The organism is Pseudomonas sp. IPO3774 (genome assembly GCF_013386835.1).
In the GTDB taxonomy this organism is placed as follows: domain Bacteria; phylum Pseudomonadota; class Gammaproteobacteria; order Pseudomonadales; family Pseudomonadaceae; genus Aquipseudomonas.
The window spans coordinates 57672-111697 of record NZ_JACAQY010000003.1; the positions used below are offsets into that span (position 1 = coordinate 57672).

The 54026-nt window shown below is 61.0% G+C and carries 44 protein-coding genes and 1 tRNA gene (1 of these 45 only partly in view); 16 read left to right on the top strand and 29 right to left on the bottom strand.

Going from position 1 to position 54026, the window contains the following annotated elements; all coding sequences use genetic code 11:
* The 3 genes from mapR to HYE77_RS01345 all read right to left on the bottom strand — a co-directional run.
* On the bottom strand, positions 1 to 119 hold the 5' end (the start) of the coding sequence (gene mapR, locus HYE77_RS01335; protein ID WP_003207510.1) for a GntR family transcriptional regulator MpaR. The gene continues 1291 nt to the left of window position 1, outside the view; the window shows 119 of its 1410 coding nt (coding positions 1-119); its start codon is at positions 117 to 119; its stop codon lies off the left edge, out of view.
* A gap of 171 nt (positions 120 to 290) precedes the next feature.
* Positions 291 to 1706 carry a cytochrome c oxidase accessory protein CcoG gene (ccoG, locus tag HYE77_RS01340; protein WP_177068293.1) on the bottom strand — a complete coding sequence of 472 codons (1416 nt, stop codon included), beginning with the start codon at positions 1704 to 1706 and terminating at the stop codon, positions 291 to 293.
* 184 nt (positions 1707 to 1890) lie between these two features.
* On the bottom strand, positions 1891 to 2130 hold the full coding sequence (locus HYE77_RS01345; protein WP_003207514.1) for a DUF3203 family protein: 240 nt from the start codon (positions 2128 to 2130) through the stop codon (positions 1891 to 1893).
* Positions 2131 to 2250: 120 nt separating this feature from the next.
* Here HYE77_RS01345 and HYE77_RS01350 point away from each other — a divergent pair, with 120 nt between their 5' ends.
* Complete coding sequence (locus HYE77_RS01350; protein ID WP_087692384.1) at positions 2251 to 2745, top strand: MgtC/SapB family protein; 495 nt, start codon at positions 2251 to 2253, stop codon at positions 2743 to 2745.
* 86 nt (positions 2746 to 2831) lie between these two features.
* On the opposite strand, the gene HYE77_RS01355 is transcribed toward HYE77_RS01350, so the two are convergent.
* Positions 2832 to 3668 (bottom strand): hypothetical protein, encoded by an 837-nt coding sequence (locus HYE77_RS01355; RefSeq protein WP_177068294.1) that lies wholly within the window; start codon positions 3666 to 3668, stop codon positions 2832 to 2834.
* A gap of 195 nt (positions 3669 to 3863) precedes the next feature.
* Positions 3864 to 4022, bottom strand: coding sequence for a hypothetical protein (locus HYE77_RS01360; protein ID WP_166742161.1), 159 nt, complete (start codon positions 4020 to 4022; stop codon positions 3864 to 3866).
* A gap of 205 nt (positions 4023 to 4227) precedes the next feature.
* Between HYE77_RS01360 and HYE77_RS01365 the strand changes: the two genes are divergently transcribed.
* The 3 genes from HYE77_RS01365 (at position 4228) to glgB (ending at position 11944) form a co-directional block, all read left to right on the top strand.
* Positions 4228 to 6225: an alpha-1,4-glucan--maltose-1-phosphate maltosyltransferase gene (locus HYE77_RS01365; RefSeq protein ID WP_102605565.1), complete on the top strand. Its 1998-nt coding sequence runs from the start codon at positions 4228 to 4230 to the stop codon at positions 6223 to 6225.
* Positions 6226 to 6365: 140 nt separating this feature from the next.
* A complete protein-coding gene (gene treS / locus HYE77_RS01370; RefSeq protein ID WP_177068295.1) occupies positions 6366 to 9713 on the top strand; it encodes a maltose alpha-D-glucosyltransferase in 3348 nt (1115 codons plus the stop codon).
* Positions 9710 to 11944, top strand: coding sequence for a 1,4-alpha-glucan branching protein GlgB (gene glgB / locus HYE77_RS01375; RefSeq protein ID WP_177068296.1), 2235 nt, complete (start codon positions 9710 to 9712; stop codon positions 11942 to 11944). Before treS ends, glgB begins: the two co-directional genes overlap by 4 nt.
* A 129-nt stretch (positions 11945 to 12073) precedes the next feature.
* Here glgB and HYE77_RS01380 read toward each other — a convergent pair whose 3' ends face one another.
* The 19 genes from HYE77_RS01380 to HYE77_RS01470 all read right to left on the bottom strand — a co-directional run bounded on the left by HYE77_RS01380 (position 12074) and on the right by HYE77_RS01470 (position 36684).
* Positions 12074 to 14659, bottom strand: a complete 2586-nt coding sequence (locus tag HYE77_RS01380) for an autotransporter outer membrane beta-barrel domain-containing protein (protein WP_177068297.1) — start codon at positions 14657 to 14659, stop codon at positions 12074 to 12076.
* Positions 14660 to 14754: 95 nt separating this feature from the next.
* Positions 14755 to 15516, bottom strand: coding sequence for a PIG-L deacetylase family protein (locus tag HYE77_RS01385; RefSeq protein WP_087692380.1), 762 nt, complete (start codon positions 15514 to 15516; stop codon positions 14755 to 14757).
* Positions 15517 to 15703: 187 nt separating this feature from the next.
* Positions 15704 to 16363 carry a glycosyltransferase family 2 protein gene (locus HYE77_RS01390; RefSeq protein ID WP_003207526.1) on the bottom strand — a complete coding sequence of 220 codons (660 nt, stop codon included), beginning with the start codon at positions 16361 to 16363 and terminating at the stop codon, positions 15704 to 15706.
* Positions 16360 to 16959, bottom strand: coding sequence for an SAM-dependent methyltransferase (locus HYE77_RS01395; protein WP_177068298.1), 600 nt, complete (start codon positions 16957 to 16959; stop codon positions 16360 to 16362). Before HYE77_RS01395 ends, HYE77_RS01390 begins: the two co-directional genes overlap by 4 nt.
* Positions 16956 to 17714, bottom strand: a complete 759-nt coding sequence (locus HYE77_RS01400; protein ID WP_003207531.1) for a PIG-L deacetylase family protein — start codon at positions 17712 to 17714, stop codon at positions 16956 to 16958. The genes HYE77_RS01395 and HYE77_RS01400 overlap by 4 nt, the downstream gene beginning before the upstream one ends.
* Positions 17711 to 18709, bottom strand: coding sequence for an acyl-CoA dehydrogenase family protein (locus tag HYE77_RS01405; RefSeq protein ID WP_102368888.1), 999 nt, complete (start codon positions 18707 to 18709; stop codon positions 17711 to 17713). Before HYE77_RS01405 ends, HYE77_RS01400 begins: the two co-directional genes overlap by 4 nt.
* A 1-nt stretch (position 18710) precedes the next feature.
* Positions 18711 to 20870, bottom strand: coding sequence for a glycogen debranching protein GlgX (glgX, locus tag HYE77_RS01410; RefSeq protein ID WP_003207536.1), 2160 nt, complete (start codon positions 20868 to 20870; stop codon positions 18711 to 18713).
* Between the two features lie 123 nt (positions 20871 to 20993).
* Complete coding sequence (locus HYE77_RS01415; RefSeq protein WP_003207537.1) at positions 20994 to 21260, bottom strand: DUF2934 domain-containing protein; 267 nt, start codon at positions 21258 to 21260, stop codon at positions 20994 to 20996.
* 23 nt (positions 21261 to 21283) lie between these two features.
* Positions 21284 to 24040, bottom strand: a complete 2757-nt coding sequence (locus HYE77_RS01420) for a malto-oligosyltrehalose synthase (RefSeq protein WP_177068299.1) — start codon at positions 24038 to 24040, stop codon at positions 21284 to 21286.
* A complete protein-coding gene (gene malQ, locus HYE77_RS01425; protein ID WP_087692374.1) occupies positions 24037 to 26121 on the bottom strand; it encodes a 4-alpha-glucanotransferase in 2085 nt (694 codons plus the stop codon). The genes HYE77_RS01420 and malQ overlap by 4 nt, the downstream gene beginning before the upstream one ends.
* Entirely contained in the window at positions 26118 to 27869 is a 1752-nt protein-coding gene (treZ, locus tag HYE77_RS01430; RefSeq protein ID WP_177068300.1) for a malto-oligosyltrehalose trehalohydrolase, read from the bottom strand. The genes malQ and treZ overlap by 4 nt, the downstream gene beginning before the upstream one ends.
* Positions 27870 to 27885: 16 nt before the next feature.
* Entirely contained in the window at positions 27886 to 29445 is a 1560-nt protein-coding gene (gene glgA, locus HYE77_RS01435; RefSeq protein ID WP_177020003.1) for a glycogen synthase GlgA, read from the bottom strand.
* 460 nt (positions 29446 to 29905) lie between these two features.
* Positions 29906 to 30859, bottom strand: coding sequence for a D-2-hydroxyacid dehydrogenase family protein (locus HYE77_RS01440; RefSeq protein ID WP_177068301.1), 954 nt, complete (start codon positions 30857 to 30859; stop codon positions 29906 to 29908).
* A 27-nt stretch (positions 30860 to 30886) separates the two neighbouring features.
* The gene (locus HYE77_RS01445) at positions 30887 to 31900 is read right to left on the bottom strand and encodes an alpha/beta fold hydrolase (RefSeq protein ID WP_087692370.1); all 1014 of its coding nucleotides are present in this window, start codon (positions 31898 to 31900) and stop codon (positions 30887 to 30889) included.
* Between the two features lie 55 nt (positions 31901 to 31955).
* Positions 31956 to 32387 carry a YqaA family protein gene (locus HYE77_RS01450; protein WP_177020006.1) on the bottom strand — a complete coding sequence of 144 codons (432 nt, stop codon included), beginning with the start codon at positions 32385 to 32387 and terminating at the stop codon, positions 31956 to 31958.
* A gap of 3 nt (positions 32388 to 32390) precedes the next feature.
* Positions 32391 to 32837, bottom strand: a complete 447-nt coding sequence (locus HYE77_RS01455; RefSeq protein ID WP_177068302.1) for a DUF411 domain-containing protein — start codon at positions 32835 to 32837, stop codon at positions 32391 to 32393.
* A 154-nt stretch (positions 32838 to 32991) separates the two neighbouring features.
* Positions 32992 to 33447, bottom strand: a complete 456-nt coding sequence (locus HYE77_RS01460) for an SRPBCC family protein (protein WP_003207553.1) — start codon at positions 33445 to 33447, stop codon at positions 32992 to 32994.
* 81 nt (positions 33448 to 33528) lie between these two features.
* Positions 33529 to 35523, bottom strand: a complete 1995-nt coding sequence (locus tag HYE77_RS01465) for a methyl-accepting chemotaxis protein (RefSeq protein ID WP_003207555.1) — start codon at positions 35521 to 35523, stop codon at positions 33529 to 33531.
* 165 nt (positions 35524 to 35688) lie between these two features.
* Positions 35689 to 36684 (bottom strand): aldo/keto reductase, encoded by a 996-nt coding sequence (locus HYE77_RS01470; RefSeq protein ID WP_177068303.1) that lies wholly within the window; start codon positions 36682 to 36684, stop codon positions 35689 to 35691.
* 117 nt (positions 36685 to 36801) lie between these two features.
* Between HYE77_RS01470 and HYE77_RS01475 the strand changes: the two genes are divergently transcribed.
* Entirely contained in the window at positions 36802 to 37719 is a 918-nt protein-coding gene (locus HYE77_RS01475; protein ID WP_177068304.1) for a LysR family transcriptional regulator, read from the top strand.
* Here HYE77_RS01475 and HYE77_RS01480 read toward each other — a convergent pair.
* Positions 37710 to 38615 (bottom strand): AraC family transcriptional regulator, encoded by a 906-nt coding sequence (locus tag HYE77_RS01480; protein ID WP_087692364.1) that lies wholly within the window; start codon positions 38613 to 38615, stop codon positions 37710 to 37712. The two genes, HYE77_RS01475 and HYE77_RS01480, sit on opposite strands and share 10 nt — an antisense overlap.
* 102 nt (positions 38616 to 38717) lie before the next feature.
* On the opposite strand from HYE77_RS01480, the gene HYE77_RS01485 reads away from it, so the two are divergent.
* From HYE77_RS01485 to HYE77_RS01505, 5 genes are read left to right on the top strand one after another with little or no spacing between them, the layout of a single operon-like run.
* On the top strand, positions 38718 to 39278 hold the full coding sequence (locus HYE77_RS01485) for a carboxymuconolactone decarboxylase family protein (protein ID WP_003207562.1): 561 nt from the start codon (positions 38718 to 38720) through the stop codon (positions 39276 to 39278).
* A gap of 52 nt (positions 39279 to 39330) precedes the next feature.
* A complete protein-coding gene (locus HYE77_RS01490; RefSeq protein ID WP_003207563.1) occupies positions 39331 to 40392 on the top strand; it encodes an acyl-CoA dehydrogenase family protein in 1062 nt (353 codons plus the stop codon).
* A complete protein-coding gene (locus HYE77_RS01495; protein WP_003207565.1) occupies positions 40389 to 41192 on the top strand; it encodes an ABC transporter ATP-binding protein in 804 nt (267 codons plus the stop codon). The genes HYE77_RS01490 and HYE77_RS01495 overlap by 4 nt, the downstream gene beginning before the upstream one ends.
* Complete coding sequence (locus HYE77_RS01500) at positions 41179 to 42378, top strand: ABC transporter substrate-binding protein (RefSeq protein WP_010171568.1); 1200 nt, start codon at positions 41179 to 41181, stop codon at positions 42376 to 42378. The genes HYE77_RS01495 and HYE77_RS01500 overlap by 14 nt, the downstream gene beginning before the upstream one ends.
* Before the next feature lie 14 nt (positions 42379 to 42392).
* Positions 42393 to 43145: an ABC transporter permease gene (locus HYE77_RS01505; RefSeq protein ID WP_172834573.1), complete on the top strand. Its 753-nt coding sequence runs from the start codon at positions 42393 to 42395 to the stop codon at positions 43143 to 43145.
* Positions 43146 to 43192: 47 nt separating this feature from the next.
* Here HYE77_RS01505 and HYE77_RS01510 read toward each other — a convergent pair whose 3' ends face one another.
* Positions 43193 to 46555: a membrane-targeted effector domain-containing toxin gene (locus HYE77_RS01510; RefSeq protein WP_256347089.1), complete on the bottom strand. Its 3363-nt coding sequence runs from the start codon at positions 46553 to 46555 to the stop codon at positions 43193 to 43195.
* Positions 46556 to 46868: 313 nt separating this feature from the next.
* Positions 46869 to 47006: a hypothetical protein gene (locus HYE77_RS01515; protein WP_003207572.1), complete on the bottom strand. Its 138-nt coding sequence runs from the start codon at positions 47004 to 47006 to the stop codon at positions 46869 to 46871.
* A gap of 173 nt (positions 47007 to 47179) precedes the next feature.
* Here HYE77_RS01515 and HYE77_RS01520 point away from each other — a divergent pair, with 173 nt between their 5' ends.
* Complete coding sequence (locus HYE77_RS01520; protein ID WP_003207574.1) at positions 47180 to 47374, top strand: hypothetical protein; 195 nt, start codon at positions 47180 to 47182, stop codon at positions 47372 to 47374.
* Position 47375: 1 nt separating this feature from the next.
* Here HYE77_RS01520 and HYE77_RS01525 read toward each other — a convergent pair whose 3' ends face one another.
* Positions 47376 to 47753, bottom strand: a complete 378-nt coding sequence (locus HYE77_RS01525) for a hypothetical protein (RefSeq protein WP_032899365.1) — start codon at positions 47751 to 47753, stop codon at positions 47376 to 47378.
* 243 nt (positions 47754 to 47996) lie between these two features.
* On the opposite strand from HYE77_RS01525, the gene HYE77_RS01530 reads away from it, so the two are divergent.
* Positions 47997 to 50294, top strand: a complete 2298-nt coding sequence (locus tag HYE77_RS01530; RefSeq protein WP_177068306.1) for an acylase — start codon at positions 47997 to 47999, stop codon at positions 50292 to 50294.
* A gap of 214 nt (positions 50295 to 50508) precedes the next feature.
* Positions 50509 to 50582: transfer RNA gene (locus HYE77_RS01535), tRNA-Cys, on the top strand.
* Positions 50583 to 50736: 154 nt separating this feature from the next.
* On the opposite strand, the gene HYE77_RS01540 is transcribed toward HYE77_RS01535, so the two are convergent.
* Entirely contained in the window at positions 50737 to 51258 is a 522-nt protein-coding gene (locus HYE77_RS01540) for a tyrosine-type recombinase/integrase (protein WP_371321552.1), read from the bottom strand.
* A gap of 116 nt (positions 51259 to 51374) precedes the next feature.
* Here HYE77_RS01540 and HYE77_RS01545 point away from each other — a divergent pair, with 116 nt between their 5' ends.
* From HYE77_RS01545 to HYE77_RS01550, 3 genes are all read left to right on the top strand, one after another.
* Entirely contained in the window at positions 51375 to 51956 is a 582-nt protein-coding gene (locus tag HYE77_RS01545) for a hypothetical protein (protein WP_177068308.1), read from the top strand.
* A gap of 181 nt (positions 51957 to 52137) precedes the next feature.
* The gene (locus tag HYE77_RS32505) at positions 52138 to 52404 is read left to right on the top strand and encodes a phage tail assembly chaperone (protein WP_008435093.1); all 267 of its coding nucleotides are present in this window, start codon (positions 52138 to 52140) and stop codon (positions 52402 to 52404) included.
* Positions 52405 to 53018: 614 nt separating this feature from the next.
* A partial coding sequence (locus tag HYE77_RS01550; protein WP_177068309.1) for a hypothetical protein occupies positions 53019 to 54026 on the top strand: 1008 nt, incomplete at its 3' end.

Sequence of the window (54026 nt, forward strand, 5' to 3'; positions counted from 1 at the left end):
GGGCTGACACCGTAGGTCTGGCTGGCATAACGCACCGAAGGCACGCGCTGGCCGGGCCCGAGCACGCCGGAGCGGATCAGTTCTGCGATGTCGTCGGCGAATTTTTCGTAGCGTTTCATTGGGGCTCAGTGCTTTGAACAGATTTTGCTGATTGAACACAGATCAAACGGTGGGAGCGGGCTTGCTCGCGAAAGCAATCTTTCAGTTGATGTATCCATTGACTGGCACACCGCTTTCGCGAGCAAGCCCGCTCCCACATTTTGATCTCCAGTGTTGCTGAAAGCTTGGGCTCAGCGATTCAATGGCGCCACAAACCGGCTGTCCGCCGCGCTGTAAATCCACGGCTCATCCACGTCCGAGACCTTGAAGCGGATCGTCTGCGAACTGCTGGCGGGCTTCTCTGCGGTCATCGCCACCGACACCGGCACATCGGTAATCTCACCTGGTGCCAGGCTGATCTCGGTCTTGCCCTGCAGCTGGAAGCCGTCGCCGTCCATCAGCTCCAGGCGGTAATCCTGGCGCTGCTGGGTCTTGTTGATGACCTTGAGGCTGTAGATGTTCTCGATGAAGCCGTCACTGTTCTCGCGAAACATCCCCCGGTCCTTGGTCACGTCCAGCGACACCATCGGGCGTTCCACCAGCGCCACCACCAGCGCGCCGATCATCACCAGTAGCACGGCACTGTAGCCGATCAGGCGTGGCCTGAGCAGATGGGTCTTGCCACCCTGCAACTGATGCTCCGAGGTGTAGCTGACCAGGCCACGGGCATAGCCCATTTTATCCATGATCGAATCACAGGCATCGATACACGCGGCGCAGCCGATGCATTCCATTTGCAGGCCGTCACGGATGTCGATGCCGGTGGGGCATACCTGCACGCACAGCTGGCAGTCGATGCAATCACCCAGGCCGACGTCCGCCGGTTGCACGTCTCGTTTGCGCGGGCCACGGTTCTCGCCGCGGGCTACGTCGTAGGAAATGGTCAGGGTGTCCTTGTCGAACATCACACTCTGGAACCGCGCATACGGGCACATGTGCATGCACACCGCTTCACGCAGCCAGCCGGCGTTGATGTAGGTGGCGCCGGTAAAGAACAGCACCCAGAACAGGCTTACGCCGCCCATCTGCCAGGTCAGCAGCTCCTCGGCCAGCGGCCGGATCGGCGTGAAGTAGCCGACAAATGTCAGCCCGGTCAGCACGCTGATCCCCAGCCACAGCGCGTGCTTGGCCGAGCGCCGCGCCAGCTTGTCCAGGCTCCAGGGCGCAGCTTGCAGCTTGATGCGTTGGTTTCGCTCGCCTTCAGTGACCTTTTCGCACCACATGAACAACCAGGTAAACGAGCTTTGCGGGCAGGTATAGCCACACCACACACGCCCTGCGAATACGGTAATGGCGAACAGGCCGAACGCGCAGATGATCAACAGCGCCGACAGTAGGATGAAATCCTGGGGCCAGAACGTGGCACCGAAGATGTGGAATTTGCTTTCAGCCAGGTCCCATAACACCGCCTGCCGTCCGCCCCAGTTCAGCCACACGGTGCCGAAAAATGCCAGGAACAGAAAGCCTGCGCCTGCCACGCGCAAGGTACGGAACAGGCCGGTAAAACTGCGGGTGTGAATCAGGTTGTCGCTGGATTTGGCCTTCATCTTCTTTGGATGTGCAGGCTCAAACACTTCTACGGTTCGGACGGGGATTCTATCGCTCATGGTCTTTCGCTCATCAGCCTCCATCAGGCAGATGAACTATGACCGGCGCTCTGTTTGCATAACAGACTCAGGTATCGCGATAAAAAGCGGATCAGATGGGCCGCCCGTGCATGCCTGCGACAATGTGCTGCACCCGGTGGTGCGCGGGGTGCAGCGCTTTTGAGGCGGGGCTGATCCAGGTCAATCAAATCACCGAATCACCGTCGGTAGCTTTCAAGTGCTTACGGCCGTCTTTGGCACCCGCTACGGTCAATGCGTCGGCTTCGGCTTCGGTAATATAGGTGCGGTCACCGTTCAGCTTCACGAACGACATGGATTTCTCGCTGTCGGTTTCGACCGTGACATGGGTGGCTTCCAGTTGTTTCTCGTGGCCGTCCACATCGACGGTGAAGAAACATTGCTGACCTTCGATACGTACGGGCATATCGATCTCCTTTTTGTGGACTATTACTGATTAGGGTGGGATGCGCAGGCAATGGTTCTGCGCAACTGACTGACGGTCGATGCTGTCCATGTTCTATCGACCCCCAACAAGGAAACGTCCATGGACGCCTGGTGGCATGAAGTCTGGGTAACCCTGCAAGCGGAATTTGCCGATATCGGCGATGCCCGGCAACTCACGCAAATCACCGTTCGGCTGCTGATTGCGGCGATATTGGGCGGGATCCTGGGTTACGAGCGCGAACAGAAAGGCAAGGCCGCCGGGGTACGCACCCACATGCTCGTGGCCCTCGGCGCCGCGCTGTTCGTGTTGGTGCCGAGCATGTCCGGCTCCCAGGCAGACGCCATGAGCCGTGTGCTGCAGGGCGTGATCGCGGGTATCGGCTTTCTTGGCGCCGGCACCATCCTAAAGGGCAAGGAAGACGAGGAGGGTCAGCACGTCAAAGGGCTGACCACCGCCGCCGGCTTGTGGATGACCGCCGCCATTGGGGTGGCGGCGGGAATGGGGCGGGAATCCACGGCGGTACTCAGCACGTTGTTGGCTTTGGCGGTGTTCAGTGTGATGCCAAGAATCGTCAGGCTATTGGAAAAGAATTAGTCGCCGTATTTTTCATCAGGTCGCGCGTGAATGGGCTGACAGCGTGATATCGAGGCGTGTGCAACTTCACGCTCCTGCTGGACTGATCACTGTACCGGAATGGTGATTTGATCTTCTTTGTGATACGCGAATATGCGTTGGTCTTGAGCGAGCAAGTCAACACGAACCACCGGAAGCAGGCGCTGCGTATAGCCGTAATACTCGCGCTGAAGTTTCTTGGCCGCATCTCTTCCTGGCAAGTTGGCAGCGTTATAGAAGAAAGCCTGGAAGGGGACTTTATCAATCTCGGACACTGTCCAGGCTGAGGTGACGACTTCATTCCAATCTTCAATATAGTTTGCCGGCATCAGTTTTCTGACAGTGATGCTTAGAGAAAACTGCTGCGCCGATCCACGAAACGCACACATAAAAAAATAAGCCGGTTTGACTTTGTTGAAGTGGGCCAGCCAGGTGGGGCCATCCACCACGCCTTGCTCATCGCAGTGCCGGCTCCATTCACGCTGGTAGCCTGGCAGCTCCCTGGAAGTTTCGCCGCATCCATCCGGGCGGTCACCTGTCGCACCATTGGTGGGAAAAGAGCAGCGCACGCTGATTGGGCCCGCTGCGGTGGAGGGCAATGCCGACATTATTACGCCAGCGTCCCGTGCAAACAGCTTCCTGATACCCAGGTCGGCTCGCAGGTAAGAGAATGCGGCGGCATTGCGCTCAAGCTCGCCGGGCGATGCTATGAGGCTGTCAGTGACGCGAATAAGCACCCCATTGCAGTGATACAGGGCCAGGCCATCGGCACACTGAGCAGCGGTGTCCTGGTAGCGGTTGTTTAATTTGCTTGCGATTTCCGTATCGAGCGGGCCGGAGGGTTCGGTGGTGCAGGCGGTCAAGGTGCAAAGGGAAAGCAGCAGGTAGGCGGCTGTTCTTTTCATGAGGTATCTCCGAGAGGTTTTATTGTTCTGTTGTTCGCGCGTCGCACACTTAGATCATGGGCGGCGTTCGTCTCGGCTGATACTGTCGGTTTTGACAGTTCTTTATAATTTTTTGTGAATGAAGTTGCAGCTTATAGATTCAAGTAAACGCGGAAGCCTGAAGCTTCCGCTTTTTACTTCCTGTGATCGGTCTCTTCAGACAATCACCGGCGGCATGGTCGTCGGTGGTTCCTCCACCGGTGGTGGCTGTGTGCCTGGCGGTTCCTGCTCGGGAACCGGGTCGGGTTCGGTCGGCGGTAATGTGGGCTTATCTATATTGGGATCAGGCGTTTCAGCCGGAATAGGGATATTCATCGGTATGGCCTCCTTTGTGCTTTGCTCTATCGGTGGACAATCGCGTGGTGGATTTGATTCCCCGCCCGATGGCGGGATATCCGCCTGAACTTTTCACTCGTCGGCATGCTCGGAACCTAGACGGCCCTGCTCAGGGAGAGTGGCGTCGTTTCAGAATTTGAATCAAGCACAAGAGCGTCCACTGGGCGTTAAGGGGAGATGCTCGATGACTGCTGAAACACTGACTCAAGACGATTCAACCTCCACATTACCGCTGTCCCAGGCACTGTTGCTGCCAAGGATCGCGATTGAAAGCACGACCCCGGTGATCGATGGCGGCGAGTTCGCGGTCAAGGCTGTGGTTGGCCAGCGCGTGCAGGTTGCCAGCAAGGTGTTCGCTGATGGCCACGACAAGCTTGCGGTGATGATCCGCTGGCGCCCGCGCAGTGAAGAAAGCTGGCACAGCGTGGTGATGACCGATGTCGGCAACAACGGCTGGGAAGGCGCATTCACCGTGACCGCCCAGGGCCCGCATGAGTATTGCATCGAAGCCTGGATCGACACGTTTGCCAGCTTTCGCTACGAACTGAGCAAGAAACACGAGGCCGGGGTGCCGGTCAGCCTGGAGTTGCAGGAAGGCCGCAGCCAGGTCCTGCAAGCCGCCGAGCGCAGTGACAATGAGCTGCGTGACCGCTTGATGTTGCTGCACCACGAACTCTCCGGTTTGCTGGAAACCGAGCAGGTCGCATTGTTCCTGCACGAAGACAGTGCACACCTGATGACCCAGGCCGATCACCGCGCCTATTTGAGCATCAGCCCGGTGTATCCGATTGATGTAGAGCGCGAGGCTGCGCAATTTGCCAGCTGGTACGAGTTGTTTCCCCGCTCGATCACCGACGATCCCGCGCGCCATGGCACATTCAACGATGTGCACTCACGGCTGTCGATGATCCACGACATGGGCTTTGACGTGCTGTACTTCCCGCCGATCCATCCGATCGGTCGCAGCCACCGCAAGGGCAAGAACAATTCCCTGACCGCCGGGCCGGACGACCCGGGCAGCCCGTATGCCATCGGCAGCGAAGAGGGCGGCCACGAGGCGATCCATTCGCAGTTGGGCACCCGTGAAGATTTCCGCAACCTGGTCAAGGCCGCCGCCGACCATGGCCTGGAAATCGCCCTGGATTTTGCCATCCAGTGCTCCCAGGACCACCCGTGGCTCAAACAGCATCCGGGCTGGTTCAACTGGCGGCCCGACGGCACGATCAAATACGCCGAGAACCCGCCGAAGAAATACCAGGACATCGTCAACGTCGACTTCTATGCGGCCGACGCGATTCCCAGCCTGTGGGTCGAGTTGCGCGACATCGTGGTCGGTTGGGTGGAAGAGGGCGTGAAGACCTTTCGGGTCGACAACCCCCACACCAAGCCGCTGCCGTTCTGGCAATGGCTGATCAGTGATGTGCGTTCTAAATACCCCGAAGTGATCTTTCTCGCCGAAGCCTTCACCACCCCGGCGATGATGGCGCGCCTGGGCAAGGTTGGTTACTCCCAGAGCTACACCTACTTCACCTGGCGCAACACCAAGGCCGAGTTGAGCGAGTACCTGAGCGAACTGAACGAGTCGCCGTGGCGCGAGTGCTTCCGGCCGAACTTCTTCGTCAACACCCCGGACATCAACCCCGGCTTCCTGCATGAATCCGGCCGCGCCGGCTTCTTGATCCGCGCCGCGTTGGCCACCATGGGCTCAGGCCTGTGGGGCATGTACTCGGGTTTTGAACTGTGCGAAGCGGCCCCGGTGCCGGGCAAGGAAGAGTACCTGGACTCGGAGAAGTACGAGATCCGCCCGCGAGACTTCACGGCGCCGGGCAACATCATTGCCGAGATCGCCCAGCTCAACCGCATCCGCCGGCAGAACCCGGCCTTGCAGACGCACCTGGGGCTCAAACTCTACAACGCGTGGAACGACAACATCCTGTACTTCGGCAAACGCAGCGAGGATGGCAGCAACTTTATCCTGGTGGCCGTGAGTCTCGACCCGTTCAACGCCCAGGAGGCCAATTTCGAGTTGCCGCTGTGGGAGCTGGGCTTGCCGGACGATGCCCAGACCCAGGGCGAAGACCTGATGACCGGCCACCGCTGGACCTGGTACGGCAAGACCCAGTGGATGCGCATCGAACCGTGGCATCAGCCATTCGGCATCTGGCGCATTACCGTAAGTTGAGATCGTTCCCACGCTCCGCGTGGGAATGCAGCCCCGGACGCTCTGCGTCCCCCAAGCGTGACGCGGAGCGTCGCAACAGGCATTCCCACGCAGAGCGTGGGAACGATCAGCGGCCCTCACGAATTTTCCAGGAGTTTCCAATGGCGAAGAAACCCAAGGCTGCCACCTTTATCAAAGATCCGCTCTGGTACAAAGACGCGGTGATTTATCAGGTTCACGTCAAATCCTATTTCGACTCCAACAACGACGGCATCGGTGATTTTCCCGGGCTGATCGCCAAGCTCGACTACATCGCCGACCTTGGTGTGAACACCATCTGGCTACTACCGTTCTACCCCTCGCCACGCCGTGACGATGGCTACGACATCGCCGAATACCGCGGCGTGCACAGCGACTACGGGACCATGGCCGATGCCAAGCGCTTTATCGCCGAAGCCCATAAACGCGGGCTGCGGGTGATCACCGAGCTGGTGATCAACCACACCTCCGACCAGCACCCCTGGTTCCAGCGCGCCCGCAAGGCCAAGCCCGGCTCGGCGGCGCGGGATTTCTATGTATGGTCCGATGACGACCAGAAATACGACGGCACCCGGATCATTTTCCTCGACACCGAAAAGTCCAACTGGACCTGGGACCCGGTCGCCGGCCAGTACTTCTGGCACCGCTTTTACTCCCACCAGCCGGACCTCAACTTCGATAACCCGCAGGTCATGAAAGCCGTCCTGTCGGTGATGCGCTACTGGCTCGACATGGGCATCGACGGCCTGCGCCTGGACGCGATTCCATACCTGATCGAGCGCGACGGCACCAACAACGAAAACCTCCCCGAAACCCACGACGTGCTCAAGCAGATCCGCGCCGAGATCGACGCCAACTACCCCGACCGCATGCTCCTGGCCGAAGCCAACCAATGGCCGGAAGACACCCAGTTGTACTTCGGGGACAAAAAGGGCGACGACGGCGATGAGTGCCATATGGCGTTCCACTTCCCGCTGATGCCGCGCATGTACATGGCGCTGGCCCAGGAAGACCGTTTCCCGATCACCGACATCCTGCGCCAGACCCCGGAGATCCCGGCCAATTGCCAATGGGCAATCTTCCTGCGCAACCACGATGAACTGACCCTGGAAATGGTCACCGACAAAGAGCGCGACTACCTCTGGAACTATTACGCTGCCGACCGCCGTGCACGTATCAACCTGGGGATTCGCCGCCGCCTGGCGCCGCTGATGGAACGCGACCGCCGGCGCATCGAGCTGCTCAACAGCCTGCTGTTGTCGATGCCGGGCACGCCGACCCTGTATTACGGCGATGAAATCGGCATGGGCGACAACATCTACCTCGGTGACCGCGACGGCGTGCGTACGCCGATGCAATGGTCCATCGACCGCAACGGCGGCTTCTCCCGCGCCGACCCGGCCAGCCTGGTATTGCCGCCGATCATGGACCCGCAATACGGCTACCAGTCGGTCAACGTCGAAACCCAGACCCAGGACCCGCACTCGTTGCTGAACTGGACGCGGCGCATGCTCGCGGTGCGTAAACAGTCCAAGGCGTTCGGTCGCGGCAGCCTGAAAATGCTCTCGCCCAGCAACCGCCGCATCCTGGCGTATACCCGCGAATACGCAGGCGCCGATGGCAAGAATGAAATCATCCTGTGCGTCGCCAACGTGTCCCGCAGTGCCCAGGCCGCAGAACTGGACCTCTCGGCGTTTGCCGGCATGGTTCCGGTGGAGATGCTCGGTGGCAATGCCTTCCCGCCCATTGGCCAGCTGAATTTCCTGCTGACCCTGGCGCCGTATGGCTTCTACTGGTTCGTGCTGGCGGCGGAAAACCAGATGCCAAGCTGGCACGTGGAACCGGCACAAAGCATCCCGGACTTCACCACCCTGGTGCTGAAGAAACGCATGGAAGAATTGCTCGAAGCACCGTGCCGCACCACCCTGGAACAGAATGCGTTGCCGGCGTGGCTGCCCAAGCGCCGCTGGTTTGCCAGCAAGGATACGGCAATCGACAGCGTGCACATCGCTTATGGCGTGCGCTTCGGCGACCCGCAGCATCCGGTGCTGCTCAGTGAAATCGAAGTCACCAGCGCCGGCCAGGTCAGCCGCTATCAGCTGCCGTTCGGCTTCCTTGGCGAAGACCAGTTCACCAGCGCCTTGCCGCAACAACTTGCGCTTGCCCGTGTACGGCGAGTGCGTCAGGTAGGTTTGGTGACCGATGCCTTCAGCCTCGACACTTATATCCGCGGCGTGATCCAAGGCCTGCAGGCCAAAACCGTCCTCGACTCCACCGATGGCGAGATTCGCTTCGAGCCCACGGCGCAGTTGGCCAAGCTGGAATTGAACGACGAGTCGGAAGTGCGCTACCTCGCGGCGGAGCAGTCCAACAGTTCCGTGGTGGTGGGCGGCAGCCTGGTGCTCAAGCTGATCCGTAAAGTCAGCGCCGGGGTTCACCCCGAGCTGGAAATGGGCGCCTACCTGACCGAGGCCGGCTACGAGCATATCTCGCCGCTGTTGGGCTCGGTGATCCGCCACGACGCCGATGGCCAGGACAACCTGCTGATGATCGCCCAGGGTTACCTGAGCAACCAGGGCGACGCTTGGGGCTGGACCCAGAATAACCTGGAGCGAGCGATTCGCGACGAACTGGCCGAAGCCATGTCCGAGCAGGAACAGCACTACAACGCCCTTGGCGAGCTGGCGGATTTCGCCGGCTTGCTCGGCCATCGCCTGGGCGAGATGCACCTGGTGCTGGCGGCGCCCACCACTAACAAGGCGTTCAAGCCCGAGGTCACAACCCTCAAGGACAGCCAGGGCTGGGCCAGGCACGTGGGCGCACAAATCGACCACGCCTTGCAGTTGCTCAAACAGCATCAAACCAAGTTGAACCCTGCCGATCAGGCGTTGGTCAGTGCTTTACTGGAGCAGAAAAAGGCCATCGCCAGTCACGTTCAGGACCTGGCGAAAGCCACGGTGGGCGGGTTGCGCATTCGCGTGCACGGCGACCTGCACCTGGGCCAGGTACTGGTGGTCAAGGGTGATGCCTACCTCATCGACTTCGAGGGCGAACCGGCGCGGCCGCTGCCTGAGCGTCGCGGCAAACACAGCCCGTACAAGGATGTGAGCGGGGTGCTGCGCTCGTTTGATTACGCGGCGGCCATGGCGGTGAATGTGCAGGGCGTCGACCAGTCGCCCGAGGCCAATGCGTCCCGGCAACGTGTGGCGGATCGCTACTTGCATGAGGCCAGGCAGGCATTTATCCAGGCCTATCACGCTGCCACGACTACACTGGCCCATGACTGGCAGGATGCCAAAGGCCAGGACGCAGCGCTGGCGTTGTTCAGCCTGGAGAAGGCCGCGTACGAAGTGGCCTACGAAGCAGAGAATCGCCCGAGCTGGTTGCCGGTGCCGTTGCAAGGTTTGCACGGGCTGCTCAGCGGGTTGAAACCAATATCGAAAACTGCACGCGGTGGGGAGACGTCATGAGTTTTACAAGCAAAGAACCGCTGCAGGAAAAGTTGAGTGTGATGCCCAAGCCTGCTGATATCGAAGCCCTGGTGCGGGCCGAGCACCATGATCCATTCTCGATCCTGGGTCCCCATGACGACGAGCAGGGCGGCCAGTTCATTCGCGCCTTCCTGCCGGAAGCACTGAGTGTCCAGGTCCTGGCCCGCGACAGCGGCGAGCACATCGGCAGCCTCGATGCGACCCAGGTGCCGGGCTTGTTTGTCGGGCATTTCGGCAGCCGTCAGGCGTACTTGCTGAAGATCCAGTGGGCCGGTGGCGAACAGATCACCGAAGACCCTTACAGCTTCCAGCAACTGCTGCTGGGGGAGATGGACGTGTATCTGTTTGCCGAAGGCAATCACCGCGACCTGAGCAGTTGCCTCGGGGCACAAGTGACCAGCGTCGACGGCGTCCAGGGCGTGCGTTTTGCGGTATGGGCACCGAATGCCCGCCGGGTCTCGGTGGTGGGCGACTTCAATATCTGGGACGGGCGCCGTCATCCGATGCGCCTGCGCCATCCGTCCGGTGTGTGGGAGATTTTCATCCCGCGCCTGCAACCCGGCGCGGCCTACAAGTATGAAATCCTCGGTGCCCACGGCATTCTGCCGCTCAAGGCCGACCCCATGGCCCTGGCCACGCAGTTGCCGCCGGATACTGCGTCCAAGGTCGCTTCGCCGCTGCAGGTCGACTGGCAGGACCACGACTGGATGCAATCGCGCAGCGAGCGACAAAAGCCTAGCGCACCCTTGTCGATCTACGAGTTGCATGCCGGTTCCTGGCAGTGCGAGCTGGATGAAGTCGGCGAGGTGTCCCGCCAGTACAGTTGGCGCGAGCTGACCGAGCGGTTGATCCCTTATGTACAGCAGTTGGGCTTCACCCATATCGAACTGATGCCGATCATGGAGCACCCGTTCGGCGGCTCATGGGGTTATCAGGCGCTGTCACAATTTGCCCCGACGGCACGTTTCGGCTCGCCGGAGGATTTCGCGTTTTTCGTCAACGCCTGCCATCAGGCCGACATCGGCGTGATCCTGGATTGGGTGCCGGCGCATTTCCCCACCGACACCCACGGCCTGGCGCAATTCGACGGCACCGCGCTGTACGAATACGCCAACCCGCTGGAAGGCTTCCACCAGGATTGGGACACCCTGATCTACAACCTCGGCCGCACCGAAGTCCACGGCTTCATGCTGGCGTCGGCGTTGCACTGGCTCAAGCATTTCCATATCGATGGCCTGCGGGTGGATGCGGTGGCCTCGATGCTGTACCGCGACTATTCGCGCAAGGCCGGTGAATGGGTACCCAACCGCCACGGCGGGCGGGAAAACCTTGAGGCCATCGACTTCCTGCGCCACCTCAACGATGTCGTTGCCCTTGAGGCTCCCGGCGCGCTGGTGATCGCCGAGGAGTCCACCGCATGGCCGGGCGTAAGCCAGCCGACCCAACAGGGCGGCCTGGGCTTCAACTACAAGTGGAACATGGGCTGGATGCACGATTCGCTGCACTACATCCAGCAGGACCCGGTGTACCGTGCCCATCACCACAACGAGCTGAGTTTCGGCCTGGTGTATGCCTGGTCCGAGCGTTTTATCCTGCCGATTTCCCACGATGAAGTGGTGCACGGCAAACACTCGTTGATCGACAAGATGCCCGGCGACCGCTGGCAGAAATTTGCCAACCTGCGGGCGTACCTGAGCTTCATGTGGATGCACCCGGGCAAGAAGCTGCTGTTCATGGGCTGCGAGTTCGGCCAATGGCGCGAGTGGAACCACGATCAGCAACTGGACTGGTACCTGCTGCAATACCCCGAACACCGGGGCGTGCAGAAACTGGTGGGCGACCTCAACCGTCTGTACCGCGAAGAGCCGGCGCTGCATGACCAGGACGACGCACCACAGGGCTTCCAGTGGTTGATTGGGGATGACGCGATCAACAGCGTCTACGCCTGGTTGCGCTGGAGCAAGGATGGCAGGCCGGTGCTGGTGGTGGCCAACTTCACGCCGGTGCCGCGTGAGGCCTACAAGGTCGGCGTGCCGTTTGCCGGGCGCTGGAGCGAGGTGATCAACAGCGATGCCGACACCTATGCCGGTTCCAACTTCGGCAACGGTGGCGGGGCGTTTACGGAGGAGGAGCCCAGGCATGGGCAGCCGTTGTCGCTGTCGTTGAACCTGCCGCCATTGGGCGTGCTGATCCTGCGACCGGACGCCTGACTTCCAGCCGATGAAGACCCCATGTGGGAGCGGGCTTGCTCGCGAATGCGCAGTACCAGTGCCAGATTTTTTGGCTGACACACTGCATTCGCGAGCAAGCCCGCTCCCACAGTGGGGATGTGTTGTGGCTTAGAAGTCGACCCTTATGCCAATCGTGCCTTTGCGCCCATTCAGCTGATTACTGTCCAGATTGCTGTTGTACCCCACCTCGCCATACACACTGACCGTGCTCGATACCTGCATCGTTGCCCCGGCGCTGACGTCCAGCGTGGTGGATTTCTGTTCGGTATGGATGTTCGTACTGTCATTGAACGTGACGGTGTTATTCCCGGCGCTGGCGTGCCACACGTTGGTACGCACATAAGGCAGCAGGGGCATGCCGCTCACGCTGTAGCTGCCCTTGAGGCGGACACCGAGACGAGTGACGACGTTAGTGTCGGCGCGGAATGAGACATCCGAGATTCCGTCGTTCTGGCTGTCCACATAGCTTCTATCGACAATCACCTGGGCCTGCGGCTCAACCTCCCACTGTTCCGACACCGCAAACGGCATTCCCACCTCCACAGACCCCAGCACGTTGTGGCCCTTGGTTGGGAGTTTGACGCCCCGGTCGGATTCACTGTGGCCATCGAACCGCGTGCCCATCAGCACGACATCGATATAGGCGCGGTTGGCGCCGATTAGCGTCCAATACGCGCCCAGGCTGTCACCGCGCAGGGTGGTGTTGCCGGCGTCCTTGCCCTGAAAACCGCCATTGAAACCCGCCACATTGCCGGTCAGGCGGCTGTGGCCGACAAAGAAGCCGAAGCGTTGGGTCAGGCCAGCGTCGTTGGTCCAGGCATACAGGTCAGTGCCAACCTGGAAACCGGACAGGGAGCTGTCCAGCGACGGGCTGACGGTGCCGGCGAATGATTGCCGCGTGCTGCTGCCATACACCCGGCCCCAACCGGCCGCTAAAGCGCCAGGTTGACGTTGCAGGCTTTGATCGCCCGTGCGTTCGTGGTAGGTGCCCAGCATGCCCTGGACCATCTGCTGCACGGCGGGAAACAACACGGCATACACCGGGACTTCCGGGCGATAGATGGGTATGGGTTCTTCTCCCGGGAAAATCCCCGGGAGGTCCGGCGTGCCGTCGGCGGGGACGGGGGGGAGAATGCCCACTGGGTCGTCAGGATCCTCAGGGTTGGGCAGCGGCGGCGCCACCACCGAGGACCGCAGGAACCAGTTTTGCCCGGTGCCCGGCGTTACGCCTCCTTTGAACAGGTAGTACTCATAGGCGCCTGCGGAAACGGATCCACCGCGCAGGGTAAACGCCAGGTCGCTGTTCGTGGCACCGTTAAGCGCCTCAACCACCTGGATGCCGTTCTGCAGCGTCATGGCGCCGGGGCCGGCAAGGTTGGTGACGGTGATGGTAGTGCCGCCTTGCAGCGTGCCCTGGCTGACTACCAGCTTGTCACTGGCCGAGCCGTCGGCGCCGAGTACCGATTGCAGCGCCAGTTCGCCACCATTGCCGGTGTAGTTGCCGTTGACGGTCAGGCTGTCGGTGGCGCTGGAACTGCCGGTGGTCATGTCGATCAGGCCGCCGTTGTTCAGGTTGGCTGGTTGCCCGGCCGTGAAGGGGCTGATGCTGCCCTGTGTTACCTGCAGGGCGGCGCTGCCAAAAATATTCAGGGTACCGGTGGCCGTAGCGCTGTCACCGAGCTTGAAGTCGCCGCCCAGGGTCAGGCGCGAATTGTTGTCCAGGTTGACGGTTTCCCAGTTGACATAGCGGGTTGGCGTGGCGGATCGGGTGTTGTCGAAGGTCAGGGTGTCGTTACCCAAACCACCATCCAGAAGTGGTGTGGAGGCCAGGGTGGTTTCGGTCAGGTTGAGCAGGAAACCCCTGTCAGCGCCATCACCCATGAGGATTTCCTTATGGATCAGACCGCCGCTTTCCCAAGTGAACTCATCGTTGCCAAAGCTGGCGAGGATCTGCCCACTTATTTCCCCTCCGCTGACGTTGATGATGTCGTCGCCGCCGCTGACGCTGATGTTGCCACCAACCGTTCCTCCGGACACCAGGATGGTGTCGTTTCCGAAGCCAGTAACGAGGTTGCCGATGATCGCTCCACCCCGCAGGTCAAACAGGTTGTTGTCGAGCTTCATGTCGACCCGTCCGATGCTGCCACCGGTCATCAGCGCTACATCTCCATCTTCAAAGGCGCCGACAATCCTGCCGCTGCTCATGGTGAACTCGTCACGGCCGTCGCCCTGAGCCAGTGAGGCGACGGTGCCACCGCTCTGGAAGTACTGGTCTACCCCGTCACCCTGGGAGATTGCACCGGAGCTGCCGCCGCTGATTTGCGCAATATCACCGCCCGCGCCTTGCGTCACCGTGCCGGAGATATTGCCATTGAACAGCTGGAAAATATTTCTTCCGTCACCTTGATTGATCGCACCGTTGATCGCGCCGGAATCCATCGTGACCCGATCATCTCCCGCGCCATAAGTCACGTTGCCGACGATGATGCCGGTGCCGCCGACGGGGAACTCAAGGATGTTGCTTCCTTGTAAATCCGTCAGCGCGCCAGCACTGCCATCGCTGCACAGGGTGGTGTCGTTGCCTGCGGTTATGACCAGCGTACAGGCGGCGTGCGCGGGGAGGGGCCAATTGAGCAACAGCGTCGTCACGCTGCAGACGCTCAGATACGTCACTGATGAAAACCGCGTGCTCATGATTCGCCCTCCCTGCAAGCCGGTGTTCCAAGCTAGCCACACAGAAAGAGCGTTCGCTACTGTCAGAAGTTACAGGTATAGACGAGTGGGTGCGCCTACAAAAATACAATCTCATAGGGCTCGCGCATGCGCTCCAGCAGCACCTGTGCCAGGATCGGCGCCAGGCCGATTTCCGGGTCGCCTGCCAGTTGGCTGGCATAGGCGTGGGCGGCGTGCAGCTTGCGGGCGACGCTCCAGGTGTCGAGCCGCACCTTGCGCGCGCGCTGCCAGGGGATGGCGGCGGTTTCCCGAAGCGGCCAGTGCCACGCCCAGATCGGCAGTTCGTGCAAGCGCACGCCCTTGACTGCGCAGGCTTTGGCAGCGGCACGGCCGACGGCGTCGTGGTCGTCATTGCCGTCGTTGCGCCAGGTGGTGAACACCACGTCGCCGGGTTGCAGGTAGCGCGCAATGAACTGGCTCATTTGCTGTTCCCGCGCGGCCAGGGCGTTGTCGGCGAAACCGCCGCGGATCCATTTCAGGCTGTGCAGGGGCACGCCCAGGCGGCGCAGGGCTTCGACACTTTCCTGGGGCCGCACCACGCTCAAGCGTTTGGCCGGCCACACGGTAGACCCCGGATGGCTGGCGCTGCCGTCGGTAATGGAGATCAGTTGCAGGGAGTATTCAAGGGTGCTGAGCAATTGCAGCAGACCGCCGCAGGCGATCACTTCGTCGCCGGGATGCGGGGCGATGATCACCACGCGGGCGCCCTTGGGCACCAGGGTTGCGGGGTTGATGGCAGGGATTTGCGCGAGTTGCGGGGCGCTGTTCCAGATTTGCGCGGGGCCCCGGCGGTTGTCACTTAACAGTGCAGGCTTCATGGGTGTCACGTCCTTGTTTATCGGTGGTGCAGGCCGTACCCCGTTGACGGGACGGCTCTTGTGGTACGCGAGCGTCAGGTACTGCACGCTCGCGGCGCGACGGCGTTCCAACCCTGGATTGCCGTGCAAGGAATAGTGATGATAGTTATGAATCGCCGCTTTAACACCGCCGGGTGTCGCAATTTTTTCAGGAGGCCTGCATCAGGCTCTTCAGGTAATCACCGAAGCCGCCCTGGGCGCGACAATCCAGGCGGGCACTGGTAATCACCTGGGGCGAGTGGCTCCAGGCAATGGAAGCCCCGCAGCGCTCCAGTTGGCGCACCAGCTCCACGTCTTCATGGCAGGGCAGGGGCTCGAAACCGCCGGCCCGCACGTAGGCGCCGGCACTGACGCCCAGGTTGGCGCCGTGGATATGCCGATGCCCGTCCCGGGCGGTGTAGGCCTGGTGATAGCGGATCTGCGCCGCCGGGTCGAAGCCCTCGCTCCAGGCGTCCACCGTCACCGTGCCGCACACCGCATCCACGCCCAGGGCCAGTTGCGCCACCAGCCAATCGGGAGCGACGCGGCTGTCGGCGTCGGTGCAGGAAATCCACCGCGCGCCGTTGTTAAGCAGGTGCCGCGCACCCACGCCGCGCACGTGGCCCACGTTTCGCGCCTGCACTTCCAGGCTGTGCACCTGGTATTCGCGGGCGATCATGGCGCTGCGGTCGCTGCAGCTGTCGAGCACTGTCAGAATCTGCACCTCTTCACCCAGCAGGCCCGGATGACTGGCGGCGACCATCGCAGCTTTCAGGCATTCGGGCAGCAGTTTTTCTTCGTTATGCACGGGTATCAGGATGCCGATCATCGCAGTCCCTCCAGGGTCGCAACCGTGGTGCCGTCGCGGCTCCACAAATCCAGTAGAAAATCGCTTTCGTGATGCTGCACCAGATGTGCCATGCCCAGGCGCTGACCGAGGCGCGCATGCACCTGTTCGGCGGTCTGCGGGCAGCCTTCGATGACCGGGCGCCAGTGGCAGGCGAGGATTTGTCCGTCAGGCGTCAGGGAGGCGAGGGCGCGATCGATCAGCCCATCGAAATCCTTCGGGTCCAGGTAGTAGCAAAGCTCGCTGAGCACGATCAGCTCGAAGGTTTCGCTGGGCCATTGCTGTGGCAGGCGGCTCTGCTGCACGGTGGCGTGGGTGAAGCCGCGCAGCCGCGCCTGTGCGAGGCTGACCGCCGCTTGTGCCGTGTCACAGCAGAGCAGGCGGTCACAGCGCGGGGCCAGCTCGAAGCTCAGTTCGCCATTGGCGCAGCCGGGTTCAAAGATCGAGGCATAGCGCGGCCGGGTCAGCAGCGCCAGGGTCAGGGCCCGCTTGCGCTGTTCATACCAGCGTTGCCGAAAGGCCCAAGGATCGTCGTTGCCGGCAAACAGCTCGTCGAAATAGGGCGTGGCGACACTCATACGAACACCACTTCAAAAGGTTGCAGCAGGCGCTCCAGCACATAGGGCGCGAGCACCGGTGGCAGGCCGATCTGCGGGTCGCCTTCCAACTGGCTGGCGAAGGCATGGATGGCGTGCCGTTTACGGGCCACGGCTTCAGGTGTCAGGGGGATTTTACGAGCGCGATCCCAGGGCACCTGGCTGTCTTCCGGGGTTGCCCAATGCCAGGTCCACACGGGCAGCTCGAGCAAGGTTGCGCCCACCGCCCGGGTCGCCTTGGCACTGGCACGGCCCACGGCCTCGTGGTCGCAATGACCGTCTTCGCGCCAGGTGGTGAAGACCACGTCGCCGGGCTTGAGGTAACGCTCGATGAAGCGGCTCAGGTCTTCTTCACCTGCGGCGACCTGGCTGTCGCTGAACCCGGCCCGCAACCATTTCAGGCTGTGCAACGGCAATCCCAGCCGGTGCAGGGCCTGCGCCGACTCTTGCGGCCGCACCACGCTCAGGCGTTCCACCGGCCAGCGGCGCGAGCCGGGATGACTGGCGCTGCCGTCGGTGACGGAGATCAGCAGGATAGGGCGATCCAGCGCGGCAAGGCCTTGCAGCAGGCCGCCGCAGCCAAGGACTTCGTCATCCGGATGTGGCGCGATGATCACGGCGCGGCTGCCTTCAGGCACCAGTTCGGCAATGTCTACGCAAGGCAGCTCGGCCAGTCGCGACGAGCTTTGCCACACATGCAAGGGCGTGCCCTGGCCGACGATTGGATTGATCTTCATAGTTCCCATCTCCCTGGGCGCTCATCGGCGACTTGTTGACCAAGGGCGGCCAGGTCGCGCTCGGCATGACTTTGCCGCAGGTACACCGGCAAGTCGGCCATCAACTGGGCAAAATGCGGGTCCTTGCAATACGGCCCGGCGCCCAGTGCTCGGCCGACATGGTGAATCACCTGGTCGACGGTTTCTTCGATACAGGCCCGTGCCTGTTGTGCCAGCAGCCGGGCATCTGCCTTGGGCTGCCGGTCGATATGGGTGGCGCTGTCGCGCAGCACACAGGCCGCGCTGTGCAAGGCACTGTCGACGCTGCCAAGGTGCGCCAGGGCGTGGGGCTCCGGGCGTTTTGCGCACTGCTCGCGCAAGGCCTCCGCCAAGCGTTGTGCCGCGCCGTACCAGCAGGCGGCGATGCCGATGCCGCCTTGCCAGAAGCCCGGGCGCGCCAAATAGTCCCCAGGCTTGCCGATGGCCAGGCCAACGGCGTCGTGGAAAAGCACTTCAACGCTGCCCGTAGCGGCCATGCCCACGGCGGCCCAGCCCTCATCGGTGACGGTTACGCCGGGCTGGTGCATTTGCACTGCAACCAGTTGCTGGCGATCCTCTTCATCCCACGCCGTGAGCAAGCCGTGGCTGACCACCGCCGCGCCCGAGCACCAGGCCTTACGGCCCTCCAGCCGCACACGTTGGCCGTCACGCCGGATCCGCACCTTGGCGGTGGGCGGTTCGGCCGCCCACATGCCCCACGTGCTGCCAACCGGCGGCAAGGGGCTGTCGAGTTCAGCGATGATCGCCAGGGCGTCCGTGTGGCCTTCAAACAATTTGCACAACCGCAGGTCATGGCCGGCGACTTGCGCCAGCCGGCTGAAGCGTTCCAACGTTTGCCCGCTGCCCGGCAAGGGCAACTGGTCCAGGCCTTCCTCCACCAAAGCCCTCAGCGCAGCGCCAAGGGCCTGGGTGTCCGGGTAATCCCGGTAGCCGCGAAGAAACTCATGCAAGGCCATGTCACACCTCGTCCTCATGCTGCAGTTCAAACAGCAGCAGCGAACGCCCGGTGACCGCGTATTCGTGATCGAAATCGAAGCGTTCCTGGCCACGCACTGCCGGCTGGTTGGTGTCGAGCATGCAGGTCCAGAAGCCGCCATCCGGCACCGGTGGCAGGCGGAAATTGACCATGTCGTGGTGGGCATTGACCACCAGCAACAACGTGGCATCGGCCCCCGGGCGGCGAATCCCGGTTTCCTGGGCGCGGCCATCCATCAGCATGCCCAGGCAACGGCCATGGCTGTCCTGCCATTGCTCGATGGTCATTTCATCGCCGCTCGGCGCGAGCCAGGTGACGTCCTTGACCCCGATATCTTCGTTGTAGTCGCCCACCAGGAAGCGCCCGCGACGCAGGATCGGGTACGCCAGGCGCAACTTGATCAGGCGCTTGACGAACTTGAGCAGGGCCTTGCCGTCTTCATCCAGTTCCCAATTGATCCAGCCGATCTCGCTGTCCTGGCAGTAGGCGTTGTTGTTGCCGTGCTGGGTCCGGGCGAACTCGTCACCGGCTACCAGCATTGGCGTGCCCTGGGCCAGCAGCAGGGTGGCGAAGAAATTGCGCATCTGGCGCAGGCGCAGCGCGTTGATTTCCGGGTCGTCGGTAGGGCCTTCGACACCGTGGTTCCACGACAGGTTGTTGTTGCTGCCGTCCTGGTTGTTCTCGTCGTTGGCTTCGTTGTGTTTGTCGTTGTAGGACACCAGGTCGTGCAGGGTGAAACCGTCGTGGGCGGTGATGAAGTTCACCGAGCTGTACGGCCGGCGGCCGCGCTGGTTGAACATCTCGCCCGAGGCGGTCATGCGTCCGGCGAAGTCGGCCAGTTGGCCGTCGTCACCTTTCCAGAACGAGCGCACGGTGTCGCGGAAACGGTCGTTCCATTCCACCCAGCCCGGCGGGAAACCGCCGACCTGATAGCCGCCGGGGCCACAGTCCCACGGCTCGGCAATCATTTTCACCTGGCGCAGCACCGGGTCCTGGCGGCAGGCCACGAGGAAGCTGTGGCGCTCGTCGAAACCGTCGCGGTAGCGGCCAAGGATGGTTGCCAGGTCGAAGCGGAAGCCGTCGACATGCATCTCGGTCGCCCAGTAGCGCAACGAGTCGGTGACCATTTGCAGCACGCACGGGTGGCTCAGGTCGAGGGTGTTGCCGGTGCCGGAATCGTTGATGTAGAAGCGCTTGTCATCGGGCATCAGGCGGTAGTACGAGGCGTTGTCGATGCCGCGCATGGACAGCGTCGGGCCTTGCTCGTTGCCTTCGGCGGTGTGGTTGTAGACCACGTCCAGGATCACTTCCAGCTTGGCTTCGTGCAGGTGCGCGACCATTTCCTTGAACTCGGCGATCTTGCCGCTGGCCAGGTAGCGCGGGTCCGGGGCGAAGAAGGCGATGCTGTTGTAGCCCCAGTAGTTGGTCATGCCTTTTTGCAGCAGGTGCTGGTCGTTGACGAAGGCGTGCACCGGCAGCAACTCGACCGATGAGACACCCAACTGGCGAATGTGCTTGAGCACATCGTCGACCATCAGCCCGGCGCAGGTGCCGCGCACTTCCTCAGGCACCGAAGGGTGGCGCATGGTGATGCCGCGCAGGTGGGTTTCATAAATGATCGTGCGATCCCACGGCGTGCGCACTGGCTGGTCGTTGCCCCAGGTGTGGGCCGGGTCGATGACTTTGCACTTGGGCACGAAGGGCGCGCTGTCGCGCTCGTCGAAACTGAGGTCGGCGTCCGGATGGCCAATGGTGTAGCCAAACAGGGCCTCGGACCATTTGAGTTCGCCCACCAGCTGTTTGGCGTAGGGGTCGATCAGCAATTTGTTGTGATTGAAGCGATGACCGTTGGCCGGGTCATAGGGACCGTACACGCGGTAGCCGTAGATCAGCCCGGGGTGGGCGTCGGGCAGGTAGCCGTGGAAGGTCTCGTCGGTGTATTCCGGCAGTTCGATGCGCTCCAGCTCGACTTCGCCGCTGTCGTCGAAAATGCACAGTTCGACTTTGGTGGCGTTGGCCGAGAACAGCGCAAAGTTGACCCCCAGACCGTCCCAGGTCGCGCCGAGAGGGAAGGGCAAACCTTCACGAATCCGCGACGGCTCGTTTTCCGGCGTCGAGTTGGGCTTGTTGGGTTTGCTCATTGAGATGCTCCTGCAAAAGGGTTTTTCCGGGCCGAACGGGGCCATTCCGGCGTGATGCCGGGTGGATATCGGTAGTTGGATAGCCTCCTGCGGTGCGGGCGCACCTGCAGGAGGATCTTTGGGTCAGGGTGCCTTGGGTTTCTTCGCAGCAGGCTTCTTCGCCGCCGGCACTGCGCTTGGCTTGGCTGCCGGTTTGGGCGCTGCCGCTGCGGGCTTGGCTTTTGGCTTGGCCTTGGCGGCGGCCTTCGGTGCCTTGGATGGCGTCAGCGCTTCGGCTTCCGCCAGTTTGCGCGCCATTTCCCAGTGTCGTGCGTCCTCGCCATGGGGTTTACCTTCAGATTCCCAGATCTGATGTGCCAATTCGCGGATGCGTTTGTCTTCAGTACTCATCGCAATGCTCCTCACAGAAAATTTCAGCTTTCTTGATCATCAGGATTGATAAAGACATTGACCGGGAAATCCCCCAGGGCAGCGCTGATCATGAGCTCCTTGTTTGGTGTGACTGCGCCTGTTCGGAAAAGTCCCTTCCAATTTTGGGTTGGAGCGGCGAACGGTAATCGGACCCGGGTATCGCCCCAAATCTGCGCGTTGATCAGGGGATACACACCGTTTTCAAGCAGCCGGTGAGGCCAGCGTGGCACCACCACCAGCAGCTGTTTGCCCTGGTATTCGCGGTAGAAAGCGACCACCCGTTCGGCGTGTTCGCCCACCACTTCCAGAGGCTCGTACGTGCCCTGGCGAAACAGTTGCGGATGCGCCTTGCGCAACCCCAGGACCTGGCTGATCAACGCCTGTTTTATACGCCCGTCATGCCAGTTGAACATCAGCTCGCCGATGTCCGGCGGCGTGTGCAGCCCCTGTTGCCGTGCGGGGTAGTCCACCGGGCGGCGGTTGTCAGGGTCCACCAATGTGAAGTCCCAGAACTCATCGCCCTGATACAGGTCCGGTACGCCCGGCACGGTGAGGCGAAGCAAGGATTGCGCCAGCCCGTTGAGCGCGCCGGCCGGGGCGATGGCCTGGGCTGCCTCGCCGATGGCATCGCGCAGGGTCTTGCCGGCGTCCTCCAGCAGCAGCCGTGACAGGAACGCTTCGACACCTTGCTCGTACAACTCGTTGGGTGCGCTCCAGCTGCTGTTGAGCTTGGCTTCACGCAGGGCTTTCTGCTGCCACTGCCACAGGCGCTGGTGATAGTCCGCCAGGCCCTCGGTATCGTCGCGGTACAGGTCCAGCGGCCAACTGCCCAGCAGCACCTGATAGAGGATCAGTTCGTCACCCGCGGACGGCGTGTTGGCATCGCTGCGCAGGCGGGCGGCGAGGGGGCGCCATTGCTCCACCTGCTCGGCATACCAGTCGGCGGCCTCGCTGAGCACGGCCAGGCGCGCACGGGTATCTTCGCCGCGCTTGTGGTCGTGGGTGGCGGTGGCCAGCAGGTTGTCGGGGAAGGTGCGCAGTCGTTGCTGGTTGACCGCGTGGAAGTCTTCCAGCGGGGCGCTGAATTGTTCGGTGCTGAAACCCACGTCATTGCGCGACAACAACACACCCGAGCGGTAGAACGCAGTGTCTTCCACGGCCTTGGCCGCCGCCGGCGAGGTCAGTTGCTGGAAGCGTACGCAGGCGTGCTTGAGCATCTTGCGTTTGCGGCCCAGGGGGCGGTCGCGCCAGGGTTGGCCGCCGAGCCATTTTTCCAGGTAGTCGAGCACCGGCCAGTCGCCTTCGCTCAAGGTGCTGCGGGCACCGGCCAGGGCTTGCAGGAAAAACACGTCATCCAGTTCGCTGCGGCCCCGGGCGCTGATGTAGGTGCGGTACACCGGGAAATGCACGATCAGTTCCTGCAACGCGCGGCGAATTGCACCCAGGGTCAGGTCGCGGCTCATCACATCGTCCCGGGCCACTTGCAGCAGGGCCTGGGCCACACTTTCAAAATCCCCGGCCAGGGAACCGTTGAGGATCTGCTGCCGGGCCAGCCAGGCTTCTTCGATAAATGAAGACGGGCGTTCGGTATGGCGGGTCCATAACTCGGCCAGGGGTTCGAAGCCCTTCGGGTCATGTTGCAGCAATGACAGCTGGTTCATGAATTCGTAGCCGGTGGTGCCGTCCACGCGCCAGTCTTCACGCAAGGTTTCGCCTTCGCCGAGGATCTTCTCGACGAAGATCGGCAAGTGCCGCCCACTCGCCAGCGAGTCTACCCGGCGGCGCAGCTTGCGGCAGTAACCGCGTGGGTCGGCGAGGCCGTCGATGTGGTCGATGCGCAGGCCGTCGATCAGGCCTTCGCTGATCAGCTGGAAGATCTTGCCGTGGGTCGCTTCGAACACCGCGCTGCGTTCAACCCGCAGGCCACCCAGCTCGTTGACGTCGAAGAACCGCCGCCAGTTGATATCGTCCGCCGCCGTGCGCCAGCTGGCCAGGCGATAGCTTTGTTGTTCCAGCAGGTGGTGCAGGCGGGCGAAACCTTCGGGCTGGCGGGCGTCGTAGAGGTCGAGGTTCGCTTCGATGGCCTTCAGGGTTTCGGGGTCGCGGGCGGCCTCGATCAGTTCCTGTTTCAGCGCGGCGGCCTGGGGATAGGCGTCCGGCTGGTAGGCCAGGCTGCTGAAGCGATCGGCCAGTGACTTGACGGGCACCAGCTCGCCGTATTCCCGCGGGCAGATCGGGAAGCGATGTTCGTAATGCTCGACGTAGAAGCTGCCGTGCAGCGGGTCGAAGCGCAGCGGCAGGGCACCCGACTGCAGGGCTTCGCCGTAGTCGCTGCCCAGGAACGGCATCAGCAGTTGGCCCTTGAGCAGCGGGTCTGGCGAGTGCCATTGAATGTCGAAGAATTCGCTGTAGGGACTCAGGCGACCCCATTCCAGCAAGTCCAGCCACCACAGATTATCGGCACCGCCGACAGCCATGTGGTTGGACACGATATCGAGGATCAGCCCCATGTCATGTTCGCGCAACGCCGCAACCAATCGCCGCAACGCCGGTTCGCCGCCCAGCTCGGGATTGACGGTGGTGGGATCGACCACGTCATAGCCGTGCATCGAACCGGCGCGGGCGCTCAGCAATGGCGAGGCGTAAAGGTGGCTGATGCCCAGTTCGGCGAAGTACGGCACCAGCGGCACGGCGTCGTCGAGGGTGAAGCCCTTATGAAATTGCAGGCGCTGGGTAGCCCGTAGCGTCAATGCTTTCATCGGTCACGCTCTTGGGCCTGGATGCGCGCCACGGCCAGTAGCTCAAGGCGGCGGGCGGCATTGTCGTCATCGAGCAGGGTGGCGGCATCGCCCGGCAGGCGGCGGCGCCAGTTCGGGTGGGTGTCGGTGGTGCCGGGCAGGTTGGATTGTTCCTCGACCCCCAGGGCGTCCTCCAGCGGCAGCAATACCAAGGGTGCACGGGTGTGGCCCAGGTAGCGCACGCTGGCGTCGATGACGTGGTCGGTTTCGTTGCGCACTTCGTCGATGAAGTTCTGCGGGTCCTGGCTCAAGGCCTGGCGCAGTGCCTGGCGTTCCCGCAGGCGGTGTTCGCTCCATTGCTCGACGGTGGGTGCATCGATCAGGCCCAGCTGGACATTCCAGTCGATATCGCGGCTGTGCCACCAACCGTTGAGGGTCGGCAGGTCGTGGGTGCTGGTGGTGGCCAGCGCGTTGTCCGGCCAATCGAGGATCGGCTTGAACTGGCCGCCGTGGTCTTGTTCGAACAGCAGCACGCGCATGCCGAGGATCGAGCGCGCGATGAGTTTTTCCCGCAGGCCGTCGGGTACGGTGCCGAGGTCTTCACCGAGGACGATCGCCTGGTGGCGGCTCGACTCCAGGGCCAACAGCCGCAGCAGGTCATCCACCGGGTAATACAGGTAGGCGCCGTCCCGTGGAGAGGCGTCCATCGGGATCACCCACAGGCGTTGCAGGCCCATCACATGGTCGATGCGCAAGCCGCCGGCGTGGGCGAAGTTGGCCCGCAGCATTTCGATAAACGCGCGAAAGCCGTTGCGCTTGAGGCCTTCGGGGGAAAACGCGGAGATACCCCAGCCCTGGCCGGCACGGTTGAGGATGTCAGGTGGCGCACCCACGGTCAGTTCCGCCAACAGTTCATCCTGGCGGCTCCAGGCCTGGCTGCCGCCGCCGTCGGCGCCCACTGCGAGGTCGGCGATCAGGCCGACACCCATGCCGCTGCCGCGCGCCGCTTGTTGCGCGCGTTCCAGGCACCGAGCAATCAGCCATTGGCTGAAGGCGTAGAAGCCGATTTCGTCCCGATTGGCTTCGGCAAATTGCACCAGGGCCGGGCTTTGCGGGCTGTGCCAGTCCTCTGGCCAGTGGCGCCAGTCGAGGCTCTCGCCGTTGGCCGCGCGTTCGGCTTGTACGGCTTCGAAGCGGCAGTGGTTTTCCAGGGCTTCACCGCCAGCCTGGCGGAAGCTCAGGAAGTCGGCATGTTGCGGGTGGTCGCCCTGGCGGAAGTCGTCATACAGGGTGCGCAACAGGCGCTGCTTGGCTTTGGCCGCGGCCGGCCAGTCGATCAGGCTTTGTTGCTCAAGGTCATTCAATTCGTCGGCCAGCCCGCTGGCTTCGATGGCAGTTTGCACCGCACGTTCGCCGAGGATGCAGCCGGGGGACGCGTACAAACTGTTGAGGAACAGGCGGCTGGACGGGGAATAGGGGCTGAAGCGCTCGGTGTCGGCGCTGAACATCGCGTGCATCGGGCTGATGGCCAGGGCGTCGGCGCCGCGTTCGGCGGCGGCGCGGGCCAGTTGTTCCAGGGCCTGGGTATCGCCAAAGCCGCCGTCGCCGCTGCGGCGCAGGGAATACAACTGGGCGCTCAAGCCCCAGGCGCGGGCGGTCTGGGTGTCGACCGCTTCTGCAACGGTGTAGCAATGCGTCGGTGCCACGGCCAGGGTGAAATGCTGGTCGGCAATATGCACTTGTTGGTAGCCGACCGGAATCGAGCCGGGCAACACCGCGTTCTCGTCCAGGCTCAGGTCCAGCACGCTGGAATCTTCGAGGTGAATCTGGCACGGCGTACCGGGAGCGAAGTAGCGCGCCAGGTCCAGGCCGGCGCCGCTGTCGACGGTCATCAGGGGCGGCAGGTGCTTGTCTTGTTGCACGCGTTCGAGGTCCAGCAGGCTGGCTTCGATCTCGGCGTCGCTGTCGGCCGGGTGGCCCAGGCCTTTGAGCACGGCGCGCAGGGCGTCGGGCTTTACATGTTGCGGGCGGCCATTCGCGTCGATCCAATCGACGGCCAGGCCCGCTCGGCTGGCGAGTATTTCCAATTGCGCGTCGCTCAAGGGTGCTCTCCAACAGGGGAATGGGTGAGGCTGACGCGGGCGCTGAGGGGAGCCAATTGTTCGGCCCCGCTGGCCTGCGTCACAAATAGGAGGTGCTCGGCAGCCGGGTAGTTCAGAGAATCGGCGCTCAGGTTGAGGTCGATCTGCAACAGGCTGCCATTGCCCAGGCGCCAGCGCGCCGTGACCGCGCCCTCTGCCAGCACGTGCGCACCCAGGGCCATGCTGCCGGGCAGGTGCGGCACGATATGTTGGTGGCGCAGGCTCAGCAGGTGCCGGTAGAGCTGCGAGTCGCCGCAGTCGGCGAGGGCGGGTGCCGAGCGGCGGAAGGTCTGCAGGGAGTTGGGGTCGGGAATGCGTTCGCGGCGTTCGGGGTCGCTGAACGCGGCAAAGTCGGCAAACTCGTTGCGCCGGCCTTCACGTACCGCCTCGGCCAGTTCGCCGTGATGGTCGGTGAAGAACAGGAACGGCTCCTCGGCGTTGACTTCATCGCCCATGAACATCAGCGGGATCATCGGCGACATCAGCAGCAAGGTCGTCGCGGCGCTCAGGGCCTGGGGCGAACACAGTTGCTGCAGGCGTTCGCCCAGGGCGCGGTTGCCGATCTGGTCGTGGTTCTGCAGGAACAGCACAAAGGCGCTGGGCGGCAGGTGCCCGCTGGGCTCGCCGCGCGTGTGGCCGTGGCGCGTGGTGTGGCCCTGGTAGATAAATCCTTCGCTCAGGCAGCGCGCCAGTTTTCCCGTGGGGTCCTGGGCGAAATCGCTGTAGTAGGCGTCGGTTTCGCCGGTGAGCAGCACGTGCAGGGCGTTGTGGCCGTCATCGTTCCACTGGGCGTCGAAACCGCTTTCCAGCAGGCTGGCCTGGTTGAATTCGTTTTCCAGCACCAGCCACACATGCCGCCCCGTGTCGACTTGCTGGCGTACTTTTTGCGCCAGCTCCTGCAGAAATTCGGGATCGTTGATGGCGTGCACGGCGTCCAGGCGCAGGCCGTCGAAGCGGTATTCCAGCAGCCACATCAGGGCGTTGTCGATGAAGAAATCCCGGACCTCCCGGCGATCAAAGTCGATGCCCGCGCCCCAGGGCGTGTGCACGTCTTCGCGAAAGAAACCCTTGGCGTAGGTGCCGAGGTAGTTGCCGTCGGGGCCGAAGTGGTTGTAGACCACATCGAGGATTACCGCGAGGCCATAGTGGTGCGCACTGTCGATCAGCTGTTTGAGCTGCTCGGGCGAACCGTAGGAGGATTGGGGAGCGTAGGGCAGGACACCGTCGTAACCCCAGTTACGTTCGCCGGGGAATTGCGCGATGGGCATCAGCTCAATGGCGGTGACCCCCAGTTCGGCGAGGCGCGGCAGTTGTTTCTCGACCTCGGCGTAGCCCCCCAGTACGCCCACGTGTATCTCGTAGATCACCGCTTCGTGCCACGGCCGGCCTTGCCAGTGGCTTTGGCGCCACTGATAGGCCAGGGGGTCGACCACCACGCTGAAGCCGTGAACGTCCGTGGCCTGTGCCCGGGAAGCCGGGTCGGGAACGTCCTGTTCGCCGTCGATGTTGTAGCGGTAGCGGGTGCCCGGCGGGCATTGCAGCTGCACCACAAACCAGCCATCGGCCTGGGGCAGCATCGCTACCGATTTTCCTTCCTCAAATTCAACGCTGACATAAAACGCGTCTGGCGCCCATAACGCGAAGCGGGTGTGTTCCGCATCCAGCATGATCGCGCCGTGGGGCCAGGTTTCCAGAGTCCGTGACGGCATCTATGAAGACCTCTTTTTACTGTTTCCCCGATCTTCCCAGCGCTTTCGCTACCAGTTGCTCATAAAGTTCGGCATAGGGTTCCACTGCCTGGCACCAGTTGAACGGTGCGGCCATAGCCCGGCAACGCATGGCGTTGAGCAAGCCTGGGAAGGCGAAGACCTTGAACGCGCGGCTCAGGGCCGCTTCGTAGCTTTCGACAGTGGATTCGTTGAACAGGAAGCCGGTGACGCCATCCTCGATGGTGTCGGCCAGGCCGCCGGTGTTGCGAGCGACCGGCAACGAGCCGAAGCGCTGGGCATACATCTGGCTCAGGCCGCACGGTTCATAACGGGACGGCATCAGCAGGAAGTCGCTGCCGGCGAACATGCGGCGCGCGTCGGTCTCGTTGAAGCCGATGCGCACGCCGATCTGGCCGGGAAAGCGCAGGGCCAGGGCACGCATGGCTTGTTCTTCTTCCGGCTCACCACGGCCGATGATCGCGATCTGGCCGCCATTTTCGACGATGAAACTGGCGACCGCTTCGGTCAGGTCCAGGCCTTTCTGGTAGACCAGGCGCGATACCACGGCGAACAGCGGGCCGGTGGAGTCGTGCAAGCCAAACAGGTTGCGCACATGGGCGGCGTTCAGGGCCTTGCCTTCCCAGTCACCAATGTTGAAAGGGTGGGTCAGGTGCGGGTCGGTGGACGACTCCCAGCTTTCATCAATGCCGTTGGGAATGCCGCTGAGCAAGCCTTGCTGGGTCTTGCTGGCGAGAAAGCCATCCAGACCGCAGCCAAATTCGGGGGTGGTGATTTCCTGGGCGTAGGTGGCGCTGACCGTGGTGATATGGCTGGAATACGCCATGCCGGCCTTCAGGAATGACAGCTTGCCGTAAAACTCCATGCCTTCTTGCTGCAAGGCGTGTTCGGGAATGCCCAGCTCCGGGCACGAGGCCAGGCTGACCACGCCCTGGTAGGCGAGGTTATGAATGGTGAATAGCGTTGGAGTGCGTGACCCACGCCAGTGCATATAGGCTGGCGCCAGGCCTGCTGGCCAGTCATGGGCGTGCACCAGGTCCGGGCACCAGTGGATCTGCGCCAGGTTGGCGGCAATATCGGCGGCGGCCAGGCCCAGGCGGGCGAAGCGGATATGGTTGTCGGGCCAGTCGCGGCCGTTGTTGGCGCCGTAGGGCGTACCTTCGCGCTCGTAAAGCTCGGGGCAGATCAGCACGTAGATAACCAGGCCGTCCTTGAGGTCCATGCGCCCGATCTTGCACGGTGGCAGCGCGGCGTGGCCCCCCAGCTCACCGATGATATGAATCGGGTTGTCGCTGTCCAGCACTTGCGGGTAGCCGGGGATCAGCACGCGCACATCGTGCAGGTGCGCCATGGCGCGGGGCAGTGCGGCGGAAACGTCGCCCAGGCCGCCGGTTTTCACCAAGTCGGCCAGTTCGGAAGTGACAAACAGCACTTTTTTGCGATTGGGATTCACACGTGGGACCGGCCGCACCGTGTTGGGAAGGTCGGCCAATGAGGTCGGCCCGCCAACCGGCTGACTAAAACGCTCTCCCTGAGTATCTACAGCGGCACTGATCATAGTTCTCTCCCGAGTTCTGGTCGGCTGATGGCATATGGCAATCAGCGAAGGTTGACCGCGTCCTGCGGCCAGGCGCACAAGCGCTACACAGACTGGCAAGCCTTATGCCAGTTGTGCTGGAGTCTTAAATAGAGTGGATGGACGGGCGTTCGGTGGGAACCGTCAGCACTCGCCTTACCTTAAACCTGACCTGTGGCAGAGTTGGAAAGTTTCGATTTTTTGCGGGGTTTTTGTTTTGGATCGGACCCATCGGTCATGAGTCTAGGACAGATCCCAGAGCCTGTGGGGTCTGTGGGGTATTTTTGTAGGACAAATTTTTTTCATGAGCCCGGTAGCAGCTGTCGAGCCCCAGCGAGGCTGCGTCGGGCGCACTGCCGATCCTGAACCAGGGCGCGCCCGACGCAGCCTCGCTGAGGCTCGACAGCTGCCACAGGGGGGAGTGGGAGGTGAAATGTGTGCACTAGCTTAGTGCGCGAACGGGCACTCCTTTGGCCCACGCTTGGATGTCTTCGATCATCTGCTGGTAGAACTGGCGGTAGTTCTGCTCGCTGACGTACCCCACATGAGGGGTGGCCAATACGTTGGGCAACTGGCGGAATGGATGCCCGGCTGGCAGCGGCTCCTGGGCGTACACGTCCAGTGCCGCGCCCGCCAGCCGGCCATTGGCCAGGGCGTCAATCAAGGCGGCCTCATCGACAATCGGCCCGCGTGCCGTGTTCACCAAATGCGCCGTAGGTTTCATCCAGCCCAACGCTTCGGCGTCCACCAGCCCGCGGCTGCGGTCGCTGAGCACCAGGTGAATCGACAACACGTCTGCCTGTTCAAACAACTCGCGCTTGCTGACCCAAGTCACGCCGCTTTCGGCAGCGCGCTCTGGGGTAAGGTTTTCGCTCCAGGCAATTACGTGCATGCCGAAGGCCTGGCCAAATTTGGCGACCTTCTGGCCAATGCTGCCCAGCCCGAGAATCCCCAGGGTCTTGCCGTACAAATCGCCGCCCAGGCCCACTTGCCAACCCCCGGCGCGCAGGGAATTGGCTTCGGCCAGCAGGTTGCGGGTAGACGCCATGATCAGTGCCCAGGTCAGTTCCGGGGCCGCGTGCTTGTAACTGTCAGTGCCGCATACCTGGATACCCAGGGCCTTAGCCGCAGGAATGTCGATGGCGGCGTTGCGCATGCCGCCGGTCACCAGCAACTTGAGCCTGGGCAAGCCTTGCAACAGAGCCCGGTCGAAGGTGGTGCGTTCGCGCATCACGCAGATCACCTCGAACCCCTGCAAACGCTCGATCAACGTGGCGGTGTCCGCCGGGTAATCGTGGAGGAAGTGCACCTGGCCGACCGACGCCAGGACTGACCAGTCCACCACGCCACTGGCCACATTCTGCCAATCATCAATCACTGCGATCTGTACCGACATTCACGCATGCCTCGAAAAAAGGTTGGATTAAAGGGCGTTCAGCCCTTGCAACAGTGCCTTGTGAAACTGTGCCGGCTCTTCCATTTGCGGTGCATGGCCCAGGCCCGGGAACTCCACCAGGGTAGCGTGGGGAATCAACTTGGCCACTTGCTTGCCCAGCACCGCGTAGTTGCCGAGCTTCGCCTTGACCGCCGGTGGCGCCAGGTCTTTGCCAATGGCGGTGTTGTCGGAAGTGCCGATCAGCAGCAGGGTGGGCATCTGCAGGTCCTTGAACTCGTAGTACACCGGCTGGGTGAAGATCATGTCGTAAATCAGCGCCGAGTTCCACGCCACCTGGGTGTGGCCGGGGCCTTTGTTCATGCCGGCGAGCATATCGACCCAGCGGTCGTATTCAGGCTTCCAGCGGCCGACGTAGTAGGTGTCGAGCTCGTATTTGCGGATGCCTTCGGCGGTCAGTTTCAACTCGCGCTCGTACCATTGGTCAACGCTGCGGTAGGGCACGCCGATGGCCTTCCAGTCTTCCAGGCCAATAGGGTTTACCAGTGCAAGTTGTTCGGTTTGCTGCGGATAGAGCAGGGCGTAGCGTGTGGCAAGCATGCCGCCGGTGGAATGGCCGAGCAGGGTAGCCTTCTGAATACCAAGTTTTTCCAGGAGTTGATGGGTGTTGATCGCCAGTTGCTGGAAGCTGTACTGGTAATTGTCCGGCTTGCTGGAGGTGCAGAAACCGATCTGGTCGGGAGCGATCACCCGGTAGCCGGCGTCGCTCAGGGCCTTGATCGATTCATCCCAGGTGGCGCCGCAGAAGTTCTTGCCGTGCATCAGCACGATGCTGCGCCCGTTGGCCTTGCCCTTGGCCGGCACGTCCATGTAGCCCATCTGCAGGGATTTGCCCTGGGACTGGAAGGTGAAGTGCTCTACCGGGTACGGGTATTGGAAGCCTTGCAGCTCGGGGCCGTAGGTCGGACCTTCTTCGGCGGCGAAGGCGGGCAGGGCGCTGCCGAGCAACAGGCTGGCGACGCACAGAGAGCGGATCTTGGACATGGTTAGAGCTCCGGGAACAGTGCCCGGATGCTGTGGCGAGGGGATTAACGGGAGATTAAATCCAGTGCAGGGTGAGCATGGCCAGTACCCCGTAGCGCGCCCCTTTTGCAAGGGTCACCAGCACCAGGAACCGCCAGAACGGTTCGCGCATGACCCCGGCCACCAGGGTCAGCGGGTCACCAATGATCGGCACCCAACTGAGCAGCAACGACCAATGGCCCCAGCGCTGGTAGTGGGTACGGGCCTTTTCCAGGTGCCTGGGGCTGACCGGAAACCAGCGTCGATCCTTGAAGCGCTCGACCGAGCGGCCCAGCAGCCAGTTCACCACCGAGCCCAATACGTTGCCGGCCGTTGCAACCCCGAGCAGCAGCCACACGCTGTAATGCCCGCTGATCATCAGCCCTACCAGCACCGCCTCCGATTGCATCGGCAACAGCGTGGCTGCGCCGAAGGCGGCGAAAAACAGTCCCAGGTAACCGGCAAGCATCAATCAGCGTGCCGGATAGTCAGCCACTACCATGTCTTTGCCATCGCGAGTCAGGCCGATGACCTGATAGGCATCGCTGCTGCCGTCCATCTCCATGCCAGGCGAGCCCATGGGCATGCCTGGCGCCGCAATGCCCAGCAAGTCGTCGCGCTTGCGCAGGGCCAAGACCTGGTCGGCTGGCACATGGCCTTCGACGAACTTGCCGTCGATCACGCCGGTATGGCAAGACGCCAGGCGCGGCGCCACTCCCAGGCGTTGCTTGACCTCGCTCATGTTGCTTTCCACATGGTCGTTGACCTTGAACCCGTTGCTCTCCAGGTGGGCAATCCACTTTTTGCAGCAACCGCAGTTGGCATCACGGTGCACGTCAATCGGGATCAGCTCGGCAGCCTGGGCCAGGGTGCTCATGAGCAGGGCCGACAGTGCGGCCAGTCGCAGGGTGGTTTTCATCGTCATCTCATCGGATAAAGGGCAACAGCGGGGCATTCTCCCTGCTTTTTGGAAAAGGGTTTCCCGGGATTGTTACGAGGTTTTGCGAAAAACCGACAGCACCAGAATAACCGCCTGGTGCTGTCGGAAAACTGAGAGGGATATGACGGTTTTGTCAGGCTGGCGGGGATTCCAGGCGCTGCTTGAGCTGATCAAGGGCCTGGTTGGACAGTGCGATCATGCGCTCATGCAGGGTGGTCAGTTGCAGTTCGGTTTCATAGGTGAGGATGCGCTTGAACAGCGTGCCGTTGCCCTGTACTTGCAGCAGATAATGAATACAGCCATCGACCGCCAATGAGGTGAACGCGGTCTTGAACTCCCGCGGTCGCTGCGCAATCTGCACGCGATAGCTCATGGGAACCCGCACACCCAGCAGGTCGATGGTTTCAGTGAAACGATGACCGGCAGGCAATGAGCCGGCGATACCGGTGTCGGCGCCCAGGGATGTCGGATGCCATTCATGCCAGCGATCCGGTTGGGTAACGTAGTCGTAAACATCGTCGATAGAGGCTTGTATATAGCGTTCCTGACTGATCCGCTCCAGACGGATCGGGTGCTCAACTGCGTGCATGACACACCTCCTGTGTGGCGGAGCGAACTGTCAGAATAGTCCGGCTCCCGCGCATTGCACGGGAGCTTTCAGGCTATTTTTTCAACGCACCTTGAAGCGACCCATCAATGCAATAACCCGGCCATTGGCATCCAGCAGGCTCTGGGTGTTGTGCTCCGTGGCGTGGCCGCTTTGCACCAGCTCTTCGACCATGTGGCGGATGTGCACCATGCTGCGGTTGATTTCCTCGGTCACTGCGCTTTGCTGTTCGGCGGCGGTGGCGATCTGGGTGCTGAGGTTGTTGATATGGCTGACGGAGCCGGCCATCTCGTCCAATCCTGTGTTCACCCGGGCCGTGGCGTCAGCCGCAGACTGGCAGCTGGCCTGGGTGGCTTCCATGGCCGTCACCGAGGAACTCACGCCCGTGGTCAGGCGCGCCAGCATCTCATTGATCTGCGAGGTGCTGGCCTGGGTGCGGGCGGCGAGGGCGCGGACTTCGTCGGCCACCACCGCAAAACCCCGGCCTTGTTCGCCGGCCCGGGCGGCTTCGATGGCCGCGTTGAGTGCCAGCAGGTTGGTCTGGCCGGCGATGGCGCCGATCACGCCGAGGGTTTCGGTGATGCGGGCGGCATCCTGGCGCATGTTTTCCACGGTGTGGGTGGCGCTGGAGACCTCGCCGATCAACGCGCTGACGCTGCGGGAAGCTTCCCCGACCACCACCCGCGAACGGTCGGCGTGCTCATTGGCGCGCTGGGTGAACGCAGCCGTTTCGGCGGCGTTCTCGGCCACGGTGTCGGCGGTGGAACTCATCTCGGTGATGGCCGTGACGGTCTGGTCGGTTTCCGAGGCATGGCGCACCAGGATCTGGTTGGTCTGGGCCGACGTCTGCTGCAATTGCGCCAGGCTCGACGACATGGCGCCGGTGGCCAGGGTCACTTCTCCGATCATGTTTTGCAGGTAGACGATAAAGCGGTTCACCGAATGGCCAATCGCCCCCAGTTCATCCTCGGCGCGGATGGTGATGCGCCGGGTCAGGTCGGCATCGCCGTTGGACAGTGCGTCGATATTGGTCTTCAGCGCGGTCATCCGGTGCACCAGCTGGCGGATGGCGTACACCGCCAACAGCACCAACAGCAGGATCATCGGGATTTGCAGCATCGCCAATGTGCCCAGTACGTCATCACGTTGGGCGGTGATCAGCGAAGTCGGCAGCGCAGTAGCGAGGAACCACGGCGTGCCCTCGATCGGGCGCATGAAGAACGTGCTGGCCACGCCCTGGTTGTCGAACTCGCTGCGTTGCAGGGTTTGATCACGATGGGCCAGGCCGGCGCTGACTTGGGCGGCAAAGGCCGAGGTGCCGGTCAATTCGCTGATGTTCTTCAACACCACGGGGCCGCTGATGCGCGTGCTGTTGCTGATGATCTTGCCGTCGCCTTCGACGATCAGCATTTGCCCGCCGAGGTCTTTTTCCTTGCTGGCCACCAGGTCATTGAAGAAGCCCAGGGTCACGTCGATGGTGGCGACGCCATAGGCTGCGCCGTCACGCTGGATCGCCATCGCGCAGTTGGTGCGTGGCTCCTGGCTGGCGTCATCCTTGTAGGCCGCCGCCCAGGCGCACTGGCCGCGGGGCGAAGCGAGGCCGCCCTTGTACCAGCTCTGGTCGTAGTAGTTGGGGGCCGCGTCGCTGTTCCAGAAGGTATTCACCGCCAGCTTGCCCGAGGCATCGCGGTGCCAGAAGGTGCTGTGCTTGTTGCGTCCCGGGGTGCGTTGGTTGGGCAGGGGCCAGATGCCGCCGCCGAACACTTTCAATTCGCCGTACTGGTCCACCAGGCCTGGCAGCACCTTGTCGATGGCGTCGCTGTCCAGCAGCGGGATGGTTTGGGTGATGCTGCGTTGCTGGGCCTGAACCTTGTTCAGTTCGCCCTGGATCTGCTCGGCCACTTCGGCAATGCGATTGAGGGCCACCTGTTCTTCGGTGTGGCGCAGCTTGGGGGCCACCAACTGTCCGATGCCCACCACCGTCAAGACGAATAACAACAGGACGAACAGCACCAGGAACAGGGTGTAGCGGGCTTGGATAGAGCGCAATGAGGGCATGGGGTCGTCCTTACGAAGCGTTTATTGTGCGACGCGGCTTTGTTAGAGCTTCGAAGGGCTATCGGCTTGGGACGGGCGAGCTTGAGGCACTATCGTGCAAGAAAACCCAGGGCAGGGATTTAAGGCGCGGAGCTGGCGAGCCAGCCCCGATCCGGCGTGGCAGGATTATTTGTCCAGCATCTGCATGACCGCTTCCGGGTAGCGCAGCCCGGCTGTGGCGTTGGCCGGGAAGATGGCCTCCAGCGCCGCCAACTCGGTCGGGCTGAGCTTGACCTCCAGTGCCGCGACGTTCTCTTCCAGGTATTTGCGTTGCTTGGTCCCCGGGATCGGGATCAGGTAATCCCCTTGCGCCAGCACCCAGGCCAACGCCAGTTGCCCGGCGGTCACGCCCTTGTCGGCGGCCAGGGCTTGTACCTGTTTCACCAGCAGCAGGTTCTTCGCGAAGTTCTCGCCCTGGAAACGCGGGCTGAAGCGGCGGTAATCATCCGCCGCAAAATCATCCGGGCTTTTCAGCGCGCCGGTCAGGAAGCCGCGGCCCAGTGGGCTGTAGGGCACAAACGCGATTCCCAGGCGTTGGCAGGCCGCGAGGCAACCGTTGTCTTCCTGATCACGGCTCCATAACGAATATTCGCTTTGCAGGGCGCTGATGGGATGCACCCTGTGAGCGCGCTCCAGGGTAGCCGCCGACGCTTCACTCAAGCCCAGGTAACGCACCTTGCCTTGCTTGACCAATTCGGCCATGGCGCCAACGGTTTCTTCAATCGCCACTTCGGGGTCGATGCGGTGCTGGTAATACAGGTCCAGGGTTTCCACGCCCAGGCGCTTCAAGGTGCCGTCGATGGCCTCGCGAATGTATTCCGGGCGGCCGTTGACGCCACGCAGTGCCGGGTTCGCCGGGTCGCGCACGATGCCGAACTTGCTGGCGAGGAACACCTGGTCGCGCTTGCCGGCGATGGCTTTGCCAATCAGTTTTTCGTTGGTATGGGGGCCGTACATGTCGGCGGTGTCCAGCAGGTTGATCCCCAGTTCCAGGGCGCGGTGCAGAGTGGCGATGGCTTCGGTGGTGTCGGTGCCGGTGGTGTAGAAATCGGTCATGCCCATGCAGCCGAGGCCGATGGCGGACACCTGGGGACCGTTTTTACCGAGTTGACGTGTGTGCATGGGTCCAGCTCCTGTGTGGGAAGGGCTCCATTGTTGCCCTCGACAAAAGCGGGATAAACCGGCTAAAACCGCTATCACTATTATGAAATTCTAAATAATCCTGAAGGAAACCGGCCCGTGGACCGTTTTAATGCGATGCGAGTGTTCGTGCGGATTGTCGAACTGGGCGGGTTTGCCAAGGCGGCTGACAGCCTGCAACTGCCGCGTGCCTCGGTGACCATCCTGATCAAGCAACTGGAGGCGCACCTGGGGGTGCAACTGTTGCAGCGCACCACGCGCCAGGTCAGCCCGACCCTGGACGGCGCCGCTTACTACCAGCGTTGCGTGAGCCTGTTGGCGGACCTTGAGGAAACCGAGGCGGTGTTCTCCACCAGCCGGCGCAACCCGCGCGGCACGTTGCGCATTGATATGCCGTCGGGGATCGGGCGCTTCCTGGTAATTCCGGCAATGCCCGAGTTCACCACGCGTTACCCGCAGATCGATCTGGAAATCGGCCTCAATGACCGCCCGGTGGACCTGATCCGCGAAGGCGTGGATTGCGTGTTGCGCGGCGGTCTGGCGCTGGACGAGTCGCTGGTGGCCCGGCCGCTGGCGATGATGGATCAGGTGACCTGCGCCAGCCCCGGCTACTTGCAGCGGTTCGGCGTGCCATCGACGCTGGATGAGTTGGCCGGCCATCAAGTGGTGGAGTATTTCTCCAGCACCAGCGGCAAACGCTATGGCCTGGAGTTTCAGATCGGCAGCGACATCCGCTTGGTCGACCTGCCCAAGCAAGTGGCGGTCAACAGTGCCGATGGTTACCTGGGCGCCTGTGAGGCGGGTTACGGCCTGGTACAGACGCCGTACTACCACGCCGTTCGCCAGTTGGAAGCGGGCACGCTGGTGGAGGTGCTGGCGCATCAGCCACCGCCCAGGTTACCGCTGACGGCGCTGTACCCGCCGCATCGCCAGCTGTCGCAACGGGTGCGGGTGTTTGTCGATTGGCTGGTGGAGCTTTGCGCCCGGCCGGGCAATGGGTTGCTGCGTCAACCTTGAGCCTTGCGGTAGGCGCCGGGCTGGAAGCCGGTGACCTTATGGAAGGCCCGGGTAAACGCCGCCACCGATTGATAACCCACGGCGAGGGACACGTCCGCCACCGTCTGGTCCTGCTTGAACAGCTGGCAGGCGTGGCGCACGCGCATCATCAACAGCACTTGCCCCGGCGACTGGCCGCACAGTTCATTGAAGCGCTTGAAGAACGCCGAGCGCGACAGGCCGGTGCAGGCCGCCATGCTTTCCAGGGTCCAGGGCTCGGCCGGGCGTGCGATCAACTGCTCCAGCAGGTTGGCAAATGCCGGTTGCCGAGCCAGCGCCGCCAGGCCGCCGAGGTCGGTGTTGTCCAGCACTTGCTGGCGCAGCACATACAGGAACAGCAGGTGGCACAGGCGCTCCAGCAGGGCGGGCGAGGGCGCCGGCGTGCGCTCGCATTCCTGCAGGATCAGTTCGAACAGGTTGCGCGCGGCGGTCAGCGATGGATCACCGGCCCGCAGGATGATCCAGGCGGGCAGGGTGTCGACAATCATCGCCGACAGCCCGGACTGGAAGTGAAAGAACCCGCACACCAGGCCCACGCCGTCACTGGCCTGGCTGTCCAGTGGCAGCATCGGTTTGCGCGGGCATTCCTGGGCGCCGGTGGCGGTGCCATCGCTGGACAAGCGGTACGCCAGGTCTCGCAGCAGGAAGACTGCATCGCCGTTGTTCAATGGGTAAGGGGTCGAGTCGCCGTCGATGTGCATCCAGCACTGCCCTTGCACCACCAGATGAAAACTCGCGCTTGCCAGGCCATGGGTGCTGGCGTGCCAGTCGCCGCAGTAACGCCCGACGTGAAACAGGCTGGTGTTGAGTTCAAGGCTATCTAATAACCAATCGACGAGTGAACTGGACGAATTCATCTAACGGAAAGACTCTAGAGCAAGTAATCGCTACTTTAGACTATTGAGCGGATTTTTTATAACCAACAGACTTGGTACACGAATCCATGAGGAGACCACTCCATGTCCCGCGTACCGATGCTAACCCTGGAAACCGCTCCTGAGGCGGCCAAGCCCTTTCTGGAAAATGCCCTGAAGGGTTCCGGGTTCATCCCCAATCTGTTGGCGGTGCTGGCCAATGCCCCGGCAGCCCTGGAAACCTACATTACCGTGTCGGGCCTGAACGCCAAGTCTGACCTGAGCCTGGCCGACCGCGAAGTGGTGCAACTGATTGCCGCCACCAACCACGGTTGCGATTTCTGCGTCGCCGGGCACACTGCCGTAGCGCGCAACAAGGCCAAGCTGCCGGAAGACGTGATCGACGCCCTGCGCCAGCGCGGTGAACTGCCCAACGAGCGTTATGAGACACTGGCAGCGTTCACCCGTGAAGTGATCGCCACCCGCGGTGATGTCAGCGACGCCGGCTACACCGCGTTCCGTGAGGCAGGCTACACCGACGGTCATGCCCTTGAGGTTATTCTGGGTGTGAGCCTGGCCACCCTGTGTAACTTCGCCAACGTGTTTGCCCGTACCCCGTTGAACCCGGAACTGGCGCAATACCGTTGGGAAAAACCGGCTAGCTGAAGGCGCGCAAGCGTTCGCGATGGTAAACATGCTGCAACAAGGAGAAACATGAATGCTTGACCCAATCTTGAGCCGTTGGCTCGATGTTCAAGCGCAGGCCCTGGATGTGGGCAGTTGCGATCCGCAGGAAGTGCTGCCACGGCTGGCAGAGGCCAATGTATTACGTATCGGTGTGCCCAAGGACCTCGGTGGCCTGGGCGGCGATGTCACCGGCGCGGTGGAAGCTATCGCCGACGTAGCGAGCCATTCCCTGGCGTCGGCGTTTGTGTGCTGGGGCCAACGCTCGTTTATCGAATACCTGCTGCAAAGCCCGAACCAGCGCCTGCGCGAGCAACTGCTGCCGGACCTGCTGAGCGGCAAGCTGGCCGGGGCGACCGGGCTGTCCAACGCGATGAAGTTTTTGTCTGGCATCGAGTCGCTGCAAATCAGCGCCGAGCCGACCGACGACGGCTGGAACCTCAATGGCCGCCTGCACTGGGTGACCAACCTGCGCAAGAATGGGTTTGTGGTGGCTGCCGCCATCGAGCATGCCCAGGGCGGCGCGCCGTTTATCCTGGCGATCCCGGACTCGGTGTCCGGGCTGCAACGTTCCCGTGACCTGGAACTGTTGGGTCTGCAATCGAGCAATACCGCAGCCCTCGGCTTTGAAGCCGTGGAACTGAGCCGCGACTGGTTGTTGCATGAGGATGCACGCAAGTTCCTGCCGGCCGTGCGCCCGGCGTTTCTGGGCTTGCAATGCGGCATGTCCATCGGCCTGGCGCGGCGCTCGCTGGCGGAGGTGGCCAATCACCTGGGCTCCAGCCGCACCGTATTGCGTGAAGAGCTGGAAGTGTTGCGTACCTCCTTGGAACAGGCGGTCAACGACCTGAAGAAAGGCCTGCTGGCCGGCCGCTTCGGCACTGAGCCGGTACCGTTGTTCCGCCTGCGCATCGCCCTCGCGGAAATCGCTGCCAGCGCTGTGCAACTGGAGCTGCAAGCCAGCGGCGGCAAGGCCTACCTGACGGCCCACGGCAGCGGTTTTGCCCGGCGCTGGCGCGAGTCGGCATTTGTGCCGATCGTGACCCCGAGCCTGGTGCAGTTGCGCACCGAGTTGAACCGTCAGGCCAATCTATGAGCCAGGCGGTATTGCACGCCCAGGGAATTTGCCTGGGCTATGCGGGCAATTCGGTGCTGGAAGGTTTCGACCTGCAATTGCAGCCCGGCGAAGTGGTGTCGATCCTCGGCCCCAGCGGCGTTGGCAAGTCCAGCCTGCTGCGGGTGCTCGCCGGTTTGCAAGCGCCCCAGGGCGGCAGCATCCGCCTGTTGGGCGAGCCGTTGAATGGCCCGCACCCGCGGGTGGCGGTGGCGTTCCAGGACCCCAGCCTGCTGCCGTGGCTGAGCCTGGAAAAGAACGTCGCCTTCGGCCTGGACTTTGCCCGCCAGCCGCACCTCAGCCCTGAAGAACGTCGCAGCCGGGTCGACCATGCGATCCACGCCGTAGGCCTGGAACACGCCCGCCAGCAATTCCCGGCGGCGCTGTCCGGCGGCATGGCCCAGCGCACGGCGCTGGCGCGTTGCCTGGCACGCCAGCCGCAGGTATTGCTGCTGGACGAGCCCTTCGGTGCCCTGGATGAAGTGACCCGTGCCGACATGCAGCACCTGCTGCTCAAGGTCAATCGCGAGCAAGGTTCGGCGGCGGTGCTGATCACCCACGATATCGACGAAGCGCTGCTGTTGTCCGACCGGATTCTGCTACTGGGTAACCGCCCGGCGCGGACCCTCGGCGAATGGCGCATCGACTTGCCGCAACCGCGGGAAGAACAGGTGGAAGCCATTGGCACCCTGCGCATCGAAATTCTCAAAACCCTACGGCGGGCGAGCCGCACTGACCCCCAACCCCCTGAACTGCTGGAGCCTTGCCATGTGTCTGGATGACCTCACTCACTCGCGCCGTGACTTTCTCAAACTCTCGGCCGTGCTCAGTGCCGCCGGAGCCTTGCCATTGCTGAGCAGCTTGCAGGCCCGGGCGGCCAGTGAGCCGGACGCACCGGTACGCATCGGCTATTTGCCGATCACCGACGCCACGCCGTTGCTGGTGGCCCACAACAATGGCCTGTTCGAGGCCGAAGGCATCAAGGCCGAGCGCCCGGTGCTGCTGCGCAGTTGGGCGCAGGTGATCGAGGCGTTCATTTCCGGGCAGGTCAACGTGATTCACCTGCTGTCGCCGATGACCGTATGGGCGCGGTATGGCAGCAAGGTCCCGGCCAAGGTCGTGGCCTGGAACCATGTGGGTGGCTCGGGCTTGACCGTGTCGCCGGGCATTACCGACGTGAAGCAACTGGGCGGCAAGTCGGTGGCGATTCCGTTCTGGTACTCGATTCACAACGTGGTGGTGCAGCAGTTGTTCCGCGACAACGGCCTGACCCCGGTGGCCCGTGCCGCCGGCAGTGCGATTGCCGCCAACGAGGTCAACCTGATCGTGTTGCCGCCCTCGGACATGCCGCCGGCCCTGGCCAGCAAGCGCATCGACGGCTACATCGTCGCCGAGCCATTCAACGCCCTGGCGGAAAACCTCAACGTGGGCCGTGTACAGCGCTTTACCGGCGATGTGTGGCGCAACCATGCGTGCTGCGTGGTGTTCATGCACGAGCACGACCTGACCAACCGCCCAGAATGGTCGCAGAAGGTGGTGAATGCGATCGTCAAGGCCCAGGTCTGGACCCGTGACAACCGTGAAGAGGCGGTGAAGCTGCTGTCCAAGGACGGCGAGAACCGCTACACCCCGCATGCCGAACCAGTGCTGCGCAAAGTCCTGGCGCCGGCTGCCAGCGACCGTGCGGCTTACCTGGCTGACGGCGCGATCCAGCACGCCAACTGGGACGAGCACCGCATCGACTTCCAGCCGTATCCATTCCCCAGCTACACCGAGGAACTGGTACGCCGCCTGAAAGACACGCTGATCGAGGGCGACAAGAAATTCCTCGCCGACCTGGACCCCGCGTTTGTCGCCAAGGACCTGGTGGACGACCGCTTCGTGCGCAATGCGATCGCGGCGGTGGGCGGCATGAAGACCTTCGGCTTGCCTGAGGGCTTTGAGCGAAACGAGGAGATTGGCGTTTGAACAACGGCAAAACCTTGGGGTTGCCGGGCTGGTTGCTTGGCTTGAGCGGGTTGGCGGGGTTGTTGTTGCTCTGGTGGCTGGGGGTGAAGGTCTTTGGCAGCGCGGACGGTTTGTCTGCGCGGTTTTCGCTGTCGGCGACCCTCGCCAGCCTGTGGGAGTTGCTGGGCCGCAGCGAGCTGTACCTGAACATAGCCGTGAGCCTCAAGCGGATCTTCGTCGGGCTGTTCCTGGCATTGCTGATTGGTGTACCGCTGGGCTTGCTGGTGGGTAGTTCGCGCAAGCTGGAGGCGGCGACCACGCCGGCGTTCCAGTTTCTGCGGATGATCTCGCCGCTGTCGTGGATGCCCATCGTGGTGATGTTGATGGGCGTGGGCGACCAGCCGATCTACTTCCTGCTGGCGTTCGCAGCGGTGTGGCCGATTCTGCTGAATACGGCGGCGGGTGTGCGTCAGCTCGATCCGCGCTGGTTGCAACTGAGCAAGAGCCTGAGCGCCACGCGCTGGGAAACCTTGCGCCGGGTGATTATTCCCGGGGTGATGGGGCACGTGCTGACCGGCGTGCGCCTGGCCATCGGGATCCTGTGGATCGTGCTGGTGCCGTGCGAGATGCTCGGGGTCAGTGCCGGGCTGGGTTATTACATCCTCGACACTCGCGACCGGCTGGCCTACTCGGAGCTGATGGCGATGGTGCTGCTGATCGGCTTGTTGGGGTTTGCCCTGGATGCGTTTGCGCGCTGGTTGCATCAGCGCTGGGTGCATGGAGGGTGAACACCTCATGCAAAGGCTCGGAGGCTTTCCGGGCCTTTGCGATGTGCTCAGGGTTTCACGTAGATGCGCAGGTCGCCTGGAATATCGTTGGGCTGTAATGGCCGGTTCGGGTCTGGCGCAGGGTTTTTTGCTTTAAGCCCGATGCTGCTGTGGGTCATGTTCCTGTTGTCAAAAACCCCGATGCCGATGCTTTCCGTCAGTTCCGCCAGGCCCGGAACACCTTCGGAGGTGTTCATGTGCGCGCTCCCCACTAACGCGACCCACTTTTCGGTGCCCGAGTTTGCCTGGATGGTTTCCGCAGCGTAGTAGTTGAACTCCTTGAGCCGCTTTTCAGAGTTGACGCCAGTCCGGGTGCGATCACGGGATTTGTCGTGTCTATGTCGCGTCAGATAATAGTGATCGAGGGGTAAAAGCTCTATTCCATTGTCTTCAAATTTTTTCTTGAGTTGCTCCAGTGTTGGATTCGTGCGGCGAGTGTTGCTGTTTCCGAGCATTCCGATTCCATCATCAACGGGGCCACCGATGTAGTCGATATACCCTTCGAAGTAGACTTTTTTTACACCCTGGTTTTTTAGCGTATCGACGTTGTCGAACAGCATTTTAAAGCTGGCCATCTGCGAGTGAGACTCTCCAAACACCACGCCGTTTGATGCTTTCAATGCCTTTGTGATCAGATCGGCTGCGGGGATCGGTACGGGAACATCGGGGATTGTAGGGCGCGGCGGAAGGCCTCCGTCTTTTATCGCATCGTAATAATCCTCCATTTCCACCCGAAACTTATCCAGCGTTGCCTGGCGTGTGTCGGATTTGAAATGGGATGATTCGAGCCTGCCTTTCAAACTTTCCACGTATTGGCCCTCGGGTAACGGCTTCCTGATTGGAGGTGGGCGGTTGACGGTGTTTATCGGGTTAAACCGGTGAGTGCTCTTGCTCGAAGCGGCATAGGCGTTGGGGGAGGGCTCCAGCGTATCAGCGCTACTGAGCGCTTGCAGGGGGCTGCCGTATGGCTGGTGCTTTTGTGCGTCGAAAGCGTACCACTTGCCCTTGATCTGCACCGCGCTGCCCTCGACCGTCTGCTCGCCCATCTGGAATGAGCCGGTAGCGGCTGCGTCATATCGAGTGCCGGCGGCGGCAAGCTCCCTGTTGCTCGCTGTACCCTTGAGCGTTTTCAAGCCCTGGGTGGCTGCGTTTGCGCCGTCGATGGCGAGTTTTCCCGCGCCGACTACCAGGTCGCCAAGTCCGCTCAGCGGATTGAGTTCCGAGAGTGCGGTAACCCCGAAAATCTTGCTCAGCTTGAGGGCTTTGCTGGCCGCGCTGCTGGCAGTGCTCAGGGTTTTTCCGACCTTCGCGGCGACGCCTGCACCTGCCGTGAGAAAGCCGAACACATCAAATGCCAGGTCAGAGAACCCATCTTTATAGTTGCCATTACTGAAGTTGACGATGGCCGACCTGAGCGGAACAAGGTCGAGAAAAAAGTTGCCGATGGTGCTGGCGACGGTCCTTCTATGCTCATCCGGCGTACTTCCGGCCGCTTGTTGCCTGACGGATTCCAGATCGAGCCCTTCGACGATTGAATCCGCAAGGTACTCCGCCCGGAAATTCCTGAACAGGTTGGGATTGGATCCCTCGAGCGGGTTCTCTTGCTTTATATAGTCGCGCTTGGCATCGAAGGTGGAGAACTCTTCTATTCGGCTTACTTCGTTGGCGATCTTCTGGTCCTGGCGCGTGATAACTGCGTTGCTGACTTTCCTGATGCTGCCTTTTTCGGTATCGAACTCATAGGTGGACGGCTTGTTCTGGTGTTTTGTGGTGACCAGTATTTTTTTGCTTGTATGGAAGAGGGTTTCTCCCGCGAATGGTGTCCAGCTGACTCTGTAGGATTTTTCTTTGTAGAAGTTCAGCTTTCCTAACCGCAAGTTTTCTTTGTCCTCCGGTGGAAGGTTGGCGAGGGCGTTCAAGATGGAATATTTCTTGACGGTTTTATAGTCGCTTATGGTCTGGCTAATGGCTTTGTCAAAGGTGTCGGGGACTTTAAAGCCGGGGCCATGGGTAAAGGTGGCGAAGGCATCAAGGTCGACGCCATGCGTTCCAGGTTTGAGCTCCCAGTCTGATGCCGTTATTTTCTCGCCTTGCATGGTCAGGTCCAGCATGGAATAAGGGCCGCGAGTGGGGATCGTCTTGTTGGCGGTTTTGTTGGGCTTGAGCAACACCTTCTCTTCAAAGGGGACGCCTTCGCCAAATTTTTCCTTGAGCAGGTCCAGCGCCATCTGCTTGCGGCTGGGCATCGGGATGTCAAGCAAGCCGGAGGCGTGTTTCAGCTTGTCCAATTGATAGTTGAACGCGTCCATGGCGGTATCAATGTCTGGTTTTTCGTAAAGCGTGTCGTCTTTCGCCTCAAGCACCCCATTGACCACGGCCCAGTCCAACAATGCCGCAGTTTGGGCAGCTTCGGGCGCGGGCCCACTTGAGTCGGCGGCGATCATCACTTCGGCAAAACTCATGTTCGCTACGCTGCCAGGGGACCTGGCTTCGATGGCGGCCGCCGCGATGCACAGGTTGGCCCAGGCCAGGCTGCCGTAGACCACGCTGTCGGGAATATCCTTGATCAGCAACTGCGGCGCCGCCCGCATCAACAGCAGATGCGTACCCAGCGAGGCGTTGGCAGGTGAGGTTTTGCCGGTATCACTCAAGTGCTCGCGCAGGCCGGCGACGATCGCCGAGGTAGGTTTGCCCCAATATTGTTTATGTGACAGGTCGAATCCGGCCACTTTGTTGCGATGCGGTTGGGTGATGGATTCCTGATCCAGATCGAGGTTGATGGCTGCCAGTACGTGATCATTCACACTGCTATCAGTCGGAATGCTCTCCAGCTTGGTCTGCAAGGCCTCTCCCAGCGCCTGGCCTCGGGGAGAACGGATGAGGGCTTCCAGCGTTTTGGCCGGATCGCTCGAGGCGTCGCTGGAGAGCGGCAGGTTACCGTTCAGAAACTCCAGGAGCCCCCACTGCTGGCTTGCTTGCTGAACATCCGGAGCGCCAGCGGCATGTTCTCTGGCGGCGGTGAGCAGTTCGTTCTGCTGAGGTGTGCTCAAGGGCAGGGGCCAGGACAAGGCGCCGCCCAGATTTCCCCATGGATGGGGGTGGGAGCGTGTCAGCGATGTGCGCGCCAGGGTCAGCAGCTCATCATGGGTGGTTGGCTCGGGCAGGCCCATAGCCTTGAGAAAGTTTGCAAGACTCACGGCGTTAGCACTATTTGGGGGGTAAGAAGAGTTGGGCGCGAGGTCCATCAGCGTGCTTCCCAGCGCAGATCGCACCACCAGAAACGGCGCGTTCGGTCCTGCCAACGTGGCGACATGAGTGAGCTGCTGCGCCAGTGCCTGCCAGTTTTTTCGGTCAGCCAGCGCGGTCTCCAAGGCTTTCGGGCCATTGGGGGGCGGTGTGTCAGCCGCGGGGTCCGGAATGTCCGTTGCGCTTTGCAATATTTCATCGGGGTATGACGGTATATCGGGGAGTGGTATCGGAGGAGGGGGCGGTGGTGGGTATGCAGTGGAGGAAGGAACCGAGTTGCTGACTATCATTGTGAACACCTTTAGGCACGCTCATTCAGGAATGCGCCTTTCAGGAAAACCTCCCTGCTTCCTGGACGCTCTTGCTGAGTGTCGGAAGCAGGGGGAATGGCTCCGCCTGTAAAGTGTTCAAGATGTCAGAAAATGTACGGATGACCGATCAGCGATGGTAATACCCCGGTCCGCCTTCGCTGTAGCGATGGTCATGCCAACCGCCGCCGCCGTGGGGGAAAATAATGCAGCCGCTCATGCTCAACATGATCAGCAAGGGAATCAGCAGTGTGATTCGACGAAGCATTTCAAAATCCTCTAGGGTGCTCTCAGGTTCAATCAGGCGTTGGGCAAGCCAAAGTTTTTCATCGCCTGTAACATGAGACCCCGCCGACCCCAATCCATCCCCGCTAACAGGTATGTGCTTGGTGTGGTAGTCGATACAAAGTGGACACAATTTTTTAGCTTCAGGAACCCGTCATGACCCAAAAGCAACGTTTGAAATACTCGATTCTGATCTCCCTGCTGGTGCTGGGGACGATGTTTGGCCTGTCCTACTTGCAGAACAACGGGGTCATCAGCGAAAAGACGTTCCAGTACATCGCGATTGCGGTAGCGGTAACCGTGGTGGTGATCAACGGTGTGATGCGTCGCAAGGTCAAGCCCAACCTTTGAGTCAGGCCCGGCCTTCCAGGACTTTGGCAGCCTGCTCGTGCAGGCTGTAGCTCTTGTCGGCGTTCAGGGTGATCACGCCTTCGGTGCACAGGCGCTTGAGCACCTCGCGCACGCTGAGAAACGACAACGGGATGCCCAGCTCCAGCAAATGGCTGTGCACGCCGCGCACGCCGAGGGTGCGCTGGTTGTCGGCGGCGGTCAGCAGGGCGTCGATGACCTTCAGCCGGATCAGGCTGGTGCGCAGGCCAAAGCATTTGAGCAAATGACGAATACGCTGGTTGCCATGTTCCGGCGCCTTGCCGAACGCCTGGTTGCCGGTGGCAAAACCTCCGTCATGCATGGGTGAGTGTCCTTCCGTGGGCAGTTGCGAGTTGTACATGCAGAAACTCCTTATCAGAGCCTGATCAGGAAAATGATGGCGCTCTTAGTTAATAAGACGTACGAGCTGCACAAATCATGAAGCGGGGGATGTAGAAATTTTGTCGGTAACATCCTGGAGACATACCGACCTGTCCGAATAAACGCCTGCGGCTGCTAAAATTATTCCCGGTATTTACGTCTTAACTGAGGTGTTGGCGAAGCTGTCCCTCGTCGCGGTGTTTAATTTGGCTGTGGAGTCTGCGTGATTATTTCCAACGGGTTGTTCAGGGTGTGTGTGGCAGGGGCGTTGCTGGGGCTGAGTCTTTCGGCCACGGCGCGGGTGCAGGAGCAACAGGCCACCGCCGAGATCCGTCGCACCAGCTTTGGTGTCCCGCATATCCGGGCCAACGATGAGCGTGGGCTGGGGTTCGGCATCGGTTATGCCTATGCCCAGGACAACCTGTGCCTGCTGGCCAATGAGGTGGTAACGGTCAATGGCGAGCGTGCCAGGTACTTTGGTCCCGAGCAGGCGACCCTGGAAGGGCGTAACAACCTTGCCAACGACGTGTTCTTCACCTGGCTGAACACTCCCCAGGCCGTTGCGGCATTCTGGAAGGCCCAGCCCCCGGCGATGCAGCAGCGCATTGAAGGGTATGTTGCCGGTTACAACCACTACCTCAAGGAGCGCACTGCCCAGGGTTTGCCGGCGCAGTGCCAGGCGGCCTGGGTACGGCCGATCACGGCCGAAGACCTGGTCAAGCTGACCCGCCGGCTGCTGGTGGAAGGTGGCGTCGGGCAATTTGCCGAGGCCCTGGTGGGGGCCACGCCGCCCAACACCGTCGCCCAGGTGGACAGCAAGGCGTTTGAGGTCGCGGCGGCCAACCAGCAACGTTTCGCCCTGGACCGTGGCAGCAACGCGGTGGCGGTGGGGCGTGACCGTTCGTTCAACGGCCGCGGCATGCTGCTGGCCAACCCGCATTTTCCGTGGGTGGGCGGCATGCGTTTCTACGAGATGCACCTGACCATCCCCGGCCAGCTGGATGTGATGGGCGCTGCGTTGCCGGGCCTGCCGGTGATCAATATCGGCTTCAACCAGCACGTTGCGTGGACGCACACCGTTGATACGTCCAAGCACTTCACCCTGTATCGCCTGACTCTGGACCCCAAGGACCCGACTCGCTATTTGCTGGACGGCAAGTCCGTGCCCATGGATAAAACCACGATCAAGGTAGCGGTAAAAACTGCCGACGGCGGTACCCGGGAACAGTCCCGCACGGTCTACAGCTCGCAGTTCGGCCCCATCGTGCAATGGCCGGGCAAACTCGACTGGGACGCCAAATATGCCTTCAGCCTGCGGGATGCCAACCTGGGCAACGACCGTGTGCTGCAACAGTGGTACGCGATGAACCGCGCAGCGAACCTCAAGGAACTGCAAACCTCGGTACACACCCTGCAAGGTATCCCGTGGGTCAACACGGTGGCAGCGGATGACCAGGGTCAAAGCCTGTACATGAACCTGTCGGTGGTGCCGAACGTCAGCGCGAAAAAGCTCGCACAGTGCAGTGACCCACGGGTCGGGCTGCAATTCATCATGCTCGACGGCTCTCGCAGCGCCTGCGCCTGGGACGTGGACCCGCGTGCCGCCCAGGCCGGGATCTTCCCCGCCGAGCAACTGCCGCAACTGGAGCGCACCGACTACGTGCAGCACTCCAATGACTCGGCCTGGCTGGTCAACCCCAAGGCACCCTTGACCGGATTCTCGCCCGTTATCAGCCAGGACAAGATCGGCTTGGGCCCGCGTGCGCGCTTTGCCTTGCAACGCTTGCAGGAGCTCGACAAGCAACCGATCCAGGTCGCCGACCTGCAGAATATGGTCATGGACAACCAGGTGTATCTTGCCAGCCAGGTGATGCCGGACTTGCTGAAGTTCTGCGCGGGTGCCGATGCCAGCGTGAAATCGGTGTGCGACAGCCTGAAAAACTGGGACCAGCGCGCCAACCTCGACAGCGGCCTGGGCCTGGTGCACTTCATCAACCTGGCGGAGCAACTGGCGCAAGCGCCGGACGCGTGGAAGGTGGGTTTCGATCCGGCACAACCCCTGACCACACCACGTGGGCTGGCGGTCGATCGGGCAAACGTGGCCAAGGCACTGCATGAAGCGATGCTCGCGTCAGCCGCCGACGTGGCCAAGCGCGGGCTGACGGCGGACAGCCGCTGGGGTGATATTCAGGTCTCGGGCCAGATACCGATCCACGGCGGCCCGCAAGAGCTGGGCGTTTATAACGCCATGCAAAGCGTGCCTCGGGCCGATGGCAAGCGCGAGGTAGTCAGCGGCAGCAGTTACCTGCAGATCGTGACGTTCGACGAGAAGGGGCCCAATGCCGAAGGTGTGCTGGCATTCTCCTTGTCCAGCGACCCCGCGTCGAAATACTTCAAGGACCAGACCCAGGCGTTTTCCGAGAAAAAACTCAGCCCGCTGCCGTTTACCGAACAGCAGATCAAGGCGGACCCGCAGTATCAATTGCAGGTTATCCGTGACAAGGAAGAAGCCGGGCGGTAGGGTAGCCCACCAGGAATGCCTGCCCCTTGAGAGAATATTTTTTGAAATCAAGGGGTTGCAAGCCCTGGCAAATGAGTACATAATTGCGCCCATCGAACGCACTGAAGCATTAAAAACTTCAATGTTTTCAATGAGATAGAGTAGAGGCAAGCTTCACATAGCCCACTCAAGTTTGTATGCGGTGAATGTCGGTTGTAAGGCATTTATCGTTTGAGGCCGAGTAGCAAAATGGTTATGCAGCGGATTGCAAATCCGCCTACGCCGGTTCGATTCCGACCTCGGCCTCCACTCTTAAAACCCCGTAGATCAATGATCTACGGGGTTTTTTATTGCCTGCGATTTGAGAACGTTTCCGCAACTTTTACAATCGTTTTCGCAACCCCCTGCACTTTGGGAGGCGTTGAGGGGGGAGTCGCAACTGGTGGGGAGAGTTTGTGACGCGTTATTTCGTGGGCTTTACGATCTCACCCACGCGCTGATAGACCCGCTTGGTCATCTCTTCGGTGCTGTGGCCGAGCAGGCGGCTGGCATGTGTAAGCTCGATCTCGCTAGCGGCCTTTGGGCGGATGTCCTTGAACTGGAACTGGCGGATCAGTACGGCCAATGCAGGGTCACCGTCGGCGCCGGCTTTGACGGCTGCTTTTTCGCGGGCTTCATCCCAGCGGTTGCGCAGCATCTGCTGGCTCATTCGCAGGCCGGATGCGTTGGTGATCAACGTCGATGTTTTAATACCGTTCAGGGCCCTGCGTTCTAGGAGGTCGCTGATAAAAGCGCTCAGCCCAGATTGCACTCCGTCGTCTTCCAATCGCAGTCGAAGCTTCTTATCGGTTTTGCCTTGTGTCACCCCTAGGAATCCGCCGTTCAAATCTGTGGTGGCCACCTTGAGCACGTCGGCGGGGCGTTGGCCACTCAGGTAGGCCAGGTCCATGGCGTCCTTTAGTTCTTGGGCTGCCTCGGTATACACGGCGTTTCACACGGTATCGCCGGCATAACACTCGGCCCACGATCGGGCGCCGGGCGCCGGTCAGAACAACCACGGCTGTCGCTGGATTCATCAGAATATCGACGGGCGCGGAGATCATGGGTGGTCTTGACAATAACTCTGCTGTGACCCCTCTGACGCTCAAGAATAGACTAGATGCCCTTTGGGTTTCGGCAACGACTGCTGTGGCTGGGGTACTGAAACTGTCTACGCAGGCTCAAGTGAACGCGGGCATCGACAACTCTACAGCCGTTACGCCGCAAACTCTGGGTGTTCGGTTGGCAACACTGATTGTAGGCGCAACAGAGGGGGTCGCAGGTATTATTAAAGTTGCGACCAATGATGTGACGGTTGGGTTAACTAACAATTCAGACGCAGTTACCGTGGCGAAGTTAAGGCTAGGGTTCTCTTTGTTGGGAGCGGCCAATGGTTATATCGTACTCCCGGTTTGGATGGGAGGGCTAATTTTTCAATGGGGTGAGACTGCTCACACTGGCTCTGACACCAAAATTACGAGTCTACCTATGGCCTTCCCTAATGGTGTAATGAAAGCTATAGGGGGGACCTTTGCTAATGCGTCTGTCGGACCGCAAGGCATTATCAAAACTGTAAGTTTGAATCAGATTACAACGTATTCGTCGGGCGGGTATAACGTGTCTTGGTTTGTAATTGGCTGGTAATTTAGGAGGGGTGCATGTCAAGACTATATAGCAAGTCCACCGGGAATCTTTATCTAGCGGGTGTGAATAAAGATATTCCAATGATGCAATAGAAATATCCGATGAGTTGGTTTTGTTAGTAATTGGGAATCCCGCACCAGGGGAAGTTCGTGCTCATGATGAAAATGGACTTCCTTTTCTCGTGGACGCTCCGCCGCCTACGGTAGAGCAGCTCGCGTCTATCGAGCGTGCTTGGCGCGATGCGCAGTTATTGGTTACTGACGGAATTATCAATCGGCACCGGGATGAGGTGGAGAGCGGCGAAGAAACCACGTTAACGATGGAGCAATACAGGGCGCTTCAGGGTTGCCGGCAGGGGTTGCGCAGTTGGCCAGAGACGCCAATTTTTCCTGACAGTACCGGTCGCCCCGTCGCGCCCACCTGGTTGATTGAGCAACTCAGCGAGTAAGAGGCTTTTCGTTATGCAAATTACAGAGCAGCAGCTACTGCTGATCCTCCCGAACGCCGGGCGCCAAGCCGGCGTTTATCAGCAGGCAGGCTTCCCGGCCACGATTAAGTGGCCTGTTGCACCAAGTTGATCTTTTCAGAATGTCAGGCGGCCGCCATTGAGCGTAACTGGCGAGATGGCGGGCTTCCATTGAGTGATGGTGCGGTGGACCGGCACCCCGACCAGGTGGAAGCGGGCTCTACCACATATCTGACGGCAAGGCGCTCCAGGCCCAGGCGCTGCGTGATTGGCCAGAGAGCGCACCGTTCCCGGACAACATAAAGCGTCCTAACGCCCCAGACTGGTTTATCCCGCCGTCCAGCAAGCCAGCCGGTGCCGATAAGTACCGGAGCGCTTGTTTTGGCGTATGCTTCCTTCGCATCAAGAAATACCGGGTGCGGAGATCTGGTCTAGAATAAACCTGTTGCTGCAGGTTCTTATAGCTAAAGTGCATAGCTTTCGTATTTTAGGTTTCTGTTTTTTGATTTTTGGGAGGGTGTAACTCGTACCAATATATTAATGGCGCCGGAGATAATCTGACAGCTAAGGATGCACGAATTCACAAGGAGAGTTTTTTGATCATCACGCTAAGATCTAGAACGTTTGAGTTTGTGTTGTTTTTGTCTGGATATTTTTTCTATAGGTTTCAATATGGAAGTGAAAATGAATACATATCGTTTAATTTGGGTGTTTTGCAAATCGCAGTTTCTATTTATGCCATAGTTAGATATCCGGTTAGGAGAAGGGCGCTAATTTTTGTATTGTTTTCATCTTTTTTTCTTCTTTTCTTGCAAATTGCATACTACTCTAGTTTTGTAATACCCTGGTCCGGATTGCCAGGGGATGGGGCTGAATATCTTTATGCCGCTATAAGGCTTTGGGTTTATTTGTTTTTTGTTTGTATTTATGCGCTGACTATTGCCAGGGATGATCTTTATAAGTTTTGTGATGTATTTATTTTTCTCTCAAGGTTTTCTGTGGTAATTGCGGTCGCCTCTCTGTTTGTTTTTTATACAGCAGGTGTCTCACTTCTTCTAAATACATATTTTGCAGAGCACTTGATTAGACCGCAAGCATTCTTGTCCGAGCCGTCCTCATTTGCTCCGATTGCTGCGGTATTAATGATTGTTGGGTGGTTAAGAAAATCAAAGATTGATATTGCACTTTCTCTGATCGCTCTAAGCATTACATTCTCTCCTATTTCTATCCTGACAACTTTATTGGCGATTTTTTTGTACTCCTGTTTGTACGGGATAAAAAGTACGTCAGCTAAGATATTTATATTTGTTGTTGCTGTTGTTTCTATGTCGACGCTATTCATGATGGATTGCGCGAATCTTGTTGTAAGCCTTAATGGGTTCGAAAGAACTACTGGCAGGGTTTCGTGCGGAGTTCAAGTTATTTTCGATAGCGGTCTTCGTGATCAGTTACAAGATTTATTTACAAATCAAAGACTTACATCTACATTTATGTCGATGGACCTTGCAAGGCAGTATGGCGGTATACTTCTTGGATTTGGGCTTAATTCATCATCTATTTTTATGCCGGCTTTGGTTGGGGAGGGCGGTCTCAGGTTCCAAGTG

Excerpts from the sequence above, each read along its gene's own strand:
- HYE77_RS01470 (WP_177068303.1), bottom strand. The coding sequence starts at position 36,684 with ATGCACACACGTCAACTCGGTAAAAACGGTCCCCAGGTGTCCGCCATC.
- HYE77_RS01495 (WP_003207565.1), top strand. The coding sequence starts at position 40,389 with ATGAGCCAGGCGGTATTGCACGCCCAGGGAATTTGCCTGGGCTATGCG.
- glgA (WP_177020003.1), bottom strand. The coding sequence starts at position 29,445 with ATGATCAGTGCCGCTGTAGATACTCAGGGAGAGCGTTTTAGTCAGCCG.
- HYE77_RS01420 (WP_177068299.1), bottom strand. The coding sequence starts at position 24,040 with ATGAAAGCATTGACGCTACGGGCTACCCAGCGCCTGCAATTTCATAAG.
- glgX (WP_003207536.1), bottom strand. The coding sequence starts at position 20,870 with ATGAGCAAACCCAACAAGCCCAACTCGACGCCGGAAAACGAGCCGTCG.
- glgB (WP_177068296.1), top strand. The coding sequence starts at position 9,710 with ATGAGTTTTACAAGCAAAGAACCGCTGCAGGAAAAGTTGAGTGTGATG.
- HYE77_RS01525 (WP_032899365.1), bottom strand. The coding sequence starts at position 47,753 with ATGTACAACTCGCAACTGCCCACGGAAGGACACTCACCCATGCATGAC.
- HYE77_RS01380 (WP_177068297.1), bottom strand. The coding sequence starts at position 14,659 with ATGAGCACGCGGTTTTCATCAGTGACGTATCTGAGCGTCTGCAGCGTG.
- HYE77_RS01355 (WP_177068294.1), bottom strand. The coding sequence starts at position 3,668 with ATGAAAAGAACAGCCGCCTACCTGCTGCTTTCCCTTTGCACCTTGACC.
- HYE77_RS01490 (WP_003207563.1), top strand. The coding sequence starts at position 39,331 with ATGCTTGACCCAATCTTGAGCCGTTGGCTCGATGTTCAAGCGCAGGCC.
- HYE77_RS01345 (WP_003207514.1), bottom strand. The coding sequence starts at position 2,130 with ATGCCCGTACGTATCGAAGGTCAGCAATGTTTCTTCACCGTCGATGTG.
- HYE77_RS01485 (WP_003207562.1), top strand. The coding sequence starts at position 38,718 with ATGTCCCGCGTACCGATGCTAACCCTGGAAACCGCTCCTGAGGCGGCC.
- HYE77_RS01365 (WP_102605565.1), top strand. The coding sequence starts at position 4,228 with ATGACTGCTGAAACACTGACTCAAGACGATTCAACCTCCACATTACCG.
- HYE77_RS01350 (WP_087692384.1), top strand. The coding sequence starts at position 2,251 with ATGGACGCCTGGTGGCATGAAGTCTGGGTAACCCTGCAAGCGGAATTT.
- HYE77_RS01440 (WP_177068301.1), bottom strand. The coding sequence starts at position 30,859 with ATGTCGGTACAGATCGCAGTGATTGATGATTGGCAGAATGTGGCCAGT.
- HYE77_RS01500 (WP_010171568.1), top strand. The coding sequence starts at position 41,179 with ATGTGTCTGGATGACCTCACTCACTCGCGCCGTGACTTTCTCAAACTC.
- HYE77_RS01405 (WP_102368888.1), bottom strand. The coding sequence starts at position 18,709 with ATGGCCTTGCATGAGTTTCTTCGCGGCTACCGGGATTACCCGGACACC.
- HYE77_RS01390 (WP_003207526.1), bottom strand. The coding sequence starts at position 16,363 with ATGATCGGCATCCTGATACCCGTGCATAACGAAGAAAAACTGCTGCCC.
- HYE77_RS01445 (WP_087692370.1), bottom strand. The coding sequence starts at position 31,900 with ATGTCCAAGATCCGCTCTCTGTGCGTCGCCAGCCTGTTGCTCGGCAGC.
- HYE77_RS01400 (WP_003207531.1), bottom strand. The coding sequence starts at position 17,714 with ATGAAGATCAATCCAATCGTCGGCCAGGGCACGCCCTTGCATGTGTGG.
- HYE77_RS01545 (WP_177068308.1), top strand. The coding sequence starts at position 51,375 with ATGGGTGGTCTTGACAATAACTCTGCTGTGACCCCTCTGACGCTCAAG.
- HYE77_RS01465 (WP_003207555.1), bottom strand. The coding sequence starts at position 35,523 with ATGCCCTCATTGCGCTCTATCCAAGCCCGCTACACCCTGTTCCTGGTG.
- HYE77_RS01480 (WP_087692364.1), bottom strand. The coding sequence starts at position 38,615 with ATGAATTCGTCCAGTTCACTCGTCGATTGGTTATTAGATAGCCTTGAA.
- HYE77_RS01360 (WP_166742161.1), bottom strand. The coding sequence starts at position 4,022 with ATGAATATCCCTATTCCGGCTGAAACGCCTGATCCCAATATAGATAAG.
- HYE77_RS01455 (WP_177068302.1), bottom strand. The coding sequence starts at position 32,837 with ATGAAAACCACCCTGCGACTGGCCGCACTGTCGGCCCTGCTCATGAGC.
- HYE77_RS01460 (WP_003207553.1), bottom strand. The coding sequence starts at position 33,447 with ATGCACGCAGTTGAGCACCCGATCCGTCTGGAGCGGATCAGTCAGGAA.
- HYE77_RS01385 (WP_087692380.1), bottom strand. The coding sequence starts at position 15,516 with ATGAAGCCTGCACTGTTAAGTGACAACCGCCGGGGCCCCGCGCAAATC.
- HYE77_RS01395 (WP_177068298.1), bottom strand. The coding sequence starts at position 16,959 with ATGAGTGTCGCCACGCCCTATTTCGACGAGCTGTTTGCCGGCAACGAC.
- HYE77_RS01415 (WP_003207537.1), bottom strand. The coding sequence starts at position 21,260 with ATGAGTACTGAAGACAAACGCATCCGCGAATTGGCACATCAGATCTGG.
- HYE77_RS01515 (WP_003207572.1), bottom strand. The coding sequence starts at position 47,006 with ATGCTTCGTCGAATCACACTGCTGATTCCCTTGCTGATCATGTTGAGC.
- HYE77_RS01520 (WP_003207574.1), top strand. The coding sequence starts at position 47,180 with ATGACCCAAAAGCAACGTTTGAAATACTCGATTCTGATCTCCCTGCTG.
- HYE77_RS01450 (WP_177020006.1), bottom strand. The coding sequence starts at position 32,387 with ATGCTTGCCGGTTACCTGGGACTGTTTTTCGCCGCCTTCGGCGCAGCC.
- treS (WP_177068295.1), top strand. The coding sequence starts at position 6,366 with ATGGCGAAGAAACCCAAGGCTGCCACCTTTATCAAAGATCCGCTCTGG.
- treZ (WP_177068300.1), bottom strand. The coding sequence starts at position 27,869 with ATGCCGTCACGGACTCTGGAAACCTGGCCCCACGGCGCGATCATGCTG.
- ccoG (WP_177068293.1), bottom strand. The coding sequence starts at position 1,706 with ATGAGCGATAGAATCCCCGTCCGAACCGTAGAAGTGTTTGAGCCTGCA.